45 protein-coding genes (2 of these 45 only partly in view) are annotated in these 57,671 nt (G+C 59.9%); 30 read left to right on the forward strand and 15 right to left on the reverse strand.

Annotated features, from left to right (window positions below; translation table 11 throughout):
- From AC3A5O_RS17630 to AC3A5O_RS17675, 10 genes are all read left to right on the forward strand, one after another.
- On the forward strand, positions 1-524 hold the final stretch of the coding sequence (locus tag AC3A5O_RS17630) for a cystathionine gamma-synthase family protein (protein ID WP_487753494.1). Its footprint begins 730 nt before the window's first position; only the last 524 of its 1,254 coding nucleotides appear in the window; its start codon lies off the left edge, out of view; its stop codon occupies positions 522-524.
- A 135-nt stretch (positions 525-659) separates the two neighbouring features.
- A complete protein-coding gene (locus tag AC3A5O_RS17635; protein ID WP_305468630.1) occupies positions 660-2,090 on the forward strand; it encodes an amino acid permease in 1,431 nt (476 codons plus the stop codon).
- 58 nt (positions 2,091-2,148) lie between these two features.
- Positions 2,149-3,033: a LysR substrate-binding domain-containing protein gene (locus AC3A5O_RS17640; protein ID WP_003205954.1), complete on the forward strand. Its 885-nt coding sequence runs from the start codon at positions 2,149-2,151 to the stop codon at positions 3,031-3,033.
- A gap of 31 nt (positions 3,034-3,064) precedes the next feature.
- Positions 3,065-4,429, forward strand: coding sequence for a threonine synthase (gene thrC / locus AC3A5O_RS17645; protein WP_487753495.1), 1,365 nt, complete (start codon positions 3,065-3,067; stop codon positions 4,427-4,429).
- A gap of 11 nt (positions 4,430-4,440) precedes the next feature.
- Entirely contained in the window at positions 4,441-4,878 is a 438-nt protein-coding gene (locus AC3A5O_RS17650; RefSeq protein WP_487753496.1) for an Lrp/AsnC family transcriptional regulator, read from the forward strand.
- Between the two features lie 1,060 nt (positions 4,879-5,938).
- Positions 5,939-6,997, forward strand: coding sequence for a homoserine dehydrogenase (locus AC3A5O_RS17655; protein WP_487753497.1), 1,059 nt, complete (start codon positions 5,939-5,941; stop codon positions 6,995-6,997).
- Complete coding sequence (locus AC3A5O_RS17660) at positions 6,994-8,406, forward strand: aldehyde dehydrogenase family protein (RefSeq protein WP_487753498.1); 1,413 nt, start codon at positions 6,994-6,996, stop codon at positions 8,404-8,406. The genes AC3A5O_RS17655 and AC3A5O_RS17660 overlap by 4 nt, the downstream gene beginning before the upstream one ends.
- A gap of 227 nt (positions 8,407-8,633) precedes the next feature.
- Positions 8,634-9,626 carry a hypothetical protein gene (locus AC3A5O_RS17665; protein ID WP_487753499.1) on the forward strand — a complete coding sequence of 331 codons (993 nt, stop codon included), beginning with the start codon at positions 8,634-8,636 and terminating at the stop codon, positions 9,624-9,626.
- Positions 9,627-10,244: 618 nt separating this feature from the next.
- Positions 10,245-11,519, forward strand: coding sequence for a glycoside hydrolase family 68 protein (locus AC3A5O_RS17670; RefSeq protein ID WP_487753500.1), 1,275 nt, complete (start codon positions 10,245-10,247; stop codon positions 11,517-11,519).
- Positions 11,520-12,121: 602 nt separating this feature from the next.
- Positions 12,122-12,481 carry a DUF6124 family protein gene (locus AC3A5O_RS17675; RefSeq protein ID WP_487753501.1) on the forward strand — a complete coding sequence of 120 codons (360 nt, stop codon included), beginning with the start codon at positions 12,122-12,124 and terminating at the stop codon, positions 12,479-12,481.
- A 167-nt stretch (positions 12,482-12,648) separates the two neighbouring features.
- Here the strand turns inward: AC3A5O_RS17675 and AC3A5O_RS17680 are convergent, their stop codons facing one another.
- On the reverse strand, positions 12,649-13,488 hold the full coding sequence (locus tag AC3A5O_RS17680; RefSeq protein WP_487753502.1) for a restriction endonuclease: 840 nt from the start codon (positions 13,486-13,488) through the stop codon (positions 12,649-12,651).
- A 276-nt stretch (positions 13,489-13,764) separates the two neighbouring features.
- Between AC3A5O_RS17680 and AC3A5O_RS17685 the strand changes: the two genes are divergently transcribed.
- Genes AC3A5O_RS17685 through AC3A5O_RS17720 form a run of 8 tightly spaced genes read left to right on the forward strand, consistent with a single transcriptional unit; the run spans position 13,765 to position 30,137 of the window.
- Positions 13,765-14,664 carry a WYL domain-containing protein gene (locus AC3A5O_RS17685; RefSeq protein ID WP_487753526.1) on the forward strand — a complete coding sequence of 300 codons (900 nt, stop codon included), beginning with the start codon at positions 13,765-13,767 and terminating at the stop codon, positions 14,662-14,664.
- A complete protein-coding gene (locus AC3A5O_RS17690; protein ID WP_487753503.1) occupies positions 14,661-19,946 on the forward strand; it encodes a DEAD/DEAH box helicase in 5,286 nt (1,761 codons plus the stop codon). The genes AC3A5O_RS17685 and AC3A5O_RS17690 overlap by 4 nt, the downstream gene beginning before the upstream one ends.
- Complete coding sequence (locus AC3A5O_RS17695; protein ID WP_487753504.1) at positions 19,943-22,726, forward strand: helicase-related protein; 2,784 nt, start codon at positions 19,943-19,945, stop codon at positions 22,724-22,726. The genes AC3A5O_RS17690 and AC3A5O_RS17695 overlap by 4 nt, the downstream gene beginning before the upstream one ends.
- Positions 22,727-22,750: 24 nt before the next feature.
- Entirely contained in the window at positions 22,751-26,815 is a 4,065-nt protein-coding gene (locus tag AC3A5O_RS17700) for an Eco57I restriction-modification methylase domain-containing protein (RefSeq protein WP_487753505.1), read from the forward strand.
- Positions 26,815-28,161 (forward strand): AAA family ATPase, encoded by a 1,347-nt coding sequence (locus tag AC3A5O_RS17705; protein ID WP_487753506.1) that lies wholly within the window; start codon positions 26,815-26,817, stop codon positions 28,159-28,161. Before AC3A5O_RS17700 ends, AC3A5O_RS17705 begins: the two co-directional genes overlap by 1 nt.
- Positions 28,148-28,684, forward strand: coding sequence for a hypothetical protein (locus AC3A5O_RS17710; protein ID WP_321835692.1), 537 nt, complete (start codon positions 28,148-28,150; stop codon positions 28,682-28,684). Before AC3A5O_RS17705 ends, AC3A5O_RS17710 begins: the two co-directional genes overlap by 14 nt.
- Positions 28,681-29,382: an RNA ligase family protein gene (locus AC3A5O_RS17715; RefSeq protein ID WP_321835694.1), complete on the forward strand. Its 702-nt coding sequence runs from the start codon at positions 28,681-28,683 to the stop codon at positions 29,380-29,382. The genes AC3A5O_RS17710 and AC3A5O_RS17715 overlap by 4 nt, the downstream gene beginning before the upstream one ends.
- Positions 29,379-30,137, forward strand: a complete 759-nt coding sequence (locus tag AC3A5O_RS17720) for an HNH endonuclease (protein ID WP_487753507.1) — start codon at positions 29,379-29,381, stop codon at positions 30,135-30,137. The genes AC3A5O_RS17715 and AC3A5O_RS17720 overlap by 4 nt, the downstream gene beginning before the upstream one ends.
- 634 nt (positions 30,138-30,771) lie before the next feature.
- On the opposite strand, the gene AC3A5O_RS17725 is transcribed toward AC3A5O_RS17720, so the two are convergent.
- The 9 genes from AC3A5O_RS17725 to exaC form a co-directional block, all read right to left on the reverse strand.
- Positions 30,772-31,503 carry a LexA family transcriptional regulator gene (locus AC3A5O_RS17725; protein WP_487753508.1) on the reverse strand — a complete coding sequence of 244 codons (732 nt, stop codon included), beginning with the start codon at positions 31,501-31,503 and terminating at the stop codon, positions 30,772-30,774.
- 195 nt (positions 31,504-31,698) lie between these two features.
- On the reverse strand, positions 31,699-32,226 hold the full coding sequence (gene ppa, locus AC3A5O_RS17730; RefSeq protein ID WP_003205933.1) for an inorganic diphosphatase: 528 nt from the start codon (positions 32,224-32,226) through the stop codon (positions 31,699-31,701).
- 111 nt (positions 32,227-32,337) lie between these two features.
- Positions 32,338-33,150 (reverse strand): M90 family metallopeptidase, encoded by an 813-nt coding sequence (locus AC3A5O_RS17735; RefSeq protein WP_487753509.1) that lies wholly within the window; start codon positions 33,148-33,150, stop codon positions 32,338-32,340.
- A gap of 5 nt (positions 33,151-33,155) precedes the next feature.
- A complete protein-coding gene (locus AC3A5O_RS17740) occupies positions 33,156-33,812 on the reverse strand; it encodes a DedA family protein (RefSeq protein WP_487753510.1) in 657 nt (218 codons plus the stop codon).
- Positions 33,813-34,148: 336 nt separating this feature from the next.
- The gene (locus AC3A5O_RS17745) at positions 34,149-34,610 is read right to left on the reverse strand and encodes a GNAT family N-acetyltransferase (protein ID WP_060740460.1); all 462 of its coding nucleotides are present in this window, start codon (positions 34,608-34,610) and stop codon (positions 34,149-34,151) included.
- A 107-nt stretch (positions 34,611-34,717) separates the two neighbouring features.
- Entirely contained in the window at positions 34,718-35,542 is an 825-nt protein-coding gene (gene eutC, locus AC3A5O_RS17750) for an ethanolamine ammonia-lyase subunit EutC (RefSeq protein WP_305468619.1), read from the reverse strand.
- Positions 35,543-35,553: 11 nt separating this feature from the next.
- Complete coding sequence (locus tag AC3A5O_RS17755; protein WP_487753511.1) at positions 35,554-36,948, reverse strand: ethanolamine ammonia-lyase subunit EutB; 1,395 nt, start codon at positions 36,946-36,948, stop codon at positions 35,554-35,556.
- 57 nt (positions 36,949-37,005) lie between these two features.
- The gene (gene eat / locus AC3A5O_RS17760) at positions 37,006-38,454 is read right to left on the reverse strand and encodes an ethanolamine permease (protein ID WP_305468617.1); all 1,449 of its coding nucleotides are present in this window, start codon (positions 38,452-38,454) and stop codon (positions 37,006-37,008) included.
- Between the two features lie 237 nt (positions 38,455-38,691).
- Positions 38,692-40,212, reverse strand: a complete 1,521-nt coding sequence (exaC, locus tag AC3A5O_RS17765; protein WP_305468616.1) for an acetaldehyde dehydrogenase ExaC — start codon at positions 40,210-40,212, stop codon at positions 38,692-38,694.
- 466 nt (positions 40,213-40,678) lie between these two features.
- Here exaC and AC3A5O_RS17770 point away from each other — a divergent pair, with 466 nt between their 5' ends.
- The 4 genes from AC3A5O_RS17770 (at position 40,679) to AC3A5O_RS17785 (ending at position 45,187) form a co-directional block, all read left to right on the forward strand.
- Entirely contained in the window at positions 40,679-42,583 is a 1,905-nt protein-coding gene (locus AC3A5O_RS17770; RefSeq protein ID WP_487753512.1) for a sigma-54-dependent Fis family transcriptional regulator, read from the forward strand.
- A gap of 348 nt (positions 42,584-42,931) precedes the next feature.
- Positions 42,932-44,281 (forward strand): UDP-N-acetylmuramate:L-alanyl-gamma-D-glutamyl-meso-diaminopimelate ligase, encoded by a 1,350-nt coding sequence (gene mpl, locus AC3A5O_RS17775; protein ID WP_487753513.1) that lies wholly within the window; start codon positions 42,932-42,934, stop codon positions 44,279-44,281.
- Positions 44,278-44,910, forward strand: a complete 633-nt coding sequence (gene ubiX, locus AC3A5O_RS17780) for a flavin prenyltransferase UbiX (RefSeq protein ID WP_122565031.1) — start codon at positions 44,278-44,280, stop codon at positions 44,908-44,910. The genes mpl and ubiX overlap by 4 nt, the downstream gene beginning before the upstream one ends.
- A complete protein-coding gene (locus tag AC3A5O_RS17785) occupies positions 44,903-45,187 on the forward strand; it encodes a YceK/YidQ family lipoprotein (RefSeq protein ID WP_305468614.1) in 285 nt (94 codons plus the stop codon). The genes ubiX and AC3A5O_RS17785 overlap by 8 nt, the downstream gene beginning before the upstream one ends.
- 295 nt (positions 45,188-45,482) lie before the next feature.
- On the opposite strand, the gene AC3A5O_RS17790 is transcribed toward AC3A5O_RS17785, so the two are convergent.
- The 3 genes from AC3A5O_RS17790 to AC3A5O_RS17800 form a co-directional block, all read right to left on the reverse strand.
- The gene (locus tag AC3A5O_RS17790; RefSeq protein ID WP_122565034.1) at positions 45,483-46,124 is read right to left on the reverse strand and encodes an oxidoreductase; all 642 of its coding nucleotides are present in this window, start codon (positions 46,122-46,124) and stop codon (positions 45,483-45,485) included.
- A gap of 27 nt (positions 46,125-46,151) precedes the next feature.
- Positions 46,152-47,870, reverse strand: a complete 1,719-nt coding sequence (locus AC3A5O_RS17795) for a C13 family peptidase (protein WP_354339279.1) — start codon at positions 47,868-47,870, stop codon at positions 46,152-46,154.
- Positions 47,871-47,972: 102 nt separating this feature from the next.
- Complete coding sequence (locus AC3A5O_RS17800) at positions 47,973-48,428, reverse strand: MaoC family dehydratase (RefSeq protein ID WP_122565036.1); 456 nt, start codon at positions 48,426-48,428, stop codon at positions 47,973-47,975.
- Between the two features lie 349 nt (positions 48,429-48,777).
- On the opposite strand from AC3A5O_RS17800, the gene AC3A5O_RS17805 reads away from it, so the two are divergent.
- The 3 genes from AC3A5O_RS17805 to AC3A5O_RS17815 are packed head-to-tail and all read left to right on the forward strand — an operon-like array spanning position 48,778 to position 50,457.
- On the forward strand, positions 48,778-49,143 hold the full coding sequence (locus AC3A5O_RS17805) for a CidA/LrgA family protein (protein ID WP_053125681.1): 366 nt from the start codon (positions 48,778-48,780) through the stop codon (positions 49,141-49,143).
- Positions 49,140-49,856 carry an LrgB family protein gene (locus AC3A5O_RS17810; protein ID WP_092444060.1) on the forward strand — a complete coding sequence of 239 codons (717 nt, stop codon included), beginning with the start codon at positions 49,140-49,142 and terminating at the stop codon, positions 49,854-49,856. Before AC3A5O_RS17805 ends, AC3A5O_RS17810 begins: the two co-directional genes overlap by 4 nt.
- 10 nt (positions 49,857-49,866) lie before the next feature.
- Complete coding sequence (locus AC3A5O_RS17815; RefSeq protein ID WP_122565037.1) at positions 49,867-50,457, forward strand: LON peptidase substrate-binding domain-containing protein; 591 nt, start codon at positions 49,867-49,869, stop codon at positions 50,455-50,457.
- A gap of 197 nt (positions 50,458-50,654) precedes the next feature.
- Here AC3A5O_RS17815 and AC3A5O_RS17820 read toward each other — a convergent pair whose 3' ends face one another.
- Together AC3A5O_RS17820 and AC3A5O_RS17825 are read right to left on the reverse strand one after the other, a co-directional pair.
- Positions 50,655-51,971: a bifunctional DedA family/phosphatase PAP2 family protein gene (locus tag AC3A5O_RS17820; RefSeq protein ID WP_122565038.1), complete on the reverse strand. Its 1,317-nt coding sequence runs from the start codon at positions 51,969-51,971 to the stop codon at positions 50,655-50,657.
- Positions 51,972-52,303: 332 nt separating this feature from the next.
- Positions 52,304-52,981, reverse strand: coding sequence for a DNA-3-methyladenine glycosylase (locus AC3A5O_RS17825; RefSeq protein WP_487753514.1), 678 nt, complete (start codon positions 52,979-52,981; stop codon positions 52,304-52,306).
- A gap of 196 nt (positions 52,982-53,177) precedes the next feature.
- Here AC3A5O_RS17825 and AC3A5O_RS17830 point away from each other — a divergent pair, with 196 nt between their 5' ends.
- From AC3A5O_RS17830 to mrdA, 5 genes are all read left to right on the forward strand, one after another.
- Positions 53,178-54,449: a glutamate-5-semialdehyde dehydrogenase gene (locus AC3A5O_RS17830; protein ID WP_122565040.1), complete on the forward strand. Its 1,272-nt coding sequence runs from the start codon at positions 53,178-53,180 to the stop codon at positions 54,447-54,449.
- The gene (gene nadD, locus AC3A5O_RS17835) at positions 54,418-55,137 is read left to right on the forward strand and encodes a nicotinate-nucleotide adenylyltransferase (RefSeq protein ID WP_122565041.1); all 720 of its coding nucleotides are present in this window, start codon (positions 54,418-54,420) and stop codon (positions 55,135-55,137) included. The genes AC3A5O_RS17830 and nadD overlap by 32 nt, the downstream gene beginning before the upstream one ends.
- Positions 55,138-55,208: 71 nt before the next feature.
- Positions 55,209-55,703 carry a ribosome silencing factor gene (gene rsfS / locus AC3A5O_RS17840; RefSeq protein ID WP_053125667.1) on the forward strand — a complete coding sequence of 165 codons (495 nt, stop codon included), beginning with the start codon at positions 55,209-55,211 and terminating at the stop codon, positions 55,701-55,703.
- 9 nt (positions 55,704-55,712) lie between these two features.
- Positions 55,713-56,180 carry a 23S rRNA (pseudouridine(1915)-N(3))-methyltransferase RlmH gene (gene rlmH / locus AC3A5O_RS17845; RefSeq protein ID WP_047229490.1) on the forward strand — a complete coding sequence of 156 codons (468 nt, stop codon included), beginning with the start codon at positions 55,713-55,715 and terminating at the stop codon, positions 56,178-56,180.
- 9 nt (positions 56,181-56,189) lie between these two features.
- Positions 56,190-57,671 carry the 5' portion of a penicillin-binding protein 2 gene (gene mrdA / locus AC3A5O_RS17850; RefSeq protein ID WP_122565043.1) on the forward strand. It continues 414 nt past the right edge of the window, so the window shows 1,482 of its 1,896 coding nt (coding positions 1-1,482); its start codon is at positions 56,190-56,192; its stop codon lies beyond the right edge, outside the window.

The raw sequence follows: 57,671 nt of genomic DNA on the forward strand, positions 1-57,671 counted from the left end.
AAATCAACGGCGCGAGCCTCGACCCGTTCTCGGCTTACCTGATCATCCGTGGCATGAAGACCCTGGCGCTGCGCATGCGCCAGCAACAACACAGCGCCCGGGCCCTGGCTGAATTCCTTTGCACCGAACCGCTGGTGGAGGCGGTGAATTATCCCGGCTTGGCCAGTCACCCGAACCACGCCGTGGCCTGCGCGCAGATGTCCGGCTTCGGCGCCATCGTCAGTTTTGTCCTGGTCGGCGGCATGGACACGGTCAAGCTGCTCCTGCCACGCCTGCGCTTCGCCCATTGCGCGGGCAATCTCGGTGCGGTGGAAACCATCTACGGCCCGGCCCGCACCACCAGCCATGTCGAGAACACCTTGGAAGAACGCCAGGCCCTGGGCATCTCCGAGGGCTTGGTGCGGGTTTCGGTGGGCATCGAAGACACGGACGATCTACTGGACGATTTGAAACAGGCCTTCGCCTTTGTCAAAAAATCCCTTGATCCGCAACTCAATGAAGTCCTCACCGAAACCGCAAGCTGAAGTGTGAATGTTGCTACTCCGCGACAAGGCTGTCAGCGGGGCGTTCATGAATAGGAATAATAATAAAAGCTCAGTGGCGCTTGTCGTACTTGCGCAGACGTAGACGCGCGCCCTGACATTTCATGAGAAACAACCATGTCCATAACAGAACAACAAACGAATACGCGGACCGGCTTCAAGCAGGAAATGCAGACACGCCATATCGTCATGTTGGCATTAGGCGGCGTCATTGGTACCGGGCTGTTTCTCACGTCCGGCTACACCGTCAACCAAGCCGGCCCCATGGGCGCGGTGATCGCCTACATCATCGGCGCGCTCATGGTCTACATGGTGATGATGTGCCTGGGCGAGCTGGCGGTGCAGATGCCGGAAACCGGCTCTTTCAGCACCTATGCCACGCGTTTTCTCGGGCCCGGCACCGGCTACACCGTGGCCTGGCTGTATTGGCTGACGTGGACGGTGGCCATCGGTTCCGAGTTCACCGCTGCCGGCATCCTCATGACCCGATGGTTTCCCGACACGCCGGTGTGGATCTGGAGCGCGCTGTTCGCCGGCGTGGTGTTCCTCACCAACGTGGTGTCGGTGCGTTTGTTCGCCGAGACCGAGTTCTGGCTGTCGTTGATCAAAGTGCTGACCGTGGTGGTGTTCCTGCTGATCGGCGGTGGTGCGATTCTCGGCCTGTTGAACATCGACCAGGCCCACAGCATCGGCTTGAGCAATTTTACCCGCGAGGGACTGTTTCCTACCGGCTTCATGCCCATCGCGATGACGCTGCTGGCGGTGTCCTTTGCGTTCTCCGGCACTGAACTGATCGGCATCGCCGCCGGCGAAACCAAGGACCCGCAACGCAATGTGCCCCGCGCGATCCGCACCACCGTGCTGCGCCTGGCAGTGTTTTTCGTCGGGACCATTTTTGTCCTGGCGACTTTGTTGCCCCGCGAGCAAGCCGGCCTGGTGGAGAGCCCGTTCGTCACGGTGTTCACCTACATCGGCATTCCGTACTCGGCCGACATTATGAACTTCGTGATCATCACCGCCCTGTTGTCGGCGGCCAACTCCGGCTTGTACGCCGCCTCGCGCATGCTCTGGACCCTCAGCGACCAAGGCCACCTGCCCAAGCAATTCTCGGCCCTGACCCGCATGGGCACGCCGCTCAACGCGATCATCGTCAGCATGGCCGGCGGCGCCGCCTCGTTGCTCAGCAGCGTGTTTGCCGCCGACACCATCTACCTGGCGCTGGTGTCGATTTCCGGCCTGGCCGTGGTGGTGGTGTGGATGAGCATCGCCGCGAGCCAGATCGCTTTCCGTCGTCACTACGTGGCCAACGGCGGCGACATTCGCAACCTCAAGTTCCGCGTTCGCGGTTATCCGTGGGTGCCGCTGGGGGCGCTGGTGTGCTGCAGCCTGGCGTGTGTCGGGATCGCCTTCGACCCGGAACAACGGGTGGCGCTGTACTTCGGCTTGCCCTTCATCGCCTGGTGTTACTTCGTGTATTACATTACCCGCAAAAGCCGCGAGCGACGCTTGTCGGTCGCCCTTGTGGCACAACCGTCCGACGCGTTTTAAGCCGCGTCGACGGGGCGGGCAAACGTGCCCGGTGCGTGGGGGTTAACGAGGTAAGACCATGAAGCAAAAAACGTTGCCCCCGTTGAACTGGCTGCGGGCGTTCGAAGTGTCGGCCCGCTGCCTGAACTTCACCCACGCTGCCGACGAATTGTTTTTGACCCAAGGTGCGGTCAGCCAGCAGATCCGCCAGTTGGAAAGCCACCTGGGGGTGGCGCTGTTCAAGCGCTTGCCCCGCGGCTTGGGCCTAACCGAGGAAGGCCAGGCGTACCTGCCGGTGGTGCAGGACGCGATCACGCGACTGGCGGTGGGCACCAACGAGATCTTTGGCCAGCACAAGCGCCGGCCAATCAAAGTGCGCGGCAGCCTGGCGTTTTTCGTGCACTGGCTGGCGCCGAAACTGGTGGATTTTCGCCAGGCCCATCCCCACGTCGACATCCGCTACATCAGCAATATCTGGGTCAAGGAACTGGACGGCGAAGACGACATGGAGATCCGTTGGGGCCACGGGCAATGGCCGGGCCTGGTGTCCCAGCGCCTGACTTGGGACACCTTGTTCCCGGTGTGTTCGCCGGCCTTGATGGCGACGCTGAAGGTGCCGGCGGACGTGGCCAAGCACCCGTTGCTGCATGTGTTGGGTTACGAAGAGGGCTGGGGTTACTGGCTGAAAATGGTCGGTGCCGACAGCGTCGATTCCTCGACCGGCATGCAATTCGACACGCTGGTCTGCACCTTGCGCATGGCCGAACTGGGGCAGGGCATCGCCCTGGCGCGGTCGTCGATGGTCAGTGACATGCTCGGCGATGGACGCCTGGTCGAACCCTTCGCCCAGCGCATCGAAGCCAGCGAATCGTTTTACCTGGTGCGCAGTTCCGGAGCCGAACAGCACCCGGACGCGGCGCGGTTTTCCACCTGGCTGGTGGAGCAGGCGCATCGTTTCAAATGAACCGTTTTCAGAAGAATATCCGGAGCTGACCATGCGCTATGTGAGTACCCGAAATTCAGCCGTGCAGGTCGACTTCGAACGCGTCGTGCTGTCGGCCATCGCCGAGGACGGCGGGCTGTTCGTTCCCGTCGAACTGCCGCAATTCGAACCCCAGGACATCGCCAACTGGTCCACCTTGGCCTATGACGAACTGGCCTATCGAGTGATGCGTCCATTCGTGGGCGAGGCGATCCCCGAGGCTGACTTCAAGCGTGTGCTCAAGGACGCCGGCAGCCAGTTCAGCCATCGCTCCCTGGCGCCGTTGCATCAGGTGGATCGCAACGAGTGGGTCCTGGAATTGTTCCATGGGCCGACCCGTTCTTCGAAGGATTTTGCCGCGCAATTGCAGGCGCGGCTGGTGCAGTACTTCCTGCGTAAACGCGGGCGTCGCGCCGTGGTGATTGGCGTCACCAACGGCGACACCGGCCTGGCCGCCATCGAGGCTTTCAAACACTGCGACGAGACCGACGTGGTGGTGATTTATCCCGAGACCGGCGTACCGCAAGACCAGCTTCAAGACCTGCAAGCGACGGCACATCCGCGGGTGCATCAAGTGGCCGTCGATGGCAGTTTCGATGAATGCCAGACCTTGGTCACTCAACTGTTCCGCCAGCATGAGGCGATCAGTTTCAACTCCAGCAACTGGGTCAGTGTCATGGCGCAGCTGGTGTTTTATTTTCACGCTGTTTTGCAGTTGGGCGGCGGTCAGCGGCCTATCGGCTTCAGCGTGCCGGCGGCGAGTTTTGCTGAAGTCTATGCCGGCTACATCGCGCAGAAGATGGGCTTGCCGATTACGCAGATGATCGTCGCCACCAACCAGAATGACGCGCTGCATCAGTTCTTTTTGAAGAACCACTACTCGCGATTGCGCGCCAGCAAGACCCTGTCGCCGGCCATGGATTTGTCGATTTTTTCCAACCTGGAACGGTTTCTCTGGGAGCTCTATGGGCACGATGATCAAGCAGTCAGCGCGCTGATGCACACCTTCGAAACCCGTGGCGAAATGACCATCGCCAACGAGTTCTGGTTGCAGGCGCGGATGATCATCGACTCGTACGCGGTCAGTGATGAACAGACGCTGGAAGAAATCACCTCGCTGCATCGCGACACCGGTTATGTTATCGATCCACACACCGCCACCGGCGTGCTCGCGGCGCGCTTGTACCGGCGCAGTCTGGTGGCGCCGATGGTGACCTTGGGCGAAATTTCGCCTATTAAATCGGCGGTGTTGCTTGGTGAGTTGGGGATCCCCGTGGCGGCGCAACAACGTCCGATGTCCGAGCAAGGCCCGGCGCAGATTCATCGCATCCAGCCGGACGACCTCGGTGCTCTTCATCAACTGCTCGGCGCCCTATAACCGGAGGCCCCATGAAGCGAATTCTCGATCCCCTCGACGAACGCATCATCGCCGAACTGCGCCTCAACGCCCGCGCCGCCCACGCCGAACTGGCAGCCAAGGTCAACCTCTCGCGTAACGCCGTACGCCAACGCATCGAACGCCTCGAGCGCGACGGCGCGATCCAGGGTTATACGGTGCGCACCGGCGAGGGCGTGCACGCGTCGTCGAGCATCAACGCGGTGATCTTCGTCTACCGCTACGACCGCATGCGCGGTGCGGAGGTGTTGCAAGCGTTGCAGGCGATGCCGGAAGTGCTGCAGTGCGATGTGATGAGTGGCGAGTTTGATTTGATGTTGCGGGTCGGCGCGGCGAACCCGGAGCGGGTGCATAAGGTGTGGAAAGAGATCTCCGCGTTGCCCGGGGTGGAGAACACCGTGACGTCGTTTGTGTTGTCGTCGGTGGTCTAGGCACGCTATCCGTCCAAATAGAGACCCTTGTGGCGAAGGAGCTTGTGTGGCGAGGGGATTTATCCCCGCTGGGCTGCGAAGCAGCCCCAACCAGGTTGACCTCAATCAACCTGACCCACCGCGCTGTATGATTTGGGGCCGCTGCGCAGCCCAACGGGAGCAAGCTCCCTCGCCACAAAAGCGGCCGGCGGTGTGTCAGCCAAGCAGATGCATGCCCTAACACCAATGGCCCAAACACTGAAAAATACCTGTGGGAGCGAGCTTGCTCGCGATAGCGGTACACCAGCCACCATCGATGTGCCTGACCTGACCCCATCGCGAGCAAGCTCGCTCCCACAGGGATCTGTGTCCGATCAGTGAGTCCAGCATGCTGATGCTGTCCGCAGATGTCGCAGCCACTCCAAACCCGTGGCGAGGGAGCTTGCTCCCGCTGGGCTGTGCAGCAGCCCTAACCAGGTTGACCTCAATCAACCTGACCCACCGCGCTGTATGATTTGGGGCCGCTGCGCAGCCCAACGGGAGCAAGCTCCCTCGCCACAAAAGCGGCCGGCGGTGTGTCAGCCAAGCAGATGCATGCCTAACACCAATGGCCCAAACACTGAAAATACCTGTGGGAGCGAGCTTGCTCGCGATAGCGGTACACCAGCCACCATCGATGTGCCTGACCTGGCCCCATCGCGAGCAAGCTCGCTCCCACAGGGATCTGTGTCCGATCAGTGAGGCCCAGCATGCTGATGGTGTCCGCAGATGCCGCAGCCACTCCAAACCCGTGGCGAGGGAGCTTGCTCCCGCTGGGTTGCGCAGCAGCCCCAACCAAGTCGAACGCAATCAACCTGACCCACCGCGCTGGATGATTCCGGGTCTGCTTCGCAGCCCAGCGGGGATAAATCCCCTCGTCACAAAGCCACCCCCTATCAGCTTTTTTCCACACCAACCGCTTTGCCCACCCCCTGGTCAAAACGCCCAAAAAATAGAGCAAATTGCCATATTTCACTGCCCAGCCCACCCCCCTAACCTAGATCCCAACAACCTCATCACCCGGATCAAGGACATAACAAAAATGACTGAATACAAACTCGCACTGGTCGGCTTTGGCGGTGTAAACCGGGCATTGGCTCAGCTCATCGCCGAGCGTAACGAAAGCTGGAAAACCGACCTCGGCTTCACCCTGAAAATCGTCGGTGTCACCGACCTGTTCCTCGGTTCGGTGATGGACCGCCACGGCCTCGACGCCGCCTCACTGGCCAAACTGCCCACCACCAAAGGCGCCATGGCCCAACTCCCCGGCGGCACCGTCGACGCCCTCAACGAAGCCGTGATCAAAGACTGCGGCGCCGACATCATCGCCGAAGCCACCTTCACCAACCCGGTGGACGGCGAGCCCGCCACCTCGTTCTGCCGCTGGGCCCTGGAGCGCGGCAAACACGTGGTCACCACCAACAAAGGCCCCATCGCCCTGCACGGCGCCGAACTCAAAGCCCTGGCCCAGCGCAACAACGTCGCCTTCGAATACGAAGGCTCAGTGATGAGCGGCACCCCGGTCATTCGCCTCGCCAAACAATCCCTGGCCGGCAGCTCGATCAGCGGTTTCGAAGGCATCCTCAACGGCACCTCCAACTTCGTCCTGACCTCCATGGAAGGCGGCCTCGGATTCGCCGAAGCCGTCAGCCAGGCCCAAGCCCTGGGCTACGCCGAAGCCGACCCAACGGCAGACGTCGAAGGCCATGACGTGCGCCTCAAAGTGGTGATCCTCGCCAACGAACTGCTCGACGCCAAACTCACGGTCAGCGACGTCACCTGCCGCGGCATCTCCGCCCTCAGCTTCGACGACATCGAAAAAGCCCGACAAAACGGCGCACGCTGGAAACTCATCGGCGCCGCCACCCGTAATGCTGATGGCTCCATCAGTGCCAGCGTCGAACCGCGCCTGCTGAATAACGACCACCCACTGGCCAGCATCAGCGGCGCCACCAACGCCGTATCGTTCACCAGCGAACTGCTCGGCGCCGTCACCGTCTCCGGTCCGGGCGCCGGCCGCATCGAAACCGCCTTCGCGCTGCTATCGGACATCATCCACATCCACCAATCGGCAATCCGCAAACAGGAGCACAACCTGTGAACGTATCGCGCCTGGCCCTGGCGGTCGTCGAACCGCACATCGAAGTCCTCAACCCATTTGATGGCAGCATCGTCGGCACCGTCGCCGACGTGTGCGCCTCAGAAGTCCCACACCTGCTCGAGACCGGACGCAGCGGCGCCCGCGCCTGCGCCGCACTCCCGCGTCATCGCCGCGCAAGCATCCTCGAACAAGCGGCACTGAACATCGAACGCGACGCCAAAGCCTTCGCCCGGCTGATTGTCGACGAAGCCGGCAAGACCCTCAAACAGGCGGAAAAAGAAGTCAAACGCTGCATCAACACCCTCAAGCTCTCCGCCGAAGAAGCCAAACGCAACGCTGGCGAAATCGTGCCGTTCGACGCCTACGAAGGCGCCGAATCACGCCAGGGCTGGTTCACCCGCGAACCCCTGGGCCTGATCGTCGCCATCACCCCCTACAACGACCCGCTGAACCTGGTCGCCCACAAACTCGGCCCGGCCATCGCTGGCGGCAACGCGGTGATCCTCAAACCGTCCGAACTGGCACCGTTGTCGGCCCTAAAACTGGTCTCCTACCTGGTCGCCGCCGGCCTGCCTGAAACCGTCGTCACCGTCGCCACCGGCGGCGCCGAACTGGGCAAAGCCCTGGTCGCCGCCCGCGACGTACGAATGATCTCCTTCACCGGCGGCTTCGTCACCGGCGAACAAATCGCCCGCAGCGCCGGCCTGAAAAAACTCGCCATGGACCTCGGCGGCAACGCCCCGGTCATCGTCATGGGCGACTGCAACCTCGACGCCGCCGTCGACAGCTGCATCTCCGGCGCCTTCTGGGCCGCCGGGCAAAACTGCATCGGCACCCAACGCCTGCTCATCCACGCACCCATCTACGCCGCCTTCCGCGAACGCTTCGTCAACCAGGCCCAAGCCCTCGTCGTCGGCAACCCATTGCTCGCAGGCACCGACATCGGCCCAATGATCACCCAACAAGCCGCGCAAAACGCCGAACAGGTGGTCAACGAAGCCCTGCAACAAGGCGCCACCTTACTCTGCGGCCACCGCCGCCAAGGCACCTGCTACGCGGCTACCGTGCTGGAAAACGTCGATCATTCCAGCCGACTCTGGCGCAATGAAGCCTTTGCGCCGGTGGTGGTGTTGCAGCCGTTCGAGACGTTTGATGAAGCCATCGCGTTGGCGAACGAACCTGAATACGCGCTTCACGCCGGGATTTTCACCAACGACCTCAGCACCGCGATGAGCGCTGCTCGGCGAATCGAAGCGGGAGGCGTGATGATCAATGACTCGTCGGACTTCCGGTTTGATGCGATGCCGTTCGGTGGTTCCAAATACGGCAGTTTGGGCAGGGAAGGGGTGCGGTTTGCCTATGAGGAAATGACCCAGCCGAAGGTGGTGTGCCTGAATACGCTGGGTTGATGGGTCAGGTCGTTGGCATCGGGCAGGTTGGTCACCTGCCCGATTTTTTTTCGGCATCCAAAAGAGCCTCGATTCTTGCGTTCCACAAATATTTTTCCGGGGCTGTCGGCCAAATCGTCCAGGCTCATCTAAGCTGAATTTTCCTGGAATATGCGCCAAGTGCCTTCTCACACGAATGCGGCCAACCCGGCTTGCGGCACCGCTCAGCAGCCAGGCGGGAGGAAAGGATGCCGAACTTACTGGTGGTGGTTTGGGAATTTGATACACGCAGATTAAGAATCCCCGTCGAGAACAGTCTTCTCTGCATACAGCTTAGAATCGGGGCTTTGCTGTACATGGCGAGAACTGCCTTCGCCAAACATGTCGATCAACATAAGCTGAATTATTGCCTTGTCGTCGCCCCCGAGTATCTTTTCTCCAAGGAAATGCCTACCTCGTTTATTTCGGAGGAAGAAAAAGAAATCATCCGGGCAACATTGGCAGATATTTCAAACAGAAATCCATGGCTGATATTCGTCCCAGGCACGACGCTTTGGTTCAAGTCAATGCAGCGCCCAGACTCCAGGATGCGGAAAAGGGAAACCCAGCAGTTGAAATCGTGGGGTCAGGCCAGAAATATCAACAAGGCAAAATATGGTGTGGAAATGGATGCGGTCGTGAATGAAATCCCGGGGTGGGACCGCATGAACAAAGGGGTTTATGGCGATTATGCAACGGCTACGAAGGAGCGGATCGCAGAAGGTTCAAAAGCCGGCGACGGAATCGTTAGAAACACAGGTTTCATCATTTGGAATGGAAACGTTTTTTACCAGCACAAACGTTACCCCAATATCGGAAACGATGGGCTGGAAGAACTGAATGACGCGCAGTTCTGGGAAAACAAGATATTCATGCCGGGCAGCTATCGGGAAACCCCAGCGGTCCATGGGCTGCAGATGGCTTTGGAAATATGCGCAGAACATTTCATTGGCGCGACGGTTTTGCATAAGAACAACGTCCTGGATTTCCATATCCTGGTCTCGGCCAGTATTGCTCTCGATGAAACTCGTGTAGGCGTAAAGCCTGGGGGGTATGTGGTTCATGCTGATTCAGAGGGCAGTGCAGTTTACCGGCGCGAAGGCATGAACCTGGTTCAACACCAAGCCATTGATGAAACCGAAATAGGCTTGTTGGGTGTTGAAGCCGGTCGCGCCAGGAGTTTTATTTGCGCGACTGCCTAGACCGAGCCTGACCCCGCCCGCCGAAAAATCTGCAGTGGATGTGAAAGCCAGAGCCGCGCTTGCCCGGGTATTGAGTGACTGAGCGTTCGCAGTCATCTCCATCAAAACAACTGACCACCGCCACAACAGACATTCCGCCCCCCCACTGTGGGAGCTCGCTCGCGATAGCGCTATACCAGTCAACATCAAAACCGCTGACTCACCCCCTCGCAAACACCTCACGACGACCCGCTTCCCTTCATGCCGCCGACGGCGACAAATCTAAACCCCCGTGCGGCTCCCCCACCTTGCATTGCCCTTTGTGCAAAACGCACAAGCTCAGTTGCCCCATCCTTCTATGCATGCTTCCGCCCGTTGCCCCGTTACGCGCGCTTTCCACTGAGTAACGTTGACTGCGCCGAGCGTGCAGCCAACGTCGCCGATCTCCTAAGGAACGAACTTCTGAAAACGTCCGAAGCTGAAACGTATCAGCTACGACAAAAAACCAAAATATGCACAAATGCATTTTTTTGCTTGACCCGCATGCATGAGTCTCTATAAGGTGGCTTCACTGTATGTGCATACAGTATTTCTAAATCACTATTCATTTGAATCCATTCATGGACGAGGCAATAACCTATGAAAACCACCACTGAAAAATTCGGTGTAACCCCCCATCAACCCAGCCTCTGGACCCGCGCTGACGCGTTGAAAGTCCGGGCGGATGATCCCACCACCACTCAGCCGCTGGTCAGCGCGGATTTCCCGGTACTGAACAACGACGTGTTCATCTGGGACACCATGCCCCTGCGCGACTTGGACGGTAACGTGACGTCCGTCGATGGCTGGTCGGTGATCTTCACCCTGACGGCCGATCGTCATCCAAACGACCCGCAGTACCTCGACGAGGACGGTAACTACGACATCCTCCGCGATTGGAACGACCGTCACGGTCGGGCAAAGATGTACTACTGGTTTTCTCGTACCGGCAAGAACTGGGAATTCGGCGGCCGTGTGATGGCCGAAGGGGTTTCGCCGACCGCTCGCGAATGGGCCGGCACGCCGATCCTGTTGAACGACCGCGGTGAAGTGGACCTGTATTACACCGCCGTCACCCCAGGCGCGACCATCGTCAAGGTGCGGGGTCGGGTAGTGACCACTGAACACGGTGTCAGCATGGTCGGCTTCGAGAAGGTCAAGCCGCTGTTCGAGGCCGACGGCAACATGTACCAGACCGAAGCACAAAACGCTTTTTGGGGTTTCCGCGACCCATGGCCATTCCGCGACCCGAAAGATGGCAAGCTCTACATGCTGTTCGAGGGCAACGTGGCCGGTGAGCGCGGCTCGCACAAAGTAGGCAAGGCAGAAATCGGCGACGTGCCACCGGGTTATGAAGATGTCGGCAACTCGCGCTTCCAGACTGCCTGTGTCGGCATCGCCGTGGCCCGCGACGCGGACGGTGACGACTGGGAAATGTTGCCGCCACTGCTGACCGCCGTGGGGGTAAACGACCAGACCGAGCGCCCGCACTTCGTGTTCCAGGATGGCAAGTACTACCTGTTCACGATTAGCCATACCTTCACCTATGCCGACGGTGTAACCGGCCCGGACGGCGTGTACGGTTTCGTCGCGGACTCGCTGTTCGGCCCCTACGTGCCGCTGAACGGTTCCGGCCTGGTGCTGGGCAACCCGTCCTCGCAGCCATTCCAGACCTACTCGCACTATGTAATGCCAAACGGCCTGGTGACCTCCTTCATCGACAGCGTACCGACCGACGAAACCGGCACGCAGATTCGGGTGGGCGGCACCGAGGCACCCACGGTGGGCATGAAAATAAAAGGGCAGCAGACCTTCGTGGTGGCCGAGTACGACTACGGTTACATCCCGCCGATGCTCGACGTCACACTCAAGTAATAGCAACACCTGGGTTTCAGGCAGCGGGTTTGCGGTCGATGACAAAACCGTCGTGGATATGATCGAGATATCCCGCCTGATTCATTGCGACGTTGCTCGCAAGCTCCATTGAACAACGAGTCGTAACCCTCTTCGCGACTGGCTGCAAGGATGCAGCCGGTCGCGAATGCATTTCCCTGCGATGTATGCACACAAGCTCCTCTGTGGGAGCGAGCTTGCTCGCGATAGCGGTGCATCAGCCACATTCCGGCCCGCTGTTTATCGTGACTCCACGAGACCAGCCACGACCGACATCGCCTTGCGCCATTGCCTACAACTACGCCAGAATCCGCCGGCTTGTGCGCCTTGGGTCCCCTCGGTAGTTTGAATCCGTCACTGCTCATCAGTGATCGGGTTTCGCAGCCCGGACTCTATAGGCGCACAACGTCACCTTCGAAAGCAGATCGCCCATGTCTGTGATTTCGTCAGAGGTGGCTGTGCGTGGGAGACCCTCGGGTCTGCCGGTCCCTAGAGTCCCGGTCTGCGAACCCGCGTACAGCTGCCACCCCAACTTCGTTTCGCAGCGAATGGTGGTAGCTCCAACAGACTCTAGGAGCTTTACCATGGCTAAAATCACACCGAATCCGCCAGCTACCGACGAAACCGTTTCCCGCGTTCAGTCGGCTCGTAACAAGAAACTTGATGATGCTGCCAACCGAGCTTTGGATTTCTATCTGAAGCCTACGCCGAAGAAAGAAACGTCTGACAATCCCAGCAGCATCTTTCGTATCGCGCCTGATGTTGATTCGGAATGTCTGCTTGCCAGTCTCAGTGAAAACCTGGCTGCGGCCAATGCCATGATCAATGATCTGGCGTTTGACCTTGAGGGATCGCGACGGCGTGTTGCGATGGGGATTTTGCAGGTGATTGAGGTGAGTGAGCTGTTGGCGAATCGGGCTTTGGATATTGTTGAGGTGAGGTAACAAGGGGTCGCGCTTACCCCAGGTATGAAGAAAGGTCTTGCTCGGCAAGACCTTCCTGGTCCAGAGAGTCCTGAAACGACGAGGGCCCAAATTGTCCAACAACCTGTTGGACAATTGTGCACCTCAGCAGGACATCAGTGGGGGCGGTGACCGGCAAGTCGACTGGGTCAATCTTCCACGAAGTAATCGCTATCCAAGTGCTTCACTTCGTAAACCTGTTTGACGTTGCAGCCGAGATTATTTTCGACCATCAGCCGCGCCAGCTCCAGCCCATCGATCAAAACCACTTTAATATCCAGGCTCATGGCGGCCTCGCGGGCTCCATTGGAAAAATCCGAAGTGGTAATGAACACACCCTTACGGGCGCGTTGGCGGGTGAGGGCGCCGATGAACTTGTCGATTTCCGGGCGGTGTACGGTGTAGGTCCAACGCTTGGCTTGCAGGTAGATGACGTCCAGGCCGAGCTTATCTTCCTTGATAATGCCGTCTATGCCGTCTTCGTTGGTTTGTTGCGTCGCTCGACCTGCTTCCTTGCGTGAGCCACCGTAGCCCATGGCGATCATCAGATCGACTACCAGTTGCTCGAAAAAAGTTGGTGAAGCTGCACGCACCAGGGCCAGTAGTTCATCCGCCAATGATTGCGTCAGCGCCTGGTGCGCTGCGGCCAGTTGCTCGTCGGGAGTGGCTTGTTCGACCGGTTCGCTCTGCAAGGCTAACGCTGGGTCATCGGCGGGACTGGTCGTATGGAGCGCGGCGAATTCCGGGTACTGCTTGAGCCATCTAACGGTAATGCGTGCAGGCCCGCTGTTCAGCGCTTCTCGACCGCGTTCGGTGATTTGCACCAGTCCCTTTGCCGGAATGCTCAGCAGCCCCGCCTTATTCAGATAGGTCCGCGCCCAAGCGACTCGATTGTTAATAACCGTTTGCTTGCCGGAAGGCAGGCGTTCGCTGCGTTCCTCCTCGCTGAGCTGAAACTCGCAATGCCTGGATAGGCGGGATAAGGCCATTTCTGCGAGATCTGGCCGAAGAGCTTCGAGAGCAGGACAAGATTCGTCGCGAGATCCTGGATTGAGCAAAACACTGTGGATGGCACTTACTCTCAATCCGCCTCATAACGCGCGCTAACTGGCAGCAATTGCGCGAACAGAACCAGGCTCTAATGGGATAATCGTCACAACCCATGATATGATCATTTTGATTATGTCAGCAACGCAAATAATGAGTAGAAAGTGCAATTTGTGCCATCTTGCGGCGTCCCCTGTGCGGATGATAAGCCTTTGACCATGCCCCCTCAGCGTGTCAATTATTTGAGCCATACTCAACGAGAACGTCTAGCCTATATCGATTTTCGTCTCTACTTCGTAGGGGAGATTGGGCGGCCTGACTTGGCGAACCGCTTCGGAATAGCTCCGGCGGGTGCCACAAGAGACTTGGCCCTGTATCGAGAAATTGCGCCACAGAACATCGAGTTCGATGGGAGTAACAAGGTTTACCGGACAAGTAAAACATTCGTACCGTTGTTTAAGCATGCTCAACTGCGAGTTTTGTCAGCACTTTCACTCGGATTTGGCGATGGTGTGAACGGCGAACCTAAGCCGCTACTTCCGTGCGAAACTCCGGCAATTTTAAGTTGCCCTCGCATAGAGATCCTTGCTCCAATCTGTCGAGCTATACACCGAAATTGCCCGGTATCCATCCGCTACCACTCTATCAGCAGTGGGGAATCCGAACGTGTAATTGTGCCCTTTGCGCTCGTCGATACGGGACTGCGATGGCACATTCGTGCCTTTGATCGGAAGAGCAACGAGTTCCGTGACTTTGTCGTTACGCGGATTCGAGCCCCAAGGTTATTAGATGAAGACGCGAAAGCGAGCGAACATCCAGACCACGACATTCAGTGGACTCGGATTGTGGAGCTAGAACTGGTACCGCACCCGCGCTTGGAACGCCCCGAGATCATTCGAATGGACTACGCGATGGCAGGCGAATCGATTCGGATTCGTGTCCGCGCGGCGATTGCTGGCTATATGCTTTTGCGATGGAACGTTGACGCTTCGCCAGATCATAGCTTGCAAGGACATCAATATCGGCTTTGGCTGAAGGACCATCTAGCGCTTTATGGCGTCGAGAATGCTGTATTAGCTCCCGGCTACACGCTTCCAAGGGAAGGAAAGAATAAATGAATAACGTATTTGGCTTTCGCGATCAGCTTATCGACGAATACAGCTCGTTTTCACGAAGCTTTTCCCGAATCGCAGCATCCGATATCAGGGATGAAGTTGAACGACAATATGCCGATGGTCGCTATTGGCCAGAGCCTCTCGTCCAAATCAACCCAAACTACCAACGCAAAGGCACGGTGCAGCAGTTGGTCGCAGCGGGTGTGTTGCATGACGCTTGTGCCGAGCTTTTTCAGGTTGGCAAAGCAGAGGGGCATCCGCAGCCATTGCACCTCTATGCGCATCAGTTGCAAGCGCTGGCCAAGGGGCAAGGAAAGCAGAGCTATGTTGTTACAACAGGCACTGGCTCCGGTAAATCGCTGTCCTTCTTCATTCCGGTAATTGACCGGATTTTGAAAGCAAAAGACCAAGAAACAACCGCACGAACTCGTGCCATCGTTATCTACCCAATGAATGCCCTGGCGAATAGTCAGCTCGAAGAGCTAGACAAATTCCTTCATGGTTATCCGAAGGGACAACAACCCTTCACAGTTGCGCGTTATACCGGGCAAGAGTCAAAAGCAGAACGAGATGTAATTGCAGGCAACCCACCTGACATCTTGCTAACTAACTTCATGATGCTGGAGCTGATCCTGACTCGCTTTGACGAGGTGGACCGCCGCGTGGTGGATCACTGTCAAGGGCTGGAGTTCCTGATTCTCGACGAGCTTCACACGTACCGTGGGCGCCAAGGCGCAGACGTGGCATTGCTTGTGCGTCGGTTGCGGGAGCGTTTACAGGCAGATGAACTCGTCTGCATCGGCACGTCCGCTACCATGTCCAGCACCGGAACCCTGGCAGATCGCAACAAGACAGTGGCAGCAGTGGCCAGCAAGCTATTTGGTACTCCTATCAGTGAGCAAGAGATCATTGGTGAAACGCTGGAGCGCGTGACCGATCCACTGAAAGATGTCGCGGCAGTGCAGCCTGATTTGGCTGGTGCAGTAGCTAGTCCTGATTTTTCGTGGGCAAACTTTGACGCATTTCAGGCTGATCCATTATCCATTTGGGTCGAGCTAAACCTTGGCATTGAGCTGCCTGACAACGAGCCACCGCGTCGAGCAAAACCGATGACCATACAAGCAGCCAGTGAAAAGTTGGCGGGCGATTCAGGTTGTGCGATAGATGTGGCGCGCGACGGATTACAGCGCTTTCTCGTTGCTGCACATGAAATCAAAACACCGCAAGGGCGGCCGCCATTCGCGTTCAAGCTTCACCAATTTATCAGCGGTCCTGGTAAGGTCCTGACCACCCTTGAGGCTCCTGGTATTCGTCATATCACCTTGGATGCTCAGCGTTTCGCGCCAGGCCGTCAAGGAGAGGGAGCCCAGCTCTATCCCGTGCACTTTTGCCGAGACTGCGGCCAAGAGTACCTGCCTGTCTGGCAATCAAAGCAACCTCCCGCGAGTTTCACGCCCCGTGAAATAGATGACATCACAACGGACGATAACGAAGACGTCTTCTATGGCTTCCTTTGCTATGAGGGCTCCAATCTGTCCTTCCGGGGCGATCTTGAAGATCTTCCTGAGACATGGCTGGATTTAAGTCGCGACCAAATCAAGATCAAGCAAAACTACAAAAAAGCCGTGCCTTATAGCGTGAGCGTTGATCCGCAGGGAAATGAGGGGCATGGCGAGTCGTTCTGGTACGTCCCAGGCAAATTCCGCTTCTGCTTGAATTGCGGTCAATTGCATGAGGCGCATGGTAAAGACATCAATCGGCTGGCCAGTCTTTCTGGTGAGGGGCGCTCGTCTGCTACGACGATTCTGACGCTGACGGCACTGCGTCAGCTCTTTAACGAAAAAGAGCCGGAAAGCGGGCAACCTGATCCACGCAAGCTGCTCGGCTTTACCGACAACCGTCAGGACGCAGCATTACAAGCCGGTCATTTCAACGATTTCGTTTTTTTGCTGACCTTGCGTTCAGGTCTTATTGGTGCGCTGCAAAACAGCGGCGGTGAGCTTAGCGAAGAACAGTTGGCAGACGCCGTGTTCAAGGCACTCGGATTTGATCGGCTGGATGAAGCCACTCTGACTGAGTATCTGCGTACACCCAAGCTGATGGGACTGGCTCGGCAAGAAGCGCAGCGCACTCTACGCTACATCATCGGCTACCGCTTGCTGCGGGATCTGCGTCGCGGCTGGCGATTCAACAATCCGAACCTAGATCAACTGGGTTTGCTGGACATTAGTTATCGCAGCCTGGATGACTTTTGTGCCGACTCTGCTGCCTTTAGCAAAAGTAGCCCGTTGGGGAAATTGACTGCCGCGCATCGGGCGGTCTTGTGTCAGCTTATTTTCGACACAATGCGTCGCGGGCTATGTCTTGAGACTCGCTATCTTGATCCGGTAGAGCAAGACAAGGCGCGAACCAGTGCCTTCGCCTACCTGAACGAGCGCTGGGCATTTGCTCCCGATGAGCAGTTGGAAACATCCAAATACCTGATTCTCGGCAAGCGACCGGAATTTAAGGGTAAGCCGAGAACGGATCTGGTGACCGGTGGGCCTCGCTCGCGCATGCTGCGTGACATCAAAACCGCTGCCATATGGAAAGAGACCGCGTTTGCCGGATTGGTCGCTACCTGGAAAGACCTTGAGTGGGTCGAATTGGTAGAGGAACTGCTGCAAGCAGCGGCACTTTACGGCTATGTCCAGAAGCATTCGATTGATCAACATCTAATTGGTTGGCGGCTGAATGCCGCCGCGCTGGATTGGTGTTTGCCGGAGGGCTTCCTGCAGACGGGAGACTCCCGCTCCAATCAGTTCTTTCGCACACTTTATCTGAGCATCTCGGAATTACTGCGACAGAAAAGCCATCCGCTGTTTGATTTTGAGGCGCAGGAGCACACGGCCCAAGTGGATGCCGGGCGGCGCCAGTTGCTGGAGCAGCGTTTCCGCTACACCGACAAGGACCGTAAGGACTGGGCACAAAACCCGGCGCACGAGGCCCCTCTGGAACGACTCCCGATCATGTTCTGTTCGCCGACCATGGAGCTTGGCGTCGACATTTCCTCACTGAATACCGTGTACCTACGCAATGTTCCACCGACCCCAGCCAATTACGCGCAGCGCAGCGGCCGGGCCGGGCGATCTGGACAGCAAGCGCTGGTCATTACCTACTGCGCTTCGTTGAGCCCCCATGACCAATGGTTTTTCCATCATGCCAACGAAATGGTGCATGGCATCGTTCGTGCGCCCACGCTGGATCTGGCAAATCGCGATCTGGTCGAGAGCCATTTGCAGGCGGTATGGTTGGCAAACGCCCACATTGCCCTCGATGTCAGCATCGCCCCTATGCTCGACCTTGATCAAGCCGGCAAGCCGCTGATCAAGTCCTACCACGATGCCCTTAATGATCCTGCTGTGACACAGCGCGCCAAAGCCAGTGCAGCCCGCGTCATTGCCCAGTTGCAGAGCGAACTGGCCGATAGCGACTGGTTTTCAGCCGATTATGTACAGAAGGTTATTGAGCGTGCGCCCAAGGCATTTTCCGATGCAATGGAGCGCTGGCGTGTCTTGTTTGATGCAACACGCACACAAATGAACATGGCTGATCAGATCGTTAAAAGCCATACGGCATCAAATAGTGAGCGTCAGAACGCCCAGCGCCGCTACGGCGATGCGGCCCGGCAGTACGCTGTGTTGCTGAAGAATGGGAACACGCAGAACTCGGATTTCTACACGTATCGTTATCTGGCCAGTCAGGGTTTTCTGCCCGGCTATAACTTTCCTCGGTTGCCCTTGATGGCCTGGATTCCTGCACGCGGGGGGGGCTCGGCGAATGGCAAGGACGACGAGGGCAGCATGGTGAGCCGTCCGCGCTTCCTGGCCTTATCAGAGTTCGGCCCGCGCAGTCTGATTTATCACCAGGGTCGTATGTACCGCGTAGTGCGCGCCAAACTTAACGTGGGTTCGGCCGATCACATTTCCGGCAACAGCCAGCTCGCTACCATCACCTCGCTGGTCTGCAGTCAATGCGGTTACGGTCATTTGGGCGATATCAACGGCACGCAGCCTTTGGTCAATCGCTGTGAAAACTGTGATGCCCTGCTGACCGAACACGACTGGGTGCGAGAGCTGTATCGCATTGAAACCGTGGAAACGGTCGCTGTCGAACGCATCTCTATCAATGATGAGGATCGTCAACGTCAGGGGTTTGAGCTACAAACCACCTACCGGTTCCTGCCGGGGCCGGATGGCGTCATCCAGCAGCGTAAGGCCGATGTCAGGCTCGGCGACGAAGCTTTAGCTGAATTGACCTATGCGCCTGCCGCACGCTTGTGGCGCATTAACCGTGGCTGGCGTAGGCGTAAAAACAAGGAGCAGTTGGGCTTTTACATCAACCCCATCACCGGCACTTGGAGCAAACAGGACGAGCCGGGGGCCAATGATGAGGAAGGCAAGGACGAGGCCCTGCTCGACAAGGTGCCCAATCAGCGCATCGTTCCCTTCGTCGAGGACCACCGCAACCTGCTGATTCTGGCACCTGTGCATGCCTTATCGACGGAGGCTATGGCGACCTTGCAGGCGGCGCTTAAGCGCGGTATCGAAATGACCTTCCAGATCGAAGAGTCCGAACTCGTGGCCGAACCGTTGCCCAAGGCGGACGAGCGCCGGGCATTGATGTTCTACGAGGCGGCTGAAGGGGGGGCTGGCGTGCTGACTCGCATTGCCAGCGACCCAGCCAGCCTGGCGCAGGTCGCTAGTAATGCCCTCAGGTTACTGCATCACGCTGTACCACTAGGCCCGTGGAAACTGGAAGACTTGCCCGGGCTGGAGCAAACCAATGCGCTGGGTAACCACATCTGTGAAGCCGGCTGCTACCAATGCCTACTGTCCTACTTCAACCAGCCCGACCACGAGAACATTAATCGCCGCAATGGCGATGCGCTCAAAGTGTTGGTTGCGCTGGCAAATGCCGAAGTCCAGCCCAAGCAAAATATACCGCCAACTCAAGAAAGCGCACCGGCCAACGCTCTCCTCACGCAATGGCTGAGCGCCCTGAATGCCTCAGGCTTACGCCAACCGGATGCCATACAGTTGCCCGTCAATAAAGGCGCAGCCATAGCCGCCGGCCAATACAAGTCAGTCCGCGCGTTGGTGTTTCTTGAAGACATTGACACCGACACTGCTGCCTTAATGGCTGACAAAGGCTGGCAAGTGCTGAACTTCTCCGACCCATCGCTATGGCAAGTGCAGTTTGCGGCTCATCCCGATGTGTTCGGCAACCATGAGAAAACAAAATGACCCAGCTTGAACACGACTTCATGCCCGGTAACCTAGTTCGTGCCCGTGGCCGCGAATGGGTAGTGCAAAGCGAATCACGCCGTGACTGGCTGCGTCTGCGCCCTCTCGGTGGCGCAGACGACGACACTATTGCCCTGATTCCGGAACTTGAACTGCAGCCGGTTGAGCCTGCCACCTTTCCCTGGCCACAGCCTGAGCAGGCCGGTAACCATGCGGCGGCACTGCTGCTACGTGATGCCTTACGCCTCAAGCTAAGGGCTGGCGGCGGTCCGTTCCGTTCTTTTGGCAATATCGCGGTTGAGCCACGTGGCTACCAGCTAGTTCCCCTATTGATGGCGCTTCGCCTTACCACCGTGCGTCTGTTGATTGCGGACGACGTAGGTATCGGTAAAACCATCGAAGCCGGCCTGATTGCCCGTGAATTGATGGACCGAGGTGAGATCGCCCGTCTCGCTGTCCTCTGCCCCCCACACTTGGTAGAGCAATGGCAAAGCGAGCTAGAAACCCGCTTCAATTTGCAAGCTATCGCGCTGACCTCGGCATCGGCCTCCCGTATCGAGCGCGATATTCCCCATGGCGTCAGCTTATTCGATCACTATCCCGTGGTGGTGGTTAGCCTCGATTACATCAAGAGCGAGCGCCATCGCGCGCACTTTCTGGCAATTGCACCGGAGTGCGTCATTGTTGACGAAGCGCATACCTGCGCGAGCAGTGGCGCGGGCAAACAGCTACGTTTTGAGTTATTGCAGCGCCTGGTGAAGGATGAAAATCGGCACCTGATCATGCTCACTGCAACCCCTCACTCGGGCGATGAAGCGGCATTTTACAACCTATTGTCGTTGCTCGATCCGCGCTTTGTTGCCCTACAAAACCGTACTTCAGCCAATGACCCCTTGCGGCAGGAGTTAGCCCGGCATTTTGTTCAGCGCCGTCGCAAGGACATCGCCGAATGGCAAGCCGAAACTGGCGATGGTCGCGGCTTTCCTCGCCGTATGAAAACCGAAGTGACCTACCAGCTCAGCGGCGATTGGGGAAGGTTTTTTGATTCTGTTCAGGATTACTGCCGTGAGATAGCTGAAACAATTGAACAGCAGGGCGAAGGCCGCGGACGCCTGATCTGGTACGCGACGCTCGCGCTGTTGCGTTGCGTTGCCTCCTCACCAGCTGCGGCGGTCAAAGCACTCTCCACCCGGCTGGAAGGCACTCTTGCAACAGACGACCTACTTGCCGACGAACGTCTGCACGATGGCGAGGCCGACAACCTCGACGGCAGTGACTTGGAGCCGCCCGCGAAACTTGAAGAAACCGGCAGGCTGCAGGGGCTGATCCAGGAAGCTGAGCGCCTTTCCGGCAAGACGGGTGACCCAAAGTTAGCCTCTCTGATACGGCATATCGAGGCACTGGTTAAAGATGGTTACCACACCGTAGTGTTCTGCCGCTATATCGCCACCGCTAACTATGTAGCAGAACACCTGCGCAAAGCCTTTCCCAAGGCCACGGTCGAATCCGTCACTGGGGAATACACGCCGGAAGACCGGCATGAGCGTGTTGACGCCATGGAAGAAGTCGAACTGCGCATTCTGGTCGCCACCGACTGTCTGTCCGAGGGCATCAATCTACAGCACCTGTTCACTGCCGTGGTTCACTACGATCTGGCTTGGAACCCAACCCGTCACGAGCAACGTGAAGGCCGCGTTGATCGCTTTGGCCAACAGTCGGAAGAGGTTCGCTGCACGATGCTCTGGGGGCAGGACAACCCTGTCGATGGTTTTGTGCTGAACGTGATTCTGCGCAAAGGCGAAACCATCCAAAAAGAGCTGGGCGTGCTAGTGCCCATGCCTGAAGACGAAGCTCGCATCAATCAAGCCTTGGTCAAGGCTGCGCTGATGAAGCGCAGTGAAAGCCAAAAGTCATCGCCTCAAGTCAGTTTTGACTTTGGCGAGCCCGAACGCATTTTGGCACCGCTGCAGGAGCAATGGCAGGACGCGCTGCAAAAAGCCAAGGCTAATCGCACCGTCTTCGCTCAGCGCAGAATCCGCCCTGATGAAGTGCTACCAGAGTGGCAAAAACAGCAAGAAGCACTAGGCACCCAGACTGATGTTCAGCGTTTTGTACAGAGCGCCTGTACCCGCCTCAATGCTCCGTTGGAACCGGTGCGCAAACAGCAATTTCGCTTTCTACCGCAGCATTTGCCTGAGGCACTCAAGCTGCGTCTGGCCGATGAAGGCATAAGCAAACCGGTCCTAATTGACTTCAATGAGCTGCACCGCAGCCACCCGCTCGTCAGTGTGCTGGCGGAATATCTGCTGGAGACCAGCCTGAGCGGGGAGGCGGGCATTGCTGCACGCTGCGCTGCCACGCTGACCGATACCGTGGAGGTGGTCACCACTATTTATCTGCTGCGCCTGCGCCATCAATTGGGCTATGTGCGCCGTCGTCAGCCGTTCCAGATGATGGCAGAAGAAACCGTGGCCATGGCCGTGGCGGGGCGCAGCAATCCGCAATGGCTAGAGGGCGATGCGGTGGCGCGACTGCTGGAATGCACGCCCAGCGGCAACCTGCCGCTGGAAGCCGTGCAGCGCGAAATCCGCACTGCTCTCGACTTTATCGCCGCACACCCAAAACAACTGCAAATGCTCGCCGAGCAACGCGCTGAATTGCTGCTGGCCGACCACCAGCGAGTGCGCGAGGCGGCCCGCGATGTCGGGCAGTACAGCGTTAACGCCTGTCTACCAGTGGATGTGATGGGAGTGTACGTGCTGCTGCCCGATTCACTGTAACGGGCGGCCACTAGGGATAAGAACATGAGAAAACTATGTAAAACCCAAGCAGCGCTGAACCTGCCCACGCTCACGCTGGAAGGCGGCCTATTTCTGCCGGATCAGCTGGAAAAGGCTGCATTCGGCAGCGCCCAGTGGCAAACCGAAGCCGATTACGGCACACCCAAGGGCCTCAAACTCAAGGACGATTACAGCCGCGCCTTTCAGATCGCCTGCGCCCAGTGGAAGCACTTCGCAGCTCAACTCGAACGTGCCGATGTGGACGCGGCTGCGCTCACCCATACCTTTGTGCAAGAGCTGCTACGCGATGTATTCGGCTTCACTCAACTGCAAGCCTGTTCCGGAATCACTCTGGAGGAGCGTCATTACCCGATAGGCCTCCTCGCAGGTGGCGTACCGGTGGTGGTCGCACCGCATACCCTGGCCTTGCATGAACCCGATACACGCTTTGCCGTAGTTGGCTCTGGCAGCCGCAAAAAGTCAGCCTTCATGCTGGCGCAAGAGCTGCTTAACGCCAGCTCCGATCATCTTTGGGCTATAGCCTGCAACGGCAAAAGCCTGCGTCTCTTGCGCGATGCCGCCACACTGACACGCCCCAGCTTTCTCGAAATTGATCTGGCCGACCTTTTGGGTGGCCAGCGGTATGCCGAGTTCGCCAATGTCTGGCGCCTGCTACACGCCACCCGCGCAGTGGGCAAGCCCACCGAATGCATCTGGGAAAAGTGGCGCGCTGCTGGTCAGGAGGAAGGCACTCGAGTCCGCGATGGCCTGCGCTTAGGGGTAACCGACGCCTTGCTCACTCTAGGCACAGGGTTTGTCCAGCACCCGGCCAACGATGCCTTGCGCCAAGCTCTGCACAACGGCGAACTGACCAAGGATGCCTACTTTCAACAACTGCTCCGCTTGATCTACCGGCTGATCTTTTTGTTTAGCGTCGAAGAGCGCGGCTTGCTGCACTCCAAAAACGACACCAACGACGACGGTAGCGCTGCCCAGGCCGAGCGCCGCGCCTATGCCGAGGGTTACGCCGTGGGCCGCCTGCGCGAGCTGTGCCTCAAGCGCCGCGCCCGCAACCGCTTTGATGACCACTGGCAGGCACTGCGTATCGTCTTCAAGGGCCTGAGCGAAGGCGAACCGCGTCTGGCCCTGCCGGCACTGGGCGGGCTGTTCGCCACCAACCAATGCCCGGCGTTGGACGCCGCCAGCCTCGATAACACCCACTTGCTGGTCGCCATGCAAAACCTGCGCTGGGCAAGCCATTCAGTTGGCAAAGGCGGTAGCACTCTGGCGCCCGTGGACTACCGCAACATGGGGCCGGAAGAACTCGGTAGCGTGTATGAAAGCCTGCTGGAGCTGGTGCCGGAAATCGATCTGTCAGCCAGAAAGTTTGGCTTTGTAGGCCTTACTAGTGAAGGTAGCACCGCCGGCAACGCCCGTAAGCTCAGCGGCAGCTACTACACACCGGACTCGCTGGTGCAGGAGCTGATCAAGTCCGCACTCGACCCCATAATCGAGCAGCGTATCGCTGCCCAGCCCGAAGCACCTATTGAGGCGCTGCTATCTATCCGTGTCATCGATCCGGCCTGCGGCAGCGGCCACTTTCTGCTTGCCGCCGCCCGCCGCTTGGCGGAAAAACTCGCGCAACTCCGCTCTGCCGAGGGCGAGCAAACCGAACAGGACTTCCGCCACGCGCTGCGAGAGGTGGTGAGCCGCTGTATTTTTGGTGTGGACCGTAACCCGATGGCCATTGAGCTGGCCCGCACCGCCTTGTGGCTGGAAGGCTTTGAGGAAGGCCGGCCATTGGGCTTTCTCGACCACCACCTGCAAGTGGGCGATGCGCTGCTGGGGCTCACCGACCTCAAGACGCTGGAAATGGGCATTGCCAAAGATGCCTTCAAGCCGCTCTCCGGCGATGACAAAAGCGTCTGCAAACTACTCGCCAAGACCAACGCCGCTGCCCTCAAAAGCCTAGAAAAGCAGCGCAACGCCCGCGCTTTTGGCCAACTCGACGTTGCCACCGCCACAGGCAGTGGCCTCAGCCAACTGCAAGCCCTAGAAGTCCTACCGGAAAACAGCACAAACGAAATCGCCACCAAGGAGGCTGCCTACCGGTTATTCCTGGAACAGGCTAAGACCAGTCGCCTAGCGCATGCTGCCGACTTGTTGGTGGGGGCCTATCTGATGCCCAAGCGCGAGAGGGGCGAAGCGCACATCCCCACCAGCGCTACCCTTTACCTCACCCTGTTAGGTGATGCCCTGCCAGCCCCACAACAAGGTGCACTGGCAGCGGCCCGAGCCGCTTGTGCAGAAGCCCGGGTATTTCACTGGCCACTAGCCTTTCCGCAGGTATTTGCCGGCGGCGGTTTTGACTGCGTACTGGGCAACCCGCCTTGGGAACGTATCAAGTTGCAGGAGGAGGAATTCTTCGCCACCCGCCACCGGGATGTGTTTAATGCCCAAAATAAGGCTGAACGCAGCCAGCGCATCCAGTGGCTGGCCGAGGGGATGTTGGCGAAACATTTGTTTTCGCATCTGGAGCATGCACCACACGAATGCGAGGCCGAACAGCGTCTGTATGCCGAGTTCATCAGCGCTCGCCGCACGGCGGAAGCTGCAAGCGTGTTTGCCCATGTCAACGGGCCGGATGGAGGGCGTTACCCGCTGACCGGCGTGGGGGATGTGAACACCTACGCACTGTTTGCCGAGACTATTCGGCAGATAACGTCACCTAGTGGTCGTGCAGGGTTTATCGTCCCATCAGGTTTGGCCACCGACAACTCCACGAAAGATTTTTTTGGCGATCTAATTTCCAATAAGTCTCTCGACAGCTTTTTTGAGTTTGAAAACGAAGGCTTTTTCCCCGGTGCTGGCCAAGGCCACATGTTGCGCTTTGCATTAACAACGATAGTTGGAGCGGCAGCGCAGATTCAGGCGACTCGATACCTGTTTCAGGGCAAAAAACTGGAACATCTGCACGACCCGGAACGGGTTTTTACGTTAAGCCCAGAAGACATCGAGCGGGTTAATCCTAATACGCTGACTTGCCCAATATTTCAGTCGCGTTTTGATGCTGAACTGACCAAGAAAATCTATCAACGCGTACCTGTGTTAGTTCGCGAAGGGCGGAATGGCGTGTCCGAGGACAATCCTTGGGATATTCGCTTTATGGCGATGCTTCACATGTCGAACGACAGCCACATTTTCAAGACCTATCAAGAACTGAAAAGCGATGGCTATGATTTGGATGGAAATAGTTTTGTGCGCGGAGGCGAAAAGTTACTGCCACTGTACGAAGCCAAGATGGTTTACCACTATAACCATAGGTACAGCGACTTTAGCGAAACTAATGGTCAGCGAGCACATATCCTTCCAAAGATCGACAGCATTAGACTCAACGATCCGGATTACGCTCCAATCCCATTTTATTGGGTGGCAAAGGAAGAGGTTGACGAGCGGCTAAAGGAAAAGAGATGGGCCAAAGGTTGGCTTCTTGGTTTCCGAGATGTCACTGACTCAAGGGCGAGCGCTAGGTCATTTGTGGGGGCGATTATTCCCAAAGCAGCAGTTAGTAATAAATTTCCACTACTACTAACAAATCATGATCCTAAATTGGTGGCGTTGTTGCTCGCTAACCTGACCGCTTTTTGCTTTGACTATGTGGCACGGCAAAAAATCGGCGGGCTGACCATGAATTTTTTCATCGTGAAGCAGCTTCCCATTCTGGCACCAGAAAGCTATTCAGAAAATGATCATGATTTTTTAATTCCGAGAATTTTGGAGCTCACTTATACCTCATTAGATCTGGTGGCTTGGGCAAAAGATCTCGGGTATGAAGAACCTCCCTTCGCTTTTGATTCAGCACGCCGTGCAGTCCTCCGCGCTGAATTGGATGCCTACTACGCAAAACTGTATGGCCTAGAGCGCGATGAACTTTCTTTCATCCTTGATCCACAATCGGTAAAGCCGGGATACCCCTCTGAAACATTCTCGGTTCTGAAGCGAAGCGAGGAGCGAGAGTTCGGCGAGTACCGCACCCAACGGCTGGTGCTGGAAGCCTGGGACAAACTGGAGCGTGGGGAGTTGCACTGATGTTGACGCACCTTAAACTGGAGAACTTCAAGATCTGGCGCAGCACGGGCCCCATTCGATTGGCACCGATTACGCTGCTGCTGGGCTCCAACTCTTCCGGTAAATCCAGCCTGATTCAGAGCCTGCTGCTGATCCGCCAAACGGTAAAAGGCGACGACCCCAATCTGGATCTGAACCTGGGCAACCCTGATGCGGATGATTCGGTAACGCTGGGGCAATTCAAGGATGTGCTCTGCCGCCATGGCGCAGCTATCGAGGGCACATCGACTCCGCAGGTGGGGATTGAGTTTCGCTGGAGTGAGTCTGTCGCTGCGGCAGATTCCAATTTATTTTCCGCCCGCTATCGGCAAGGTATGGCGGGAAGCGCGGAGCTGGAATATCTGCGTATTGGAAAGGACAACCAAGGTTTTACAGTGCATCGCCGTAAGCGCGGAGTATATCGATTGCAGCTTGCTGGCGAGCGGAATTCCTTGGGGCAAAGCGCTGATTTCCGTCCTGAGCGCTCCTTCGCGTTTTCAGCTGCAATTTTGAACAGGCTGGGTGAGCGCGCTGAACCAATCCGTCCCACCGGCCCTGCACTGCTGGATGAGCTGAGTCGCATCATTTACCTCGGCCCGGTTCGCCGCTTGGCACAACGCGATTATGTGTGGGCTGGCCGTATGCCCGCACACATTGGCGATGATGGGGCCAAGGCAGTGGATGCCTTGATCGCCAGCGGCGTGGCGCGCCAGGCGGCCAAGAAGCGCAATCACGCTTTACCTGTAGAAGCACAACTATTCGAGCAAACGATTCACTGGTTGAAGTCGATGAACTTAGCGGATGGGCTTTCCATCCGCGCATTAGGCAGTTCTGCACGCTACGAATTGCTGATTGAAAATGATGGCCAGGCCAGCAATCTCAAAGATGTTGGTGTGGGCGTTTCACAGGTTCTACCCGTCATCGTCGCGGCACTATTTGCACAACCGGGTCACATCGTCATCGTCGAAGAGCCGGAAAGCCACTTGCATCCACTGGCGCAAAGCAAGTTGGCCGAATTGCTGGCGCAAGTGAGCAAAGAGCGGAACGTCCAGTTCATCGTCGAGACCCACTCCGAACACCTGTTTCGGCGTATGCAAACGTTGATCGCCAGGCAGCAAATAGCTCCCAATGACGCCGCGATGTATTTCGTCGAGCGCGAGGGCAAAGTTGCACACATGCTGCCGCTGGAACTAGACGATTTCGGTCGCGTGAAAAACTGGCCAGAGGGCTTCTTTGGTGATGCTCTGGGCGAGACGCGAGAGCAAACTGCGCTGGCTATTCAGCGTGCAAAGGAGCTGAGGGCGAGGGATAGCAATGTATCTGGTTGATACCAACGTGATGCTGGCGGCAAGTGCAGTGCAGGATCTTTCAGATCTGGCTATACGGGCTATGCCGCAGGAGATTGAGCTGCGCGAAGTTGTGTATGAATGGCTTTCCGACTTTGACCAGTCGGATGCTCGTATCGTACTCGATGAAGAAGGCTTGGTACGTGCTGAGTACGAACGAAACATGCCGTTCAATCAACACCACCAGGAATACGGCCTGCAGGTTTTACAAAGCAAGCTCGACAGAAATCTTGTGGAGTATGTACCCATCGAGTCGCTTGAAGCCAACGGTGAGCATATTGCCGTGCTTGAGCCAGACCACGAAGCGCTAGTAACGGATCGAGAGGACCGAAAATGGGTTGCATGTGCACTGGCGGCTCAGATGCTCTTCGATCAAATGCCACCTATTGTTTACGGTGCTGAATCAGACTGGTTTATTGCGGAGGAGCAATTGATAGCGATTGGCCTCAGCTTCCGACGCTTGCTACCCAATGATTGGTATAACACAAGGGTCGCGACGAGATGACTGTCGACTTTTTCCGATTCCCTCACACGCCACACCTTGCCTGGCTGGGCGAAAACGCTCCGCGCGATGACAAGGTGTTGTCACCCTCTGAGGTGTCAGCACTTCTCGCCGGCAATGTGGTAGTCGAAGAAAAGCTCGATGGCGCGAATGTGGGGCTATCGCTCGCGCCAGACGGCAAATTGCGCGCTCAAAACAGGGGCCAATACCTGGAAGAGCCTCACGCCGGTCAGTTCGCACGTATGCCCGCTTGGTTGGCGCAACACGAAGATGGCTTACGTGCCGCACTCAAGCCAAACCTTATCCTCTTTGGCGAGTGGTGCGCCGCGCGCCATTCACTGGACTACGCCGCTCTTCCTGATTGGTTCCTGCTGTTTGATGTGTATGACCGCAGTTTAGGTCGCTTCTGGAGTACGCAGAGGCGCAATGCAGTGGCCAATGCTGCAGGTTTGATGACGGTTCCGCTGGTGCTGCGAGGAACCACGACAGTTGCTGCGCTGAGACTACTAGTCACCGCCACCACAAGCAACTACCGCACTGGTGCGCTGGAAGGCTTAGTCATTCGCCGTGAGTCGGTCGAGTGGTGCGAAGCTCGCGCCAAGCTGGTCCGCCCGGACTTTACCCAGGCCATCGACACCCACTGGCGAAAGCGAGCGATTGAATGGAACCGCGTTGATTATTCTACGGGGGTGCCTGAATGAATCCGCTGCAACGTACCCTTATCGAGAAGGCCGGAAACGACAATGGATTCGAGTATGTAGTGGCTTCTGAGGCCACGGGTGTGACCTTGGCTTCGGCACGCCATCGTTCTGTCGCGTTAATTGGCCAGGAAAGTGGAGCCTATCAAGTGCAATTTCGGGCGGCGACGCCAATATTGCTACCAGAACTGCTGTGCAGCTTTCCTGAGGCTTATGGGAAATCAGGAGTGTTTGCCTTGATGACTGAGGCCGCTCTAGCAACCTTTCTGCGCCGTGCAGCCAGCCTTTCCCGCGCGCTGCCCAGTCAGGCCGCGACCGACTACCAGCAGGCAGTGGCCGCTGAGCTAGCGGTGCTCCCCGAAGGCATTATCGGTACCGAGGTCGAGCGCTTAGTGCGTCAACGTGTGGGCCAAAACAAATTTCGAGATGCGATGCTAGATTACTGGGGTAGCGCATGTGCGGTGACGGGTATTGCGATCCCGGAGGTGCTGCGCGCCAGCCATGCAAAACCCTGGGCGGAGTGTGAGTCCGATGCCGAACGCCTTGACGTGTTCAATGGCTTTCTGCTCAGTGCCAATCTGGATGCCTTGTTTGACCGTTTTCTGATTAGCTTTGATGAACAGGGTGTGCTGGTGCTTGCACCAACATTGGCAGAGATGGATTTGCTGCCCCTTGGCATTACACCAGGAATGAAACTGCGTTGGATCAATGCACTGCACCATTCTTATCTGGCACCTCACCGCGCCAGATTGCTGTGAAGGGGAATGCGTTCGCTCTGACGTTACCGAGCATCGCAACTGCAGCCGCGATGGGGGGCAAGTTAACTAAATGCTGCTCGAGACACATGCAACTAGATGGTCAATACGAATGCATTGGTGGTCAGACTGATTCATTTACGTATTAGGGTGTGAGATGGCCGAGATCGTTTGTGTCATACAGATCGAGTCGATGGAGCGACTAACCCAGCGTTTAGGTGTGGGTCAAAGTGTGGGTCAAAGATGGGGCTTTGGATCAAGCCCTTGTCCTACGCGGATTTCAGGCATTAAAAAGCCGGCTTATGGCCGGCTTCTCGTTGACTAACTCAGTTCGTTTTTGACAAACCTTACCAGCCTTCAAAACGTACATCCGGCTCTTGCGGCCGGCTGTGGGACTTGGTCAGAAAGTGATCTGCCTTGTCGGTGCGAGGCGTGGGCTCGCAAATGTGGGGCGGAGGATACGCGGGTTTGCTTCAGAATCCCAGTGGTAAGTGGTGTGGAATCATTGGGTTAGGGGTGATTCAGGTGAAAAGCAGGGGGCTGCTGCGCAGCCCAGCGGGGATAAATCCCCTCGCCACAAAAGCTCCTGCCACAGCTCCTACTGCAGTTCCTGCCACGGTTTCTGGTCTTGGGTGGGTTAGTCGAACACCGGCGGTCTCTGTTTGTTGAGGGTGGACCACCAGAACACCCAGCCGATCACCCGGATGTGTTGCGCGTCGATCTGTTCGGCGCTGAAGACCTCGTCAGGATACGCAGCACAGTTATGACTACGCAGGCGCAGCCGATTACCGGGAATGCGATGCAGGTATTTGATACGCAGCATGCCGTCATGCTCAAGCGCATAGATTTGACCATCAACGATTTGCGTCAGGCCGCGGTCGATGGCGAGGGTGGAGCCGTCTTCGATGCGTTCGGCCATGCTGTCGCCGATCATGGTGATGCAGATGGCGTCGCCGGGGTCGATTTCCAGGGATTCGAGGTGGCTGCGGGGCAGGCGGATGGATTGGTCGGGGATTTCTACGATGTGGGTTTTGGTTTCGCCGGGGGCGATGGGGACTTCCTTGTAAAAAGGCAGTTCGATGTCGGTGGGTTCCACCACGCTGTAGACGCCGTCGTTTTCGGCGGCTTCATAGGTGGTGCCGGGGCCGAGGCCCAATGGGGTTTGCGGGCCTTCGCCGTGGGCGAGCCATTGCGGGCTGACGGTCAGCAGGCTGGCGATGGAGTGGATGCGCCCTGGCGGGATGCCACGGTTGAACCAGTTGTTCACGTGTTGGGATTTCACGCCGTATAACTTCGCGAAGTCGGCGGAACGGATGTTCGCTTCTTTTAGAAGGGCTCGGAAGCGGTCGCCACTGGAAAGTATTTTCATAAACGGAAAGTTTAGGGACGACTGTGTTTTCGGCAATAAACAAGTCGTGCAAATATATAAGACGATCTTTCCGTTTGCAGGATTTGAAAGGCGCGGGCTAAACGTGCTTAAACGACCTTAATACAACTACGTATTAGCAATCATTAAGACATAAAAAAACCCCGGGGCAAACCGGGGTTCTTTATCAAGTTTGTATCAGCCTTTGTAGGCGGCAACCGACTTGGTGATGGCTTCGCGGGCGGCGTCTGCACCGGCCCAGCCTTCGATCTTGACCCACTTGCCTTTTTCAAGGTCTTTGTAGTTCGCGAAGAAGTGCTCGATCTGCTGGATCAGCAGCGGTGGCAGGTCGGTGTATTCCTTCACGTCGACGTACAGTTGCGACAGTTTGTCGTGTGGCACTGCGATGACTTTGGCATCGCCGCCGCCGTCGTCGGTCATGTTCAGGATGCCGACTGGACGGGCGCGGATGACCGAGCCTGGGGCCACTGGGTAAGGGGTCACGACCAGCACGTCGAGGGGGTCGCCGTCGTCGGCCAGGGTGTTGGGGATGTAGCCGTAGTTGGCCGGGTAGAACATGGGGGTGGCCATGAAACGGTCAACGAACAGGCAGTCGCTGTCTTTGTCGATTTCGTATTTGATCGGGGCGTGGTTGGCCGGGATTTCGATCGCGACGTAGATGTCGTTCGGCAGGTCTTTGCCAGCCGGAATCTTGCTGTAGCTCATTGGGCGGTGCCCCCGTTAGTTGACCAAATGACTGGTCGGATTGACCAAAAAGTGGCGGCGATTATAGGCATATTCGGCCGCTGTTGCCACGTTAGCAGGGTCTTAGAGACCTTAGTATGACGCCTGATAGACCGGATCTTCGGCTTGAAGTTGCCGCAGTCGGGCCAAAGGATCCTGGCGGTAGAACGCCTTGAGCTGTTCGTAGACCTTGGGATAGGCCTGGTGCAGCAGGTCCGGGGCGCTGAAGAAGTATTCGCTGGTGACGGCGAAGAATTCCGCCGGGTTTTCCGCGGCGTAGGGGTCAATGACGGTTTCTGCGTCGGGGTTGTGGTCCAGTTGGCGGTCGAGGTCGTCGAAGGCTTGTTGCATGGCGTCGGCCCAGTCTTTGACGCGCATGTCGGCGTGCAGCGGTGGCAGGCCGTTGGCGTCGCCGTTGAGCATGTCGAGTTTGTGCGCCAGTTCGTGGATCACCAGGTTGTAGCCGTCCCAGCCGCCGCTGGCGAGCACGCCGTCCCAGGCCAGGATGATCGGGCCCTGGGGCCAGGCTTCGCCGCTGTGTTCGCCGTCCCATTCGTGCTCGATGCCGCTGGCGTCGCGGTAGCGCTGGGGGCTGAGGAAGTCGTCGGGGTAGAGGACGATTTCGTGGAAGCCCTGATACCAGTTCAAATCGCCGAGGTGCATCAGCGGCAGTTGCGCCTGGGCGGCGAGCAGCAGGCGTTGTTCCTGGTGCAGTTCGACGCCGGGCAGGGCGGTGAGGTGTTTGTCGTGCAGGAACAGTACGCAGGCTTCCCGTAGCCACTGGTCCTCGGCGGCGCTGATGCCGTCGAGGAAGCTCAGTTGTTGGCGCACCCGCCGCCAGGTTTCCTCGGTGACGGGGTGTTTGGCGAGGGTGCGTTGGCGGCGCCAGTTGCTCAGGGACCACATGGCGATCAGCGCGGTTGGGCTTTCGAGGCGCGCTGGCTCATTTTGCTGCGCACCAGGCTGATGATCATCGGCAGCAGCGACAGCAGGATGATGCCGACGACCAGCAGCGACAGGTTCTGCTTGATGAAGGGCACGTTGCCGAAGAAGTAGCCGAGGGTCACCAGGCCGCCGACCCAGAGGATGGTGCCGAGGACGCTGAAGCCGAAGAAGCGCAGGTAGTTCATTTTGCCGACACCGGCGACGAAGGGGGCGAAGGTGCGGATGATTGGCAGGAAGCGCGCCAGGGTCACGGTTTTGCCGCCGTGTTTGGCGTAGAAGTCGTGGGTTTGCTGCAGGTAGTCGCGGCGGAAGATCTTCGAGTTGGGGTTGCTGAAGAGTTTTTCGCCGGCGGTGCGGCCGATGAGGTAGTTGGTGCTGTCGCCGAGGATGGCCGCGAGCATCAGCAGGCCCCCCAGCAGGACGGGGTCCATGGCGCCACCTGCGGCTACGGCGCCGGCGATGAACAGCAGGGAGTCGCCTGGGAGGAAGGGCATGACCACCAGGCCGGTTTCACAGAAGATCACCAGGAACAGGATGGCGTAGACCCAGGTGCCGTAGTTGGTCACCAGCATGTCGAGGTAGACGTCGAGATGCAGAATGAGGTCGAGGGGGTTGAAATCCATGCATAACACCTGTGGTGGTGGCCCGACTCGGCAGGCTTGTGGGTCTGGCTTTGAGTATGGCTACAGAGTGTGTAGCTTTTTCTTACACGCTGGGAAGAGCGGCATTATACGGTGGGGCGGGGGAAGTGCGGGGGGAGTTTGTAGCTGGGGATTTCGAGATGTTGTCTTGGGGTGAAACACCTGTGGGAGCAAAGCTTGCTCGCGATGCTGGCTATTCAGTCAACATTGATGGGCCTGACGGAGCGCTATCGCGAGCAAGCTTTGCTCCCACAGATCGATCTCCCATGGATATGTCTGTCACAGATATATCCATGGGCTGATTTCCCTCTGAACGGGTCAGATCCCTTCGCTGATCGGCAACACGTAGTTCTTGAACTCGGTGTCTTCCTTGAAGCCAATCGACTCGTAGGTTTTCTGCGCGACTTCGTTGTTGCTGCTGGTGGAGACGCGCATGCGCACGGCGTTGGTTTCCTTGGCCATTTTTTTCGCGGTGCGGATCAGGTTGTCGGCCACCAGTTGGCGGCGGGCGTCTTCGGCGACGTAGATGTCGTTGAGGATCCATACGCGCTTGAGGGACAGGGACGAGTAGCTCGGGTAGAGCTGGCAGAAGCCCAGCAGCCGGTTGTCATCGTCATCGGGCAGGGCCAGGTAGATCACCGATTCCTTGCGGCGCAGGCGTTTTTCGAGGAAGGCTCGCGACGAATCCGGGTAGGGCAGTGAGCCATAGAATTCCCGGTACTTGACGAACAATGGGGTCAGCAGGTCCAGGTGTTCCAGAGTTGCTTGGATAATCCGCATGGTAGGTCTCGTCTGCAAAGGTCGACAGATACTCAGACAACAATGTCGCGCTGCCGTGCTTTTGATGCTGCCTGAAAGCGGATCAAAAACGCAATCGGATAAACGGCTCAGTTTCGGGGCGGCGCCAGTAGGAAATTACCTTTCATATCGGCAGCGTTTTCCGACTCTAGAGTGTTTACCTGGGCTTCGTCCTTCAGATTGACCCCCGAGAGCTGGCGGCGACAGGCCTCGCGCATCAGGTAGATCAGGCGATGGGCCGCCATGCCGTAGCTCAAGCCTTCGAGGCGGACGTTGGAGATGCAGTTGCGATAGGCGTCGGTCAGGCCGACCTTGGGCGCGTAGGTGAAATACAGCCCGAGGCTGTCGGGGGAGCTGAGGCCGGGGCGTTCGCCGATCAGGATCACCGACATTTTCGCGCCGAGCCGCTGCGCCACTTCATCGGCTACCGCGACCCGGCCTTGTTCCACCAGGATCACCGGCGACACCGACCAGCCGTCAGCGGCGGTCTGTTCTTCCAGGCGCGCCAGGAACGGCAAGGTATGCCGATGCACCGCCAGCGCCGACAAGCCGTCTGCCACCACGATGGCCAGGTCCACGCCGCCGGGATGGGCCGCCGCGTAGTCCTGCAGGGTTTGTGCGGAGGCCTCGTCGAGCCGCCGGCCCAGGTCCGGGCGCTGTAGATAGCTGTGGCGGTCGGCCGCCGCGCTGTGGAGCAGCAGGCTTTCACGGCCGCGCTCGGTTAACTGTGCGCGAATGCCCTGATGATCGAACGCCAGGTGCACCGCATCGCGGGCCTGGGCATGGGCATATTGGAAGTCCAGTTGCGCCTGGGTCGGCAGGCTGGTACCGGTGCGGCCCAGGGCGATGCGCGCCGGGGTGAGGTTGCGCAGATTCAGCCAAGGGTTTTGTGGATCGACAGGTGATTTATCCATGGGCAGTGCTCTCATCCCAAATGCGCGAGGGCGTGACGAAACGCCGGTGGCAGGTTGTCGCCGAACCGCACCCGGCCATCGGCCTGGGTGAAGATGCCCATGTTCGCCAGCCAGGTTTCGAATTCCGGCGCGGGCTTGAGGCCCATGGTCTGGCGGGCGTAGAGGGCGTCGTGGAACGAGGTGGTCTGATAGTTGAGCATGATGTCATCGGAGCCGGGGATGCCCATGATGAAGTTGATCCCGGCCACGCCGAGCAGGGTCAGCAGGGTGTCCATGTCGTCCTGGTCGGCTTCGGCGTGGTTGGTGTAGCAGATGTCGCAGCCCATCGGCACGCCCAACAGCTTGCCGCAGAAGTGGTCTTCGAGGCCGGCGCGGATGATTTGTTTGCCGTTGTACAGGTACTCCGGGCCGATGAATCCTACAACCGTGTTCACCAGGAACGGGTTGAAATGTCGCGCCACGGCGTAGGCCCGGGTTTCGCAGGTCTGTTGATCGACGCCGTGGTGGGCGTTGGCCGACAGCGCGCTGCCCTGGCCGGTTTCGAAATACATCAGGTTGTTGCCGAGGGTGCCGCGGTTCAGGCTTAGCCCCGCGTCGTAGCCTTCCTGCAAGACATTGAGGTTGATGCCGAAACTGGCGTTGGCCGCTTCGGTGCCGGCGATGGACTGGAACACCAGGTCCAGGGGCACGCCACGGTTCGCCGCTTCGATGGAGGTGGTGACGTGGGTCAGCACGCAGCCTTGGGTCGGGATGTCGTAACGCTGGATGATGGCGTCGAGCATTTCCAGCATGGCGCAGATCGACGCTGTGCTGTCGGTGGCCGGGTTGATGCCGATCATGGCGTCGCCGTTGCCGAAGAGCAGGCCGTCGAGGATGCTCGCGGCGATGCCGGCGGGTTCGTCGGTGGGGTGGTTGGGCTGCAGGCGGGTGGACAGGCGTCCGCGCAGGCCGAGGGTGCCGCGGAACTTGGTGACCACGCGGATTTTCTGCGCCACCAGCACCAAATCCTGCACGCGCATGATCTTCGACACGGCGGCGACCATTTCCGGCGTCAGGCCAGGGGCCAGGGCCCGCAGGCTCTGTTCATCGGCGGCGTCGCTGAGCAGCCAGTCGCGAAAGCCGCCGACCGTGAGGTGGCTGACGACGGCAAAAGCCTGTTTATCGTGAGTGTCGACGATCAGCCGGGTGACCTCGTCGACCTCGTAGGGAATCAGCACTTCTTGCAGGAAATGGCTGAGGGGCAGGTCGGCCAAAGCCATTTGCGCGGCTACGCGCTCGCCATCGTTGAGCGCGGCGATCTCGGCCAGGAAATCCCCGGAACGCGCCGGGCTGGCCTTGGCCATCAGGTCTTTGAGGTTGTCGAAACGGTAGGTCTGGGCGCCGACCGTGTGTGCAAAACTGGCCATACAGGTTCTCCGTGACGGCGCCGCTGGGCGGCGCCGTGGTTTTCGGCACGTTACGGCTTAGTGCAAGGCTTCTTCGGCTTTTTGAATGGCCGCGAATTCCTCTTCGGGGGTGCCTGCGACCAAGTGATGCCGACTGTAGAAAGCAAAGTAAGCAATTAACACTCCATAGATGATCGCGGCGCCGATGACCACCCGTGGGTCCACCAAAAAGCCCGCCACCACGGCGATGCACGCCAGCACCAGGGCCACGCCCGAGGTGAAGATGCCGCCCGGTGTGCGGTATGGCCGGTCCATTTTGGGGCGACGGATGCGCAGGGTGATGTGCGCGGCCATCATCAGCACGTAGGAAATGGTCGCGCCGAACACTGCCACCAGAATCAGCAGGTCGCCCTGGCCGGTCAAGGACAAGCCGAAACCGATGATGCCGGGAATGACCAATGCCAGGACCGGTGCTTTGCTTTTATTGGTTTCCGAGAGCTTGCGTGGCAGGTAGCCGGCGCGGGACAAGGCAAAGATCTGCCGCGAGTAGGCGTAGATGATCGAGAAGAAACTGGCGATCAAACCGGCCAGGCCGACGAGGTTGACGAAGTGGCCCATCCAGGTCGAGCCGCCGTAGGCTTTGGCCAGGGCTTCCACCAGCGGGTTGCCCGAGGCCATCAGCGCGTTGGAGCCCGCGCCGCCCGGGCCGATCACCAGGATCAGCAGGGCGAAGGCCACCAGCACCAGCATGGCGCCGATCAGGCCGCGTGGCAGGTCGCGCTTGGGGTTCTTGGTTTCTTCAGCGGCCAGGGGCACGCCTTCCACGGCGAGGAAAAACCAGATGGCATACGGGATGGCCGCCCAGACGCCGACGTAGCCGAAGGGCAGGAATGGGCTGGCGCCCGTGGCCGCGGTGACGGGGATGTCCAGCAGGTTGGCGACGTCGAAGTGCGGCACCATCGCCACCAGGAAAACCCCCAGCGCCAGGGCGGCGACGGCGGTGATGATGAACATCAGCTTGAGGGCTTCACCCACGCCGAAAATATGGATGGCGATGAAGACGATGTAGAACGCCAGGTAGATCATCCAGCCGCCAATGCCGAACAACGATTGGCAATACGCGCCGATGAACACGGCAATCGCCGCCGGGGCGATGGCGTACTCGATCAGGATCGCCGTGCCCGTGAGAAACCCGCCCCAGGGCCCGAATGCGCTGCGGGCAAAGCCATAGCCGCCGCCTGCGGTGGGGATCATCGAGGACAGCTCGGCGAGGGAAAAACACATGCACAGGTACATCGCGGCCATCAGCAGCGTGGCCAGGAACATCCCGCCCCAGCCGCCTTGGGCCAGGCCGAAGTTCCAGCCGGCGTAGTCACCGGAAATGACATAGGCCACGCCCAGGCCCACCAGCAGGACCCAGCCTGCCGCGCCTTTTTTCAGTTCGCGTTGTTGGAAATATTCGGAGCCGACTTTTTCGAAGTCGACCGAGGACGTTGCCGGTTGCGGGTTTGCATGATCGCTTGGCATAAGGGTTTACCTGTTTTTATTGTTTTTTGGCCCTGTTGGAGCGGGGCTGCTCTTGGAACCGGTGTGTTGCATACAGCAGGGATGCAAGCTGGACCGCCGCCATCGCGAGCAAGCTCGCTCCCACAGTGGATCTGTTTCAACCCTGGAAACGAGTTATCCACAGATCCCTGTGGGAGCGAGCTTGCTCGCGATAGCCATCTAAAGGGCGAAGCAGGATGACCTGCCTCGCCCCAGGACTCAGAAGAACCCCAACGGATTGATGTCGTAGCTCACCAGCAGGTTTTTGGTCTGCTGATAATGATCGAGCATCATCTTGTGGGTCTCACGCCCAACGCCGGACTTCTTGTAGCCACCAAACGCGGCATGGGCCGGATAGAGGTGGTAGCAGTTGGTCCAGACGCGACCGGCCTTGATCGCCCGGCCCATGCGGTAGGCGCGGTTGATGTCGCGGGTCCACAGGCCGGCGCCGAGGCCGAACTCGGTGTCGTTGGCGATCGCCAGGGCTTCGGCTTCGTCCTTGAAGGTGGTGATGCTCACCACTGGGCCGAAGATTTCTTCCTGGAACACGCGCATTTTGTTGGTGCCCTTGAGCAGGGTCGGCTGGATGTAATACCCGGTCGCCAGGTTGCCCTCGAGTTTTTCCACCTTGCCGCCGGTCAGCAGCTCGGCGCCTTCGCCCTTGGCGATTTCCAGGTACGACAGGATCTTGTCGAATTGCTGCTCGGACGCCTGGGCGCCGACCATGGTGTCGGTGTCCAGCGGGTCGCCGCGTTTGATCTGCAGGACTTTGTTCATCACCACTTTCATGAACTCGTCGTAGATCGATTCTTGCACCAGGGCGCGGGAGGGGCAGGTGCAGACTTCGCCCTGGTTGAAGAACGCCAGCACCAGGCCTTCGGCGGCTTTCTCGATGAAGCTCGGCTCGGCCTGCATGATGTCTTCGAAGAAGATGTTCGGCGATTTGCCGCCCAGTTCCACGGTGGACGGGATGATGTTCTCGGCGGCGCATTTCATGATGTGCGAGCCGACTGGGGTGGAGCCGGTGAAGGCGATCTTGGCGATGCGCTTGCTGGTGGCGAGGGCTTCGCCGGCTTCTTTGCCGAAACCTTGCACCACGTTCAGCACGCCGGGCGGCAGCAGGTCGCCGATCAGTTCCATGAGCACGCAGATGCCCAGTGGGGTTTGTTCGGCCGGCTTGAGCACCACGCAGTTACCGGCGGCCAGGGCCGGGGCGAGTTTCCAGGCGGCCATCAGCAGCGGGAAGTTCCACGGGATGATCTGCCCGACCACGCCCAGCGGTTCATGGATGTGATAGGCCACGGTGTTGCCGTCGATCTCGGCGGCGCTGCCTTCCTGGGCCCGCAGGCATCCGGCGAAGTAACGGAAGTGGTCGGCGGCCAGGGGGATGTCGGCGTTGAGGGTTTCGCGCACGGCCTTGCCGTTGTCCCAGGATTCGGTGATCGCCAGAACCTCAAGGTTTGCTTCGATGCGGTCGGCGATTTTCAGCAGGACCAGCGAACGGGCCTGGGCGGACGTGGCGCCCCAGGCATCGGCAGCGGCGTGGGCGGCGTCCAGGGCTTTTTCGATGTCTTCGGCCGTGGAGCGCGGGAATTCGGCAATGGGCTGGCCATTGACCGGGGATGTATTGGTGAAGTACTGACCTTTGACAGGCGCGACGAACTCGCCGCCGATGTAGTTACCGTATTTTGCCTTGAACGAAACGATAGCGCCTTCAGTACCGGGGTGAGCGTAACGCATGATGAGTTCTCCTTGGCTTTTGTGCTTATTAGGGAGCCGCGCAAATACGCGCTGGTACTTAAGCCTAGAGCAAAGGTCGGGCCATTGCCTTGCAGGGCCCGTAAATCAAGACTTTAGGAGGAGTGGGTCGGACAAACGGAGGGGCTGTGTGACGCTTGTGATACAGCGGGTGTGACAGTTTGTGCCAGATGCGAGACAGTCTGTGACTGACAGGTCGCGCCAGCATTGCAAAGGGGGTTGGGCTGGAGGATGCTGGACATTCAGCACAGCTCCTGCGGGAACAAAGGTCTGTGGGGGCAAGGTCTGTGGGGGCAAGGTCTGTGGGAGCAAGGCTTGCCCGCGATAGCCTCGACGCGGTTCAACTGACCTGCGCGTCATCGTTCATCGCGGGCAAGCCTTGCTCCCACAGGGGCCAGGTTCGACAGTTGCTCCAGCAGGCCGCAACCTTCGGGGAGAACAATAAGAAATGCACAGCAACCATTTGAGTCGCCATGCCCAGCAAGTCCTGACAGTCACCCAGGGCAAAGCCCATTTGCAGGGGCCTGGCAGCGATCCGTCGATTGCCCGTTCCTGGCTGCGCTGCCTCGAGGACTATCACCTCGACCCGGCCCAGAACCTGGCGCCGACGGTGCTTGAACATGGCCGGGTACTGGAAAGCCGCGAACGCTTGCAACAGGTGCTGCACATCGCCGGCACGGAAATGACCAGCCTCCATCAGCAACTCTCCGGCGCCGGCCACGCGGTGCTGCTGACCGACGCCCGGGGCGTGATCCTCAACTGCGTCACCGCCCCCAGCGAACGGAAAATTTTCGAACGGGCCGGGCTCTGGCTCGGCGCCGACTGGAGCGAAGCCTGCGAAGGCACCAACGGTATCGGCACCTGCCTGGTGGAACGCCAGGCCCTGACCATCCACCAGGAAGAACACTTTCGTGGCCGCCACACCGGCCTGACCTGCTCGGCCAGCCCGGTGTTCGACCCCCAGGGCGAATTGCTGGCGGTGCTCGACGTCTCCTCGGCCCGGCCGGACGTGTCGCGCCAGAGCCAGTTCCACACCATGGCCTTGGTCAACCTCTCGGCGAAGATGATCGAGAGCTGCTATTTCCTCCGTTGCTTCGACAATCAATGGTTGCTGCGCTTCCACTTGCAGGCCGAGTCCGTCGGGCTGTTCAGCGAAGGACTCATGGCGTTCGACGGCGAAGGACGGATCTGCGCGGTCAACCAGAGCGCGTTGAACCTGCTTGGACACATTCGTGGCGGCCTGCTCGGTCAGCGGGTCGAGGACTTTTTCGACTGTTCACTGGACGAGTTGCTGGGCCGCGCCAGTGTCCAAGCCAGCGCCAGTTGGCCGCTGCGCACCCGTGATGGCCGGCATTTGTTCGCCGTGTTGCGTGGGCAGCCGCGCAGCGTGCCGGTGCCGGTCGCGCCGCTGCTCAAGGCCATCGAGCCAGCCCGCCTGCCGGGCATCTGCCTGGGGGATGCGGCGTTGCAGGAGCATTTTCGCAAGGCACTGCGGGTGTTCGAGCGTGATGTGCCGCTGCTGATCCACGGCGAAACCGGCTCCGGCAAGGAGGCGTTTGCCAAGGCTGTGCACCACGCCAGCCAGCGCGCCGGCAAGCACTTCGTCGCCCTCAACTGCGCGGCCATCCCGGAAAGCCTGATCGAGAGCGAGCTGTTCGGCTATCGCGGCGGCAGCTTCACCGGTGCGCGCAAGGAAGGCATGCGCGGCAAGCTGCAACAGGCCGACGGCGGCACGCTGTTCCTCGATGAAATCGGCGACATGCCCCTGGCTTTGCAGACCCGTTTGCTACGGGTGCTGGAGGATCGCCAAGTGGTGCCCATCGGCGGCGAGCCCGAGGCGGTGAACGTGCGCATCATCAGCGCCACCCACCGGCAGTTGCTCGACCGGGTACGGGACGGCAGTTTTCGCGAAGATCTGTACTACCGCCTCAACGGCTTGGAAATCCCGCTGCCGGCGTTGCGCGAGCGCAGTGACAAGTCGCAGTTGCTGGATTTCCTGTTGGCTGAAGAGAGTGGGGCCGAGACGGTGGCCATCGACGAACCGGCGCGCCAGGCGTTGCTGAGCTTCGACTGGCCGGGCAACGTGCGGCAACTGCGCAATGTGCTGCGGACCCTCGCCGCGTTGTGCGATGGCGGGCGGATTGGGTTGGAGGATTTGCCGGCGATGATTCGCCAGCGCCCGGTGGCGCTGGTTGAAACCGTGGCGGAACGGCCGCTGGAAGATGCCGAGCGCCTGGCGTTGCTCGATGCACTGGAGCGCCAGCGCTGGCACATGACCCACACCGCCGAACAACTGGGGATCAGCCGCAATACCCTTTACCGGAAGCTGCGCAAGCACGCGATTGCCCGATAAAGCACTGACTGCCTTTGTGGCGAGGGGATTTATCCCCGCTGGGCTGCGCAGCAGCCCTAAAGCAGTGAACTCAATTTTACTGGCATGCCGAGTTACCTGGTTTAGGGGCCGCTTCGCAGCCCAACGGGGATAAATCCCCTCGCCACAAAAGCCGGGTTGTACATTCACCTGTGGGAGCGAGCTTGCTCGCGATGGCGGCGGCACATTCAACATCACCGCAAGCTGATCCACCGCTATCGCGGGCAAGCCTTGCTCCCACAGACGCCCGCCTGTGCATCGGGGTTTAAACACAAGGTGCGATTTCCCCCTCCCTACGCTAACCTGCGGCCATGTTTTACGAGGTCGACTATGCACATCCATATTCTCGGTATTTGCGGCACTTTCATGGGTTCAATGGCCGTTTTGGCCAAGGAGCTGGGCCATCACGTGACCGGTTCCGACGCCAACGTCTACCCGCCGATGAGCACTCAGCTGGAAGCCCAGGGCATCGAGCTGACCCAAGGCTATGACCCGGCGCAACTGGACCCGGCGCCGGACCTGGTGGTCATCGGCAACGCCATGTCCCGGGGCAACCCGGCGGTGGAGTACGTGCTCAACAAAGGCCTGCCGTACGTGTCGGGCCCGCAGTGGCTGGCCGATCACGTGTTGCAGGACCGTTGGGTCCTGGCCGTGGCCGGCACCCACGGCAAGACCACCACCAGCAGCATGCTCGCCTGGGTCCTGGAACACGCCGGCATGAGTCCAGGCTTCCTGATCGGCGGCGTGCCGCAGAACTTCTCGGTGTCGGCGCGCCTGGGCGGCACGCCGTTCTTCGTCATCGAGGCCGACGAATACGACAGCGCGTTTTTCGATAAACGCTCGAAATTTGTCCACTACCGTCCACGCACGGCGATCCTCAACAATCTTGAGTTCGATCATGCCGACATCTTCCCCGATCTGCCGGCCATCGAGCGGCAGTTCCACCATTTGGTGCGCATCATTCCGAGCGAAGGCCTGGTGATTCACCCGACCACTGAACCGGCCTTGCAGCGCGTCATTGAAATGGGCTGCTGGACCCCGGTGCAAACCACCGGTGCGGGCGGTCAATGGCAGGTGAAGTTGCTCAAGGATGATGGTTCGGCGTTCGAAGTCATGTTCGAGGGCCAATCCCAAGGCGTGGTCGAGTGGGACATGACCGGCCAGCACAACGTCGCCAACGCCCTGGCGACCCTGGCGGCAGCCCGGCATGTCGGCGTGGTGCCGTCCATGGGCATCGCCGCGTTGAGCGCGTTCAAGAGCGTGAAGCGGCGGATGGAGATAGTCGCCGAGGTCAACGGCATCACCATTTATGACGATTTCGCTCACCACCCAACGGCTATCGCCACCACCCTCGACGGTTTGCGCAAGCGCATCGGTGACGCGCCGCTGATCGCGATCATCGAGCCGCGTTCCAACTCCATGAAGCTCGGCGCCCACCGCGATGGCTTGCCGGAAAGCGTGGTCGATGCCGACCAGGTGATCTGGTACGCCCCGGCCAACCTGGGCTGGGACCTCGGCGCCACCGCCGCGCTGTGCACGGTGCCGTCGATTGTCAGCGATTCCCTGGAAGGCATCATCGAGCGCGTGAAGAGCCAGGCCCAACCCGGCACTCACGTGGTGATCATGAGCAACGGCGGCTTCGGCGGCCTGCACGGTAAGCTGGCCGAGGCGCTGAAATGAGCAATGGCCCTGAACGCATCACGCTGGCGATGACCGGTGCCTCCGGCGCCCAGTATGGCTTGCGCCTGCTCGATTGCCTGGTGCGCGAGGACCGTGAGGTGCACTTCCTCATCTCCAAGGCCGCGCAACTGGTGATGGCCACCGAGACCGACGTGACCCTGCCAGCCAAGACCCAGACGATGCAGGCCTTCCTCACCGAATACACCGGTGCGGCGGCGGGGCAGATTCGCGTGTATGGCAAGGAAGACTGGATGTCGCCGGTGGCCTCGGGCTCCGGCGCGCCGGCGGCCATGGTGGTGGTGCCGTGTTCCACCGGGACGCTGTCGGCGATTGCCACCGGGGCCTGCAACAACCTGATCGAGCGGGCGGCGGACGTCACGCTCAAGGAGCGCCGTCAGCTGATCCTGGTGCCGCGGGAAGCGCCGTATTCGAGCATTCACCTGGAACACATGCTCAAACTGTCTAACCTGGGCGTGACCATCCTGCCGGCCTCGCCGGGGTTCTATCACCAGCCGCAGACCATCGACGACCTGATCGATTTTGTCGTCGCGCGGATCCTCAATCTGCTGAACATTCCCCAGGACATGTTGCCACGCTGGGGCGAGCACCATTTGAGCAGCGATGAATAAGCTGCTGATCGTGCTGCTGGCGCTGCACCTGACCGGTTGCGCCACCGCCCGCACCCTCGACGCCGCCAAGCCTGGCGCACCGGTGGTGTACGCCGGGACGCGCCTGGATCTTTACGCCCTCAATGGTGGTTGCTGTGCCCAGGACCGCTTTGGAGCCGAGGCGCCGAGTTACCCAGGGCTGGATCTGCCGGGCAGTGCGCTGCTGGATACTTTGTTGTTGCCGTTGTCGTTGTTCACGGCATTAGGCGTAGGGTTCCAAGCGACAGGCGGGTTGTAACAAACACCACAGTGCTTGTTCTGCCCAGAACCCGTGGCGAGGGAGCTTGCTCCCGCTGGGCGGCAAAGCGGCCCCAAGCTTTTTGAGCTGATTCAAATGTGAGGGCGACTGCTGCGCAGTCGAGCGGGAGCAAGCTCCCTCGCCACAACAGCGGGGGGCATCCAGCATGGATGCAAGCTGATCCATCGCTATCGCGAGCAAGCTCGCTCCCACAGTTGACCAGTTTCCTCAGAAGACACGCTATCCCTGTGGGAGCGAGCTTGCTCGCGATAGCGCCTGTCCAGGCGCCACATGATTATTTGCCAAGCTTGCGCAACTCATCCGACTCCACCACCCGCACCCCATCCTGTTCTTCCAGCGCCAAACGCCACATGGCCCTGGCCAGTTGGCAGGCTTCGATGCCGTGGTACTTGCCCGGGATCAGCCTCGACAACGGCCCGGCCAGTTGCTCGGCCAGGCGTGGTTCGACGCGGTCGCCCAGCAGCAGGGAAGGGCGGCAGATGGTCAACTGCGGCCAGCCCTGAGCCTTGAGTGCCGCTTCCATTTCACCCTTGACCCGGTTGTAGAAGATCGATGACTTGGCGTCGGCCCCCAATGCACTGATCACCACCAGGTGCCGTGCCCCCAGTTCCCGGGCGCGCTTGGCAAACGCCACGACCAGGTCGAGGTCCACTGCGCGAAAGGCGGCTTCAGAGCCGGCTTTCTTGATGGTCGTGCCGAGGCAGCAAAAGGCGATGTCGACCTGGCCGCTGAGCTGTGGCAGCACCTGGACCGGTTCCCCAACCGGGTTTTCCAAGTGTGGATGCTCGGCCAGTGGCCGACGTGAAGGCGCTAGTACGCGAGTGATGGTCGGCTCATTGAGCAGCCGATCCAGTAGATGTTCCCCGGTCAGGCCGGTAGCTCCGGCGAGCAAAACATGCTGAGGCGTCAAGTACATAGTGTTTCCCCCTTGATACGGTTCAGCTTAGTTGCTCTTTGTGGCCTCGTCGTTCAATGCCGCACTTTGCAATGCTTTACGCGCCTGCTGTTTGCGCAGCAGTTGCCAGTGAGAGAGGACCGTCCTGGGCGCCCACATCTGCGGTTCGGAGGCTTCGAAATTGTCTGCTTGTTCGCGTTCGGCCACGGTGGCCTTGGCCCGCTTGAAGGCCTTTTCCAGGTCGTCGGTCTGGTTCAATGCCTGGGCGAACAGCGCATCGCCGAAATAGGTGAAGTTGGCTTCCTCGGAGCAGCCGAAGGACACCCGGTCGGCGCGGGAGGCGGTCATGATCAGCGTACGTTCATCCTTGAGCGCCGGGATGAAGCCGCCGGAATAGCAGGCCGAGATCACCACGATCTTGTCGCGGTTCTTCAGCGGCGCCAGGACCGCGGCCAGTTCATCGGCGGGCAGGTCGGCCAGTTCCATGCGTGGTTGGTCGAGCACCAGCTCATGCTCGCTGGTGCCGTGGCTGGTCAGGTAGATGAAAATCAGGTCTTCCGGGCCACTGCGTTCGGCCAGGGTGGCAGCGGCGCGGCGCAGGCTCTCGCGGCTGGCCATGGGCCGATCGCCGAGGTGATCGCGGTGGTTTACCAGGCGGATCTGGCCGAACGCGCCGAAACGGCTGGCGAGCATGTTGGCCACATAGTCGGATTCGCGCAGGAACACGCTTTGCTTGCCGTCGCCGCCCAGGGTCAGGGTGTACAGTTCCACCGCCGGGGTCGAGGCCGGGATATTGGCCAGGGCGTCCTCCAGCAGGCGGCCCTGGGCCAGCAGGCCGAGTTCGAGCACATCCGGCAACAACCTGCCGTCCGCGTCGCGCACCCGTTGGCCCTTGGCCCAGGTGCCGCTTTGCACCGTGCCATCGGTCAACACCAACGTGCCGCGCCCGTGGTAGCTGTCGCTTTCGAACTGGCCGATGTAGAAACTGCCGTCGGGCAGGTTCAGGCGGCCCTCGCCAGTAAAGCGCCAGTCATTGAATTGGCCGAGGTAATGGCTGCCGTCGGCGCCGATCAATTCGCCCTTGCCGGTCAGCGCGCCATCCTTGAACTGGCCGATCCAGACGTCGCCGTCGGCATTTTCGTAGCGACCGCGACCGTTGAGCTGGTTGTTCCTGAAACCGCCGATGTAGACATCGCCCTCGGCGCTGTTGAAGGTGCCCTTGCCCTGCAGTTGCCCATCGACAAAATGCCCGGTGAACTGGTTGCCACTGGCGTCGAAGCGCTGGCCTTCACCGTTGGGCTTGCCGTTGACGAAGGGGCCCTGGTACTGGCTGCCGTCGTCGAGTTCCAGGCGTCCGAGGCCGGAATAGCGGTCGGCTTTGAACTCGCCCCGGTAGGTTGTGCCGTTTTCCTTGAGCGTCCCTTCACCGTCCCGGCGGCCCAGCTTGAAGCCGCCGGTGTAGCTGCTGGTCGGTGTGGTCAGGCTGCCCTGGCCGTGGAACAGGCCCTGGTGGAACTGGCCACGATAGACCTCGCCATTGCTGCCATGCCATTCCCCGGTGCCGTGCCACTGGCCTTTGTCGAACTGCCCGGCGTACCAACTGCCGTTGGGGTAGTCGATGCGCCCTTGGCCTTGCAGCAGGCCATCCACCAGGTCGCCGCGATAGCGGCCGCCGTCGGGCAGGCGCGCGTCGGGAGGCAGCGGCGATTCGCCGTCGCCACAGGCGGCGAGCAACAGGGTCAGGGTCAGTGGGACGAGTAAGCGCATAACGGGATCCAGGTCATCAGGCCACGAGTATGCCGCAGCTATGCCCCCTAGACATAGAAAAGCGATGCGAAACTGCCTGGACGGTTTCGCATTTGCGCAGGTTTACACGAAGCAGAGCGACAGCGGCTCGGCGATGTAGGCCGGTTTTTCCGAGCCTTCGATTTCCAGGGTGGCGGTGGCCTTGAGCAGCCATTGGCCGGGTTTTTTCTCGGTGGCGTCCACCAGGTCGACCTTGAGCCGGACCTTGGAATCGACTTTCACCGGTTGGATGAAGCGCACGCTGTCCAGCCCGTAGTTGACGACCATCTTCACGCCCTCGGGCAGGATCAGGATGTCTTCCATCAGCTTGGGCATCAGCGACAACGACAGGAAACCGTGGGCGATGGTGCTGCCGAACGGGGTCTGCGCGGCCTTGACCGGATCGACGTGGATGAACTGAAAGTCGCCAGTGGCTTCGGCGAACAGGTTGATGCGCTCCTGATCGATGGTAAGCCATTCGGAACGTCCAAGTTCCTTGCCGACATAATCTTTGAGCGCTGCAACGGGGACGTAGGGCATTGAGACTCTCCTTGGGTTCATCGTTTTACTTTTTCTGGAACGGGGATTGGCGTCCCCGGAGAACCACTGTAGATCAACATGACGCGCCGGGCAGGTCATCGACCATGCTTTTTACGAATGCCGAACCATAGCGCGGGCATGCTTATAATGCCGGCGCATTCTTTGCAATTGCGTTCACTTAACGTGTGCGTTTGATTTCGTGGCGAGGGAGCTTGCTCCCGCTGGGCTGCGCAGCGGCCCCATTTTATGAGCGCTTCGCACTCAAGCGGGAGCGAGCTCCCTCGCCACACAATCACGCCGTGAATCGAATTGGCGCGTTCATTGGGTCTGTTGCTGGGGGAGAGAGCGGATGTTGCTACGGGGCCTGACCTGGCTGGTGCTGTTTCAATTGCTGGGCACTGCGATCAATCATTTGTTTTTGCCGGTGCTGCCAGGGCCGATCATTGGCCTGCTGTTGCTGCTGGGCTATCTGGTGGTGCGCGGCGAAGTCAGCGAGCCGCTGAACCTGGCCGCCGGCAGCCTGCTGCGTTACTTGCCTTTGCTGCTGGTACCGCCTGCGGTGGGGGTGATGGTTTATGCCGGGGCGATTGCCGCCGATTTCTGGGCCATCGTTGGCGCGTTGACCTTGTCGCTGGTGCTGTCCGTGGCGCTGACGGGGGTGTTGATGCAGCGCCTGGCCCGCCGTCACGTCGCCGCCCCGGAGGACAGCCAATGATGCTCGACTGGCAGGGCGCTTGGACCTCGGTGATCCACCATCCGCTGTTCGGCATCGGCATTACCTTGGGCGCCTATCAACTGGTGCTGGCGGCATTCGAGAAGACCCGCTGGGTGTTCCTGCAACCGGTGCTGATGTCGATGGTGCTGTTGATCGGCGTGCTGGTCGGCTGCGGCATCGGCTATGCCGAGTACCGCAAGAGCACCGAGATCCTCAGCATTCTGCTGGGTCCGGCCACGGTCGCCCTGGCGGTGCCGCTGTATTTGAACCTGCGACGGATCCGGCAGTTGTTCTGGCCGATTTTTACTACGCTGGTGATAGCCGGGGTGTTTGCCACAGGCTCCGCGGTGTTGCTGGGCTGGGCTTTTGGGGCCGAGCACATGATCCTGATGACCATGGCGCCCAAGTCCGTGACTTCGCCGATCGCCATGCTGGTGGCCGAGCAGATCGGCGGCGTGGCGGCCATGGCGGCGGTGTTCGTGTTGATCACCGGTGTGCTTGGGGCGATCCTCGGCCCGAGCATTCTGACCCGGTTGGGTGTCCATAGCCCTGAGGCCCGGGGCATGGCCCTGGGGCTGGCGGCCCATGCGGTGGGCACGTCGGTGGCGTTGCAGGAAAGCGAAGAGTCGGGTGCCTTTGCGGCGCTGGCGATGAGTCTAATGGGCGTGGCCACGGCAGTGCTATTGCCGTTGGTGGTGTCGATGACCGTTTAAGGATCTGGTTATGAGCTTGCCGCTTTTCCCGTTGAACACCGTGCTGTTCCCCGGTTGCATCCTCGACTTGCAGATTTTCGAGGCGCGCTACCTCGACATGATCGGGCGCTGCATGAAAAAGGGCGAAGGCTTCGGGGTGGTGTGCATCCTCGATGGCGAGGAAGTCGGCATCGCGCCTGAAGGCTACGCGCGGGTCGGCTGTGAAGCGCGCATTACCGATTTTTCCCAGCAGGACAATGGTCTGCTGGGCATTCGCGTGCAGGGTGGGCGGCGCTTTATCGTCCATGACAGCAGCGTCCAGGCCGATCAACTGACGGTCGCCGAGGTCGAGTGGCTGGAAGAAGAGCCGGAGCAACCGCTGCAGGATGAAGACGCCGACCTGGTGGCGCTGCTCAAGGCCCTGGCCGAGCACCCGATGGTCGAGGCTCTGAACATGGGCACCGAAGCGACCGGCCAGCAATCGCTGGCCAATCAACTGGCTTACCTGCTGCCGTTCAATGAGCTGGACAAGATCGACCTGCTGCAACTCGACGACCCGCAACAGCGCCTGGATGCGATCCAGGCGTTGCTCGATGAGTTGCAAGGTGAGCTCTTCGCCTGACACCCCTCCTATCCACCGAACAACACCGCCCCCCCTGTGGGAGCGAGCTTGCTCGCGATAGCAGTGGGTCAGCTTGCATCAATGTCGACTGTGCAGCCGTCATCGCGAGCAAGCTCGCTCCCACAGTGGTATTGGGTTGGCTGCGGGATTGGCGTGCGCCACAAATCTCCTGTGGGAGCGAGCTTGCTCGCGATTGCCTAATAGGCATACCGCAACATCGCATGGGGCAAATGCCGCAGGGCGAAGAAGCTGAACACCGCCACCAGCGCCGGCAGGACCAGCCACCAGACTTTCGGCGGCATGGCCGGCAGCGGGGTCTGGCGCTGGCTCAACCACAGGGCGGCCGCACAGATGCTGGCGGCGAGCATCGCCCCGGCGACGATGTCGCTGGGCCAGTGCGCGCCCAGGTAGACCCGCGACAGGGCAATGGCCAGTGCCGGCAGGCAGCCCAGCAGCAGCCAGGTCAGGCGCAGGCGTGGCGGTTGACCGCGGCCGGCCAGGACGGCGAGGGTCAGGAACAGCGCGAATGCCCCGGAGGAATGGCCGCTGGGCATGCTGTAGCTGGTCAGCGGGTCGGTGAGGATTTCCGGGCGCACACGGGCAAAGAAGTGTTTGCAGCCGGTATTGGCCAGGGCGGTGAACAGCATCGTGCCCCCGGCGAAGATTGCCTGGCGCCATTGCCGTGCCAACAGCAGCAACCCGGTCACCAGGCTGCACACAATCAACATGTAGCGGAATTCGCCGATCAGCGTAAAGGTCACGGCGATTTCATCCAGCGTCGGGCCGCGATGCTCTTGGACCAGGGCCATCAAGCCTTGGTCGAACGCCGTCAGGTAGCGAAAGCCGATGAACAGGCCGATCAGGATCACCAGGCCGATGCCGGCGATCAGTGCTGTGGCATGACGATGGCGCCGCAGGGTGCTGTTGACGCTCAACCCGATCATCACCGCGATACTGCCGATGACCACGCCGGCCTGGGGCCAGAAACCTTCGGGCAGCGGCAGGCGAAACGCCGCCCCGGTGGCCCAGCCCGGCAGCAGATAGGCCACGGTCCAGCCCGACGCGGCCAACACGCTGACGGCGGCGAAGCGCGGGAACGGCATGTCGCACATCCCGGCCACCATCGGCAACATCGGCCGTAGCGGGCCGATGAAACGGCCCACCAGCAGGCTGGCGATGCCGTAGCGCTGGAAATAGCTTTCCGCGGCGCTCATCCATTCCGGGTGATGCCGCAGCCCCGGCAGGCGCCGGATGTTCTGGTGGAAATGCCGGCCGAGGAAGTACGACACCAGGTCCCCCAGCAAACCCCCGAGCAGGCCCAGCAGCAGCGTCTCGCCCAAGGACAATGCGCCGCTGCCGGCCAGCACCGCAATCGCAAACAGCAGCACCGTGCCCGGCACGATCAGACCGGCGATGGCCAGGCATTCCACGCAGGCGACGATGAACACCGCCACCGCCAGCCATTGCGGGTTGACGGTCAACCAACCGGTGATGCTATCGAGCCATGGGCCCATAAGAACAACTCCATTGAATAGTGATGGGCATGCACCGAATCCCCTGTGGGATTCTGTTGTAAACACAAAAACCTGTGGCCACTGAACATCAACTGTGGGAGCGAGCTTGCTCGCGATAGCTGTGTGTCAGTCAGCCCCCATTCTGCTGACCCGACGCCATCGCGAGCAAGCTCCCCACAGGTAATTCAGGGTGTAACAAAAGTTCGCATCCACTGAAGATCCATTGTGGGAGCGGGCTTGCTCGCGAATGCAGTGTGTCAGGTACATCAATATCAACTGACACGCCGAATTCGCGAGCAAGCTCGCTCCCACAAGGGGTATGCGGTGTTTCATCAGGAAAGCAAAAAGTAATCACGCCCTTCGACCTGCCCCCGCCGCAACGGATTACGGGTACACCACGGGGCATAGGCCGCATCGACAAAACGGTAGGGCAGGTGCTCGTCCCGTCCCAGGGGAATGCCCAGGCGAGTGGTCTGGATCGCATTGACCGTTGGTACGCCCACGTCTTCCACCAGCAAGCGCTCGGGGTCGAAGCGCTTGGCGTCCCAGTCCGGCACTTTCAGCCCCAAAGCTTTGCATAACAGGGTCTGGCCGGCACAGAGTTTTTGCGGTGTGCGCGGTCGGCCTTGGGCGTCGGGGTTGTTCAATAACATCTGCGCCAGGCTCGCCGGCCCGGAAAGGGCATCGACCCACGGGTACGCCGATTTGATCAGCACCGCATTGCCGGGGCCCTGGGCGCTGAAGTTCAGCGAATCGCCGCCCCGGGCGTAGTACATATAGATGTGCCCGCCATCCAGAAATAAAGCCTTACGTTTTTCCGTGTAGCCCAGGGAGGCGTGGCTGCCCTTTTCCGCGTAGTAATACGCCTCGGTCTCGATGATCCGCGCGCTGAGCCACAGGTCGCCGACCTTGTGGCGGATGACTTTGCCCAGCAGGTCTTTGGCAAGCACCTGGGCGTCGCGGTCGAAAAAGGCGTGGGGCAGGGCGTTGGGCGATGGCAAATCGGTCATGGCGATAGACGAAGTGAGGCCAAAGGAAGTGCGATGATAGCAATGCAAAGCTTAATCACCGCTGAACACCTGCTTCAACCGGCTGTTTACGCCTGTTTTGCTTCTCCGCCGGTCACCACTGCGAGTCCATGCTGTTAGTCGAGGGTTACGACAGCTATAATCTGCCGCTTTCCCCATCGCCAAGACCACACAGACCATGACTGAGTCCGTTCTTGACTACATGACCCGCCTGGGTCGCGCCGCTCGCGAAGCGTCGCGCATCATCGGCCGGGCCAGCACCGCGCAGAAAAACCGCGCCCTGCAGGCCGCCGCCAATGCGCTGGACGCCGCGCGCGCCGAGTTGTCCGCCGCCAACGAGCTGGACCTGGCCGCTGGCCGGGCCAATGGTCTGGAGCCGGCCATGCTCGAGCGTCTGGCGCTGACCCCGGCACGCATCGACGGCATGATCGTCGGTCTGCGCCAGGTCGCGGCCCTGCCGGACCCGGTCGGGGCGATCCGCGACATGAGCTACCGTCCGTCGGGCATCCAGGTCGGCAAGATGCGCGTGCCCCTGGGCGTGGTCGGGATCATCTACGAGTCGCGGCCGAACGTGACCATCGACGCCGCGAGCCTGTGCCTGAAGTCGGGTAACGCGACCATCCTGCGTGGCGGCTCCGAGGCCATCCATTCCAACCGCGCCATTGCCGCCTGCATCCAGCGCGGCCTGGCCGAGGCCGATCTGCCGGCGGCCGTGGTGCAAGTGGTGGAAACCACCGACCGCGCCGCGGTCGGCGCCCTGATCACCATGCCCGAGTACGTCGATGTCATCGTGCCGCGCGGCGGCAAGGGCCTGATCGAACGGGTCAGCCGTGACGCCCGCGTGCCGGTGATCAAGCACCTGGACGGCATCTGCCACGTCTACGTCAGTGCCCACGCCGAATTGCCGAAGGCCCAGCGCATCGCTTTCAACGCCAAGACCTACCGCTACGGTATCTGCGGCGCGATGGAAACCCTGCTGGTGGACCAGGCCGTTGCCCAGGACTTTTTGCCCTCGATGGCCGCCCAGTTCCGCGAAAAAGGCGTCGAGCTGCGTGGTTGCGAGCGTACCCGGGCGATCATCGAGGCCGTCGCGGCCACGGCAGAAGACTGGGACACCGAATACCTGGCGCCGATTTTGTCGATCCGCGTGGTCGACGGGCTGGACCAGGCCATCGACCACATCAACCGCCACGGCTCGCACCACACCGACTCCATCGTCAGTGAACACCAGGGCGAAACCCGGCGATTCGTGGCCGAAGTCGACTCGGCATCGGTGATGATCAACACCCCGACCTGCTTCGCCGATGGCTTTGAATACGGATTGGGTGCCGAGATCGGCATTTCTACTGATAAGCTGCACGCCCGCGGCCCGGTCGGTCTGGAAGGCCTGACCTGCGAGAAGTACATCGTGGTCGGTGATGGCCAGTTGCGCGGACAGGAGCCGGTCTGACTTGGGCGACCTCGAATCGCCGGCCGCTGTGACGACGACAATCCCGCCCCGGCGCATCGGTATCCTGGGCGGCACGTTCGACCCGGTGCACATCGGCCATCTGCGCGGTGCGCTGGAAGTCGCCGACGCCCTGGCCCTCGATGAGCTACGCCTGACGCCCAGCGCCCGGCCGCCTCATCGGGACATGCCGCAGGTGTCGGCGCAGGACCGCCTGGCGATGGTCGAGTGCGCGGTGGCCGGTGTGGCACCACTGGTGGTGGACGCCCGCGAATTGCAGCGGGACAAGCCGTCCTACACCATTGATACCCTGGAGCTGATGCGTGCCGAACTGGCCGTTGATGCCCAGGTTTTTCTGCTTTTGGGCTGGGACGCATTTTGCGGCCTGCCCACTTGGCATCGCTGGGAAGAGTTGCTCCAGCATTGCCACATCCTGGTGTTGCAACGCCCGGATGCCGACAGCGAGCCGCCGGATGCCTTGCGCAACCTGCTGGCGGCCCGCTCGGTGAGCGACCCGCTGGCCCTGAAAGGGCCGAGCGGACAGATTGCATTCGTCTGGCAGACGCCGCTCGCGGTATCCGCCACCCAGATCCGTCAACTGCTGGCCAGCGGTAAGTCGGTACGTTTCCTGGTGCCCGACGCGGTCCTGGCCTACATCGATGCGCACGGGCTTTACCGTGCGTCGAACTGAAAGAGGCGCGCTTCAAGGCACGTGAATGCGTGTAGCGAAGCGCCCGAACATACGAGCAAAACGAGTTTTATATGACTGACAAAGACGTAAACAAAGTAAAGCGCAAGGGCACGTTCAAGAGCGCCCCGCTGCCCGTAGAGGCCCACACCGGCGTGGCGCTGGTCGGCGAAGAGCTGGTCAAGGTGGCCGTGGCGGCCCTGGAAGACGTCAAGGCCCAGGACATCCAGGTGATCGACGTTCGTGACAAGCAGAGCATCACCGACTACATGATCATCGCCACCGGTACCTCCAACCGCCAGATCGGCGCGATGCTGGACAAGGTCCGCGAAGCGGTCAAGGCCCAGGGCGTCAAGCCGCTGGGTGAAGAAGGCAAGGGCGACAGCGACTGGGTACTGTTGGACATGGACGATGTCATCGTGCACATGATGACCGCCTCGGCGCGCCAGTTCTACGACCTGGAACGCCTGTGGGCCGGTGCCGAGCAGAGCCGTTCGGCCAGCGCCGCGCACCACAGCCCGGAAAACCCCCATGAGCACTTCACCAAGCTCAACAAAGACCAGCAATAAGGGACCGCTGTGCGACTGCGCCTGATCGCCGTCGGTTCTCGCATGCCCAAGTGGGTGGAAGAAGGCTGGCATGAATATGCCAAGCGTCTTCCGTCCGAGCTGGCCCTGGAACTGGTGGAAATTCCGCTCAACACCCGTGGCAAGAACGCCGACGTGGCGCGTTTCATCCGCCAGGAAGGCGAAGCCATGTTGGCCAAGGTCGGGCCGAACGAGCGCATCGTCACCCTCGAAGTCCACGGCAAGCCCTGGAGCACCGAGCAACTGGCGGTGGAGCTCGATCGCTGGCGGCTGGACGCGCGCACGGTCAACTTCATGGTCGGTGGCCCGGAAGGGCTGGCGCCGGAAGTCTGTGCCCGGGCCGATCAGCGCTGGTCGTTGTCGCCGTTGACGTTGCCGCACCCGCTGGTGCGGATCCTGATCGGCGAACAGTTGTATCGTGCCTGGACAGTCCTGTCCGGGCACCCTTACCACAAGTAATCCTGCCCCATGCCCCAGCCGATCCGTATCAAGGACCACGAAAAAGACGCCCGTCTGGTACGGGGCCGCGTCGTGTTCGGCGCTATTACGGTGGTGGTGCTGATCGGCGTGCTGATTGCGCGTTTGTATTTCCTCCAGGTGATCCAGTACGAGTACCACTCGACCCTATCGGAAAACAACCGGGTGCATGTGCAACCGATTCCGCCGACCCGCGGGCTGATCTTCGACCGCAATGGCGTGGTGGTGGCGGATAACCGGCCCAGCTTCAGCCTGAGCATGACCCGCGAGCGGTCCGGCGACTGGCAGCAGGTACTCGACGTGATCGTCGAGGTGCTGCAACTGACGCCCGACGACAGGGCGATTTTCGAGAAGCGCATGCGTCAGGGGCGACGGCCGTTCGAGCCGGTGCCGATTTTGTTCGAGCTGACCGAAGAGCAGATCGCCCTGATCGCCGTGAACCAGTTCCGCCTGCCCGGCGTCGAGGTGGTGGCGCAGTTGGTGCGGCATTATCCCCAGGGGCCACACTTTGCCCACTCGGTCGGCTACATGGGACGGATCAACGAGAAAGAGCTCAAGACCCTCGATCCGGTCAATTACAGCGGCACCCACCATATCGGCAAGACCGGTATCGAGCGCTTCTACGAGCCCGAACTGCATGGCCAGGTGGGTTACGAGGAAGTCGAGACCAACGCCCGCGGTCGCGTATTGCGGGTGCTCAAGCGCACCGATCCGATCCCTGGCAAGGACATCGTCCTGAGCCTGGACATCAAGCTGCAAGAGGCCGCCGAGGCGGCGCTGGGCGGGCGGCGTGGCGCGGTGGTGGCACTGGACCCGAACACCGGCGAGGTGCTGGCGATGGTCAGCCAACCGAGTTTCGACCCGAACCTGTTCGTCACCGGCATCAGCTTCAAGGCCTACGCCGAGCTGCGCGATTCCATCGACCGACCGCTGTTCAACCGCGTGTTGCGCGGCCTCTATCCCCCGGGTTCGACCATCAAGCCGGCCGTGGCGATTGCCGGGCTGGATGCTGGCGTGGTCACCGCGTCGACCCGGGTCTACGACCCGGGTTATTACCAACTGCCGAACTACGACCACAAGTACCGCAACTGGAACCGCACCGGCGACGGTTATGTGGACCTGGAAACGGCGATCATGCGTTCCAACGACACCTACTTCTATGACCTGGCCCATAAGCTGGGGATCGATCGGCTGTCGTCCTACATGAACAAGTTTGGCCTTGGTCAGAAAGTTTCCCTGGACATGTTCGAAGAATCGCCCGGCCTGATGCCATCCCGTGAGTGGAAGCGGGCGACCCGGCGCCAGGCCTGGTTCCCCGGCGAAACCCTGATCCTGGGGATCGGCCAGGGCTACATGCAGGCAACGCCCTTGCAATTGGCCCAGGCCACGGCGCTGGTGGCGAGCAAGGGCAAGTGGTATCGCCCGCACCTGGCCAAGACCATCGAAGGCCAGAAGCCAGTGGACCCGGACCCG

It is taken from the genome of Pseudomonas sp. Soil_N_39 (assembly GCF_057655955.1).

Excerpts from the sequence above, each read along its gene's own strand:
- AC3A5O_RS17690 (WP_487753503.1), top strand. The coding sequence starts at position 14,661 with ATGAATAACGTATTTGGCTTTCGCGATCAGCTTATCGACGAATACAGC.
- AC3A5O_RS17710 (WP_321835692.1), top strand. The coding sequence starts at position 28,148 with ATGTATCTGGTTGATACCAACGTGATGCTGGCGGCAAGTGCAGTGCAG.
- AC3A5O_RS17650 (WP_487753496.1), top strand. The coding sequence starts at position 4,441 with ATGAAGCGAATTCTCGATCCCCTCGACGAACGCATCATCGCCGAACTG.
- AC3A5O_RS17725 (WP_487753508.1), bottom strand. The coding sequence starts at position 31,503 with ATGAAAATACTTTCCAGTGGCGACCGCTTCCGAGCCCTTCTAAAAGAA.
- AC3A5O_RS17770 (WP_487753512.1), top strand. The coding sequence starts at position 40,679 with ATGCACAGCAACCATTTGAGTCGCCATGCCCAGCAAGTCCTGACAGTC.
- thrC (WP_487753495.1), top strand. The coding sequence starts at position 3,065 with ATGCGCTATGTGAGTACCCGAAATTCAGCCGTGCAGGTCGACTTCGAA.
- AC3A5O_RS17670 (WP_487753500.1), top strand. The coding sequence starts at position 10,245 with ATGAAAACCACCACTGAAAAATTCGGTGTAACCCCCCATCAACCCAGC.
- rsfS (WP_053125667.1), top strand. The coding sequence starts at position 55,209 with ATGACTGACAAAGACGTAAACAAAGTAAAGCGCAAGGGCACGTTCAAG.
- AC3A5O_RS17735 (WP_487753509.1), bottom strand. The coding sequence starts at position 33,150 with ATGTGGTCCCTGAGCAACTGGCGCCGCCAACGCACCCTCGCCAAACAC.
- AC3A5O_RS17820 (WP_122565038.1), bottom strand. The coding sequence starts at position 51,971 with ATGGGCCCATGGCTCGATAGCATCACCGGTTGGTTGACCGTCAACCCG.
- AC3A5O_RS17715 (WP_321835694.1), top strand. The coding sequence starts at position 28,681 with ATGACTGTCGACTTTTTCCGATTCCCTCACACGCCACACCTTGCCTGG.
- eutC (WP_305468619.1), bottom strand. The coding sequence starts at position 35,542 with ATGGATAAATCACCTGTCGATCCACAAAACCCTTGGCTGAATCTGCGC.
- AC3A5O_RS17805 (WP_053125681.1), top strand. The coding sequence starts at position 48,778 with ATGTTGCTACGGGGCCTGACCTGGCTGGTGCTGTTTCAATTGCTGGGC.
- AC3A5O_RS17685 (WP_487753526.1), top strand. The coding sequence starts at position 13,765 with ATGCCCCCTCAGCGTGTCAATTATTTGAGCCATACTCAACGAGAACGT.
- AC3A5O_RS17655 (WP_487753497.1), top strand. The coding sequence starts at position 5,939 with ATGACTGAATACAAACTCGCACTGGTCGGCTTTGGCGGTGTAAACCGG.
- AC3A5O_RS17740 (WP_487753510.1), bottom strand. The coding sequence starts at position 33,812 with ATGGATTTCAACCCCCTCGACCTCATTCTGCATCTCGACGTCTACCTC.
- AC3A5O_RS17695 (WP_487753504.1), top strand. The coding sequence starts at position 19,943 with ATGACCCAGCTTGAACACGACTTCATGCCCGGTAACCTAGTTCGTGCC.
- AC3A5O_RS17795 (WP_354339279.1), bottom strand. The coding sequence starts at position 47,870 with ATGCGCTTACTCGTCCCACTGACCCTGACCCTGTTGCTCGCCGCCTGT.
- mpl (WP_487753513.1), top strand. The coding sequence starts at position 42,932 with ATGCACATCCATATTCTCGGTATTTGCGGCACTTTCATGGGTTCAATG.
- AC3A5O_RS17720 (WP_487753507.1), top strand. The coding sequence starts at position 29,379 with ATGAATCCGCTGCAACGTACCCTTATCGAGAAGGCCGGAAACGACAAT.
- AC3A5O_RS17665 (WP_487753499.1), top strand. The coding sequence starts at position 8,634 with ATGCCGAACTTACTGGTGGTGGTTTGGGAATTTGATACACGCAGATTA.
- nadD (WP_122565041.1), top strand. The coding sequence starts at position 54,418 with ATGGCCAGTTGCGCGGACAGGAGCCGGTCTGACTTGGGCGACCTCGAA.
- AC3A5O_RS17635 (WP_305468630.1), top strand. The coding sequence starts at position 660 with ATGTCCATAACAGAACAACAAACGAATACGCGGACCGGCTTCAAGCAG.
- AC3A5O_RS17700 (WP_487753505.1), top strand. The coding sequence starts at position 22,751 with ATGAGAAAACTATGTAAAACCCAAGCAGCGCTGAACCTGCCCACGCTC.
- AC3A5O_RS17815 (WP_122565037.1), top strand. The coding sequence starts at position 49,867 with ATGAGCTTGCCGCTTTTCCCGTTGAACACCGTGCTGTTCCCCGGTTGC.
- eat (WP_305468617.1), bottom strand. The coding sequence starts at position 38,454 with ATGCCAAGCGATCATGCAAACCCGCAACCGGCAACGTCCTCGGTCGAC.
- AC3A5O_RS17810 (WP_092444060.1), top strand. The coding sequence starts at position 49,140 with ATGATGCTCGACTGGCAGGGCGCTTGGACCTCGGTGATCCACCATCCG.
- AC3A5O_RS17790 (WP_122565034.1), bottom strand. The coding sequence starts at position 46,124 with ATGTACTTGACGCCTCAGCATGTTTTGCTCGCCGGAGCTACCGGCCTG.
- AC3A5O_RS17785 (WP_305468614.1), top strand. The coding sequence starts at position 44,903 with ATGAATAAGCTGCTGATCGTGCTGCTGGCGCTGCACCTGACCGGTTGC.
- AC3A5O_RS17745 (WP_060740460.1), bottom strand. The coding sequence starts at position 34,610 with ATGCGGATTATCCAAGCAACTCTGGAACACCTGGACCTGCTGACCCCA.
- AC3A5O_RS17675 (WP_487753501.1), top strand. The coding sequence starts at position 12,122 with ATGGCTAAAATCACACCGAATCCGCCAGCTACCGACGAAACCGTTTCC.
- AC3A5O_RS17680 (WP_487753502.1), bottom strand. The coding sequence starts at position 13,488 with ATGGCCTTATCCCGCCTATCCAGGCATTGCGAGTTTCAGCTCAGCGAG.
- AC3A5O_RS17640 (WP_003205954.1), top strand. The coding sequence starts at position 2,149 with ATGAAGCAAAAAACGTTGCCCCCGTTGAACTGGCTGCGGGCGTTCGAA.
- AC3A5O_RS17830 (WP_122565040.1), top strand. The coding sequence starts at position 53,178 with ATGACTGAGTCCGTTCTTGACTACATGACCCGCCTGGGTCGCGCCGCT.
- ppa (WP_003205933.1), bottom strand. The coding sequence starts at position 32,226 with ATGAGCTACAGCAAGATTCCGGCTGGCAAAGACCTGCCGAACGACATC.
- AC3A5O_RS17825 (WP_487753514.1), bottom strand. The coding sequence starts at position 52,981 with ATGACCGATTTGCCATCGCCCAACGCCCTGCCCCACGCCTTTTTCGAC.
- exaC (WP_305468616.1), bottom strand. The coding sequence starts at position 40,212 with ATGCGTTACGCTCACCCCGGTACTGAAGGCGCTATCGTTTCGTTCAAG.
- AC3A5O_RS17800 (WP_122565036.1), bottom strand. The coding sequence starts at position 48,428 with ATGCCCTACGTCCCCGTTGCAGCGCTCAAAGATTATGTCGGCAAGGAA.
- AC3A5O_RS17705 (WP_487753506.1), top strand. The coding sequence starts at position 26,815 with ATGTTGACGCACCTTAAACTGGAGAACTTCAAGATCTGGCGCAGCACG.
- ubiX (WP_122565031.1), top strand. The coding sequence starts at position 44,278 with ATGAGCAATGGCCCTGAACGCATCACGCTGGCGATGACCGGTGCCTCC.
- AC3A5O_RS17755 (WP_487753511.1), bottom strand. The coding sequence starts at position 36,948 with ATGGCCAGTTTTGCACACACGGTCGGCGCCCAGACCTACCGTTTCGAC.